This is a genomic window from Pseudomonas sp. MNR3A, assembly GCF_009650575.1.
In the GTDB taxonomy this organism is placed as follows: Bacteria; Pseudomonadota; Gammaproteobacteria; order Pseudomonadales; family Pseudomonadaceae; genus Aquipseudomonas; species Aquipseudomonas machongensis.
Window position 1 is genome coordinate 1 of sequence record NZ_VZZS01000024.1, and the last position, 54,373, is coordinate 54,373.

54 protein-coding genes (1 of these 54 cut by a window edge) are annotated in these 54,373 nt (G+C 63.4%); 27 read left to right on the plus strand and 27 right to left on the minus strand.

Annotation, left to right across the window (positions count from 1 at the left end):
- On the plus strand, window positions 1-89 hold an 89-nt coding region (locus tag F6X62_RS25450; RefSeq protein ID WP_256674047.1), incomplete at its 5' end, for a hypothetical protein.
- A gap of 157 nt (window positions 90-246) precedes the next feature.
- Window positions 247-465, plus strand: a complete 219-nt coding sequence (locus F6X62_RS16425) for a PA3496 family putative envelope integrity protein (RefSeq protein WP_081311761.1) — start codon at window positions 247-249, stop codon at window positions 463-465.
- Here the strand turns inward: F6X62_RS16425 and F6X62_RS16430 are convergent.
- Window positions 407-1,369, minus strand: a complete 963-nt coding sequence (locus F6X62_RS16430) for a LysR family transcriptional regulator (RefSeq protein ID WP_153774173.1) — start codon at window positions 1,367-1,369, stop codon at window positions 407-409. The two genes, F6X62_RS16425 and F6X62_RS16430, sit on opposite strands and share 59 nt — an antisense overlap.
- A gap of 189 nt (window positions 1,370-1,558) precedes the next feature.
- Between F6X62_RS16430 and F6X62_RS16435 the strand changes: the two genes are divergently transcribed.
- Window positions 1,559-2,974: an acetyl-CoA carboxylase biotin carboxylase subunit gene (locus tag F6X62_RS16435; RefSeq protein WP_054892975.1), complete on the plus strand. Its 1,416-nt coding sequence runs from the start codon at window positions 1,559-1,561 to the stop codon at window positions 2,972-2,974.
- Window positions 2,975-2,985: 11 nt separating this feature from the next.
- Window positions 2,986-4,794 carry a sodium-extruding oxaloacetate decarboxylase subunit alpha gene (oadA, locus tag F6X62_RS16440; RefSeq protein ID WP_153774174.1) on the plus strand — a complete coding sequence of 603 codons (1,809 nt, stop codon included), beginning with the start codon at window positions 2,986-2,988 and terminating at the stop codon, window positions 4,792-4,794.
- 164 nt (window positions 4,795-4,958) lie between these two features.
- On the opposite strand, the gene F6X62_RS16445 is transcribed toward oadA, so the two are convergent.
- From F6X62_RS16445 to F6X62_RS16455, 3 genes are read right to left on the minus strand one after another with little or no spacing between them, the layout of a single operon-like run.
- Window positions 4,959-5,624, minus strand: coding sequence for a GNAT family N-acetyltransferase (locus F6X62_RS16445; RefSeq protein WP_153774175.1), 666 nt, complete (start codon window positions 5,622-5,624; stop codon window positions 4,959-4,961).
- A gap of 7 nt (window positions 5,625-5,631) precedes the next feature.
- Window positions 5,632-6,078 carry a GNAT family N-acetyltransferase gene (locus F6X62_RS16450; protein WP_153774176.1) on the minus strand — a complete coding sequence of 149 codons (447 nt, stop codon included), beginning with the start codon at window positions 6,076-6,078 and terminating at the stop codon, window positions 5,632-5,634.
- 11 nt (window positions 6,079-6,089) lie between these two features.
- Window positions 6,090-6,719 (minus strand): FMN-binding negative transcriptional regulator, encoded by a 630-nt coding sequence (locus F6X62_RS16455; protein WP_054892971.1) that lies wholly within the window; start codon window positions 6,717-6,719, stop codon window positions 6,090-6,092.
- 89 nt (window positions 6,720-6,808) lie between these two features.
- On the opposite strand from F6X62_RS16455, the gene F6X62_RS16460 reads away from it, so the two are divergent.
- Window positions 6,809-8,335 (plus strand): PLP-dependent aminotransferase family protein, encoded by a 1,527-nt coding sequence (locus F6X62_RS16460; RefSeq protein ID WP_153774177.1) that lies wholly within the window; start codon window positions 6,809-6,811, stop codon window positions 8,333-8,335.
- Between the two features lie 88 nt (window positions 8,336-8,423).
- Here the strand turns inward: F6X62_RS16460 and F6X62_RS16465 are convergent, their stop codons facing one another.
- From F6X62_RS16465 to aspA, 4 genes are all read right to left on the minus strand, one after another.
- Window positions 8,424-9,527 carry a polyamine ABC transporter substrate-binding protein gene (locus F6X62_RS16465; RefSeq protein ID WP_153774178.1) on the minus strand — a complete coding sequence of 368 codons (1,104 nt, stop codon included), beginning with the start codon at window positions 9,525-9,527 and terminating at the stop codon, window positions 8,424-8,426.
- Between the two features lie 2 nt (window positions 9,528-9,529).
- Window positions 9,530-10,570 carry a histone deacetylase family protein gene (locus F6X62_RS16470; RefSeq protein WP_153774179.1) on the minus strand — a complete coding sequence of 347 codons (1,041 nt, stop codon included), beginning with the start codon at window positions 10,568-10,570 and terminating at the stop codon, window positions 9,530-9,532.
- Window positions 10,571-10,737: 167 nt separating this feature from the next.
- Window positions 10,738-11,730, minus strand: coding sequence for an AraC family transcriptional regulator (locus tag F6X62_RS16475; RefSeq protein WP_054892967.1), 993 nt, complete (start codon window positions 11,728-11,730; stop codon window positions 10,738-10,740).
- Between the two features lie 166 nt (window positions 11,731-11,896).
- Window positions 11,897-13,321, minus strand: coding sequence for an aspartate ammonia-lyase (gene aspA / locus F6X62_RS16480; protein ID WP_054892966.1), 1,425 nt, complete (start codon window positions 13,319-13,321; stop codon window positions 11,897-11,899).
- A 181-nt stretch (window positions 13,322-13,502) separates the two neighbouring features.
- Here aspA and F6X62_RS16485 point away from each other — a divergent pair, with 181 nt between their 5' ends.
- From F6X62_RS16485 to F6X62_RS16505, 5 genes are all read left to right on the plus strand, one after another.
- The gene (locus F6X62_RS16485) at window positions 13,503-14,444 is read left to right on the plus strand and encodes a LysR substrate-binding domain-containing protein (RefSeq protein WP_054892965.1); all 942 of its coding nucleotides are present in this window, start codon (window positions 13,503-13,505) and stop codon (window positions 14,442-14,444) included.
- A gap of 172 nt (window positions 14,445-14,616) precedes the next feature.
- A complete protein-coding gene (gene purE, locus F6X62_RS16490) occupies window positions 14,617-15,108 on the plus strand; it encodes a 5-(carboxyamino)imidazole ribonucleotide mutase (protein ID WP_054892964.1) in 492 nt (163 codons plus the stop codon).
- 10 nt (window positions 15,109-15,118) lie between these two features.
- On the plus strand, window positions 15,119-16,201 hold the full coding sequence (locus F6X62_RS16495; RefSeq protein WP_153774180.1) for a 5-(carboxyamino)imidazole ribonucleotide synthase: 1,083 nt from the start codon (window positions 15,119-15,121) through the stop codon (window positions 16,199-16,201).
- Between the two features lie 96 nt (window positions 16,202-16,297).
- Entirely contained in the window at window positions 16,298-16,543 is a 246-nt protein-coding gene (locus F6X62_RS16500) for a GlsB/YeaQ/YmgE family stress response membrane protein (RefSeq protein ID WP_054892962.1), read from the plus strand.
- Between the two features lie 12 nt (window positions 16,544-16,555).
- Window positions 16,556-17,125 (plus strand): DUF3299 domain-containing protein, encoded by a 570-nt coding sequence (locus tag F6X62_RS16505; RefSeq protein WP_054892961.1) that lies wholly within the window; start codon window positions 16,556-16,558, stop codon window positions 17,123-17,125.
- Between the two features lie 40 nt (window positions 17,126-17,165).
- Here the strand turns inward: F6X62_RS16505 and F6X62_RS16510 are convergent, their stop codons facing one another.
- Entirely contained in the window at window positions 17,166-18,062 is an 897-nt protein-coding gene (locus tag F6X62_RS16510) for a D-hexose-6-phosphate mutarotase (protein WP_153774181.1), read from the minus strand.
- A gap of 72 nt (window positions 18,063-18,134) precedes the next feature.
- Complete coding sequence (locus F6X62_RS16515) at window positions 18,135-18,533, minus strand: acyl-CoA thioesterase (RefSeq protein ID WP_003253317.1); 399 nt, start codon at window positions 18,531-18,533, stop codon at window positions 18,135-18,137.
- Window positions 18,534-18,889: 356 nt separating this feature from the next.
- Here F6X62_RS16515 and F6X62_RS16520 point away from each other — a divergent pair, with 356 nt between their 5' ends.
- The 8 genes from F6X62_RS16520 (at window position 18,890) to F6X62_RS16555 (ending at window position 29,274) form a co-directional block, all read left to right on the plus strand.
- Window positions 18,890-20,179: an MFS transporter gene (locus tag F6X62_RS16520; RefSeq protein WP_054892959.1), complete on the plus strand. Its 1,290-nt coding sequence runs from the start codon at window positions 18,890-18,892 to the stop codon at window positions 20,177-20,179.
- Window positions 20,180-20,332: 153 nt separating this feature from the next.
- Entirely contained in the window at window positions 20,333-21,313 is a 981-nt protein-coding gene (locus F6X62_RS16525; protein WP_054892958.1) for a phosphate ABC transporter substrate-binding protein PstS, read from the plus strand.
- A gap of 144 nt (window positions 21,314-21,457) precedes the next feature.
- On the plus strand, window positions 21,458-23,746 hold the full coding sequence (locus F6X62_RS16530) for an ABC transporter permease subunit (RefSeq protein ID WP_112899491.1): 2,289 nt from the start codon (window positions 21,458-21,460) through the stop codon (window positions 23,744-23,746).
- A gap of 17 nt (window positions 23,747-23,763) precedes the next feature.
- The gene (gene pstA / locus F6X62_RS16535; RefSeq protein ID WP_054892956.1) at window positions 23,764-25,434 is read left to right on the plus strand and encodes a phosphate ABC transporter permease PstA; all 1,671 of its coding nucleotides are present in this window, start codon (window positions 23,764-23,766) and stop codon (window positions 25,432-25,434) included.
- Between the two features lie 72 nt (window positions 25,435-25,506).
- A complete protein-coding gene (gene pstB / locus F6X62_RS16540) occupies window positions 25,507-26,340 on the plus strand; it encodes a phosphate ABC transporter ATP-binding protein PstB (RefSeq protein WP_054892955.1) in 834 nt (277 codons plus the stop codon).
- A 61-nt stretch (window positions 26,341-26,401) separates the two neighbouring features.
- Window positions 26,402-27,172, plus strand: coding sequence for a phosphate signaling complex protein PhoU (gene phoU / locus F6X62_RS16545; protein WP_153774182.1), 771 nt, complete (start codon window positions 26,402-26,404; stop codon window positions 27,170-27,172).
- Window positions 27,173-27,334: 162 nt separating this feature from the next.
- Window positions 27,335-28,240, plus strand: a complete 906-nt coding sequence (locus F6X62_RS16550; RefSeq protein WP_153774183.1) for a response regulator — start codon at window positions 27,335-27,337, stop codon at window positions 28,238-28,240.
- 143 nt (window positions 28,241-28,383) lie between these two features.
- A complete protein-coding gene (locus F6X62_RS16555) occupies window positions 28,384-29,274 on the plus strand; it encodes a M23 family metallopeptidase (RefSeq protein ID WP_054894889.1) in 891 nt (296 codons plus the stop codon).
- Window positions 29,275-29,283: 9 nt separating this feature from the next.
- Here F6X62_RS16555 and F6X62_RS16560 read toward each other — a convergent pair whose 3' ends face one another.
- The 3 genes from F6X62_RS16560 to phoB all read right to left on the minus strand — a co-directional run bounded on the left by F6X62_RS16560 (window position 29,284) and on the right by phoB (window position 32,795).
- Window positions 29,284-30,624, minus strand: a complete 1,341-nt coding sequence (locus F6X62_RS16560) for a hemolysin family protein (protein ID WP_054894888.1) — start codon at window positions 30,622-30,624, stop codon at window positions 29,284-29,286.
- Between the two features lie 128 nt (window positions 30,625-30,752).
- On the minus strand, window positions 30,753-32,060 hold the full coding sequence (gene phoR, locus F6X62_RS16565) for a phosphate regulon sensor histidine kinase PhoR (RefSeq protein ID WP_153774184.1): 1,308 nt from the start codon (window positions 32,058-32,060) through the stop codon (window positions 30,753-30,755).
- A gap of 45 nt (window positions 32,061-32,105) precedes the next feature.
- Complete coding sequence (gene phoB, locus F6X62_RS16570) at window positions 32,106-32,795, minus strand: phosphate regulon transcriptional regulator PhoB (protein ID WP_003253341.1); 690 nt, start codon at window positions 32,793-32,795, stop codon at window positions 32,106-32,108.
- 170 nt (window positions 32,796-32,965) lie between these two features.
- Here phoB and F6X62_RS16575 point away from each other — a divergent pair, with 170 nt between their 5' ends.
- Window positions 32,966-33,337, plus strand: coding sequence for a hypothetical protein (locus tag F6X62_RS16575; protein WP_063541824.1), 372 nt, complete (start codon window positions 32,966-32,968; stop codon window positions 33,335-33,337).
- 104 nt (window positions 33,338-33,441) lie between these two features.
- Here F6X62_RS16575 and ubiA read toward each other — a convergent pair whose 3' ends face one another.
- A complete protein-coding gene (gene ubiA / locus F6X62_RS16580; protein WP_054894885.1) occupies window positions 33,442-34,332 on the minus strand; it encodes a 4-hydroxybenzoate octaprenyltransferase in 891 nt (296 codons plus the stop codon).
- Entirely contained in the window at window positions 34,332-34,889 is a 558-nt protein-coding gene (locus F6X62_RS16585; protein ID WP_153774185.1) for a chorismate lyase, read from the minus strand. Before F6X62_RS16585 ends, ubiA begins: the two co-directional genes overlap by 1 nt.
- Before the next feature lie 202 nt (window positions 34,890-35,091).
- On the opposite strand from F6X62_RS16585, the gene F6X62_RS16590 reads away from it, so the two are divergent.
- From F6X62_RS16590 to F6X62_RS16605, 4 genes are all read left to right on the plus strand, one after another.
- The gene (locus tag F6X62_RS16590) at window positions 35,092-35,259 is read left to right on the plus strand and encodes a rubredoxin (protein WP_011536423.1); all 168 of its coding nucleotides are present in this window, start codon (window positions 35,092-35,094) and stop codon (window positions 35,257-35,259) included.
- Between the two features lie 30 nt (window positions 35,260-35,289).
- Window positions 35,290-36,438 (plus strand): NAD(P)/FAD-dependent oxidoreductase, encoded by a 1,149-nt coding sequence (locus F6X62_RS16595; protein WP_125931118.1) that lies wholly within the window; start codon window positions 35,290-35,292, stop codon window positions 36,436-36,438.
- Between the two features lie 187 nt (window positions 36,439-36,625).
- Entirely contained in the window at window positions 36,626-36,925 is a 300-nt protein-coding gene (locus F6X62_RS16600) for an HU family DNA-binding protein (RefSeq protein ID WP_054894882.1), read from the plus strand.
- A gap of 152 nt (window positions 36,926-37,077) precedes the next feature.
- Window positions 37,078-37,455, plus strand: coding sequence for a hypothetical protein (locus tag F6X62_RS16605; protein ID WP_054894881.1), 378 nt, complete (start codon window positions 37,078-37,080; stop codon window positions 37,453-37,455).
- 39 nt (window positions 37,456-37,494) lie between these two features.
- Here F6X62_RS16605 and F6X62_RS16610 read toward each other — a convergent pair whose 3' ends face one another.
- The 6 genes from F6X62_RS16610 to exbB form a co-directional block, all read right to left on the minus strand.
- Window positions 37,495-38,898, minus strand: a complete 1,404-nt coding sequence (locus tag F6X62_RS16610; protein ID WP_153774186.1) for an aminoacyl-tRNA deacylase and HDOD domain-containing protein — start codon at window positions 38,896-38,898, stop codon at window positions 37,495-37,497.
- 80 nt (window positions 38,899-38,978) lie between these two features.
- Entirely contained in the window at window positions 38,979-41,057 is a 2,079-nt protein-coding gene (recG, locus tag F6X62_RS16615; protein ID WP_153774187.1) for an ATP-dependent DNA helicase RecG, read from the minus strand.
- A 4-nt stretch (window positions 41,058-41,061) separates the two neighbouring features.
- Window positions 41,062-41,988: a hydrogen peroxide-inducible genes activator gene (locus F6X62_RS16620; RefSeq protein ID WP_054894878.1), complete on the minus strand. Its 927-nt coding sequence runs from the start codon at window positions 41,986-41,988 to the stop codon at window positions 41,062-41,064.
- A gap of 93 nt (window positions 41,989-42,081) precedes the next feature.
- Window positions 42,082-42,816 (minus strand): energy transducer TonB, encoded by a 735-nt coding sequence (locus tag F6X62_RS16625; RefSeq protein ID WP_063541816.1) that lies wholly within the window; start codon window positions 42,814-42,816, stop codon window positions 42,082-42,084.
- Complete coding sequence (gene exbD, locus F6X62_RS16630) at window positions 42,813-43,241, minus strand: TonB system transport protein ExbD (RefSeq protein WP_054894876.1); 429 nt, start codon at window positions 43,239-43,241, stop codon at window positions 42,813-42,815. Before exbD ends, F6X62_RS16625 begins: the two co-directional genes overlap by 4 nt.
- Window positions 43,242-43,244: 3 nt before the next feature.
- On the minus strand, window positions 43,245-44,207 hold the full coding sequence (gene exbB / locus F6X62_RS16635; protein WP_153774188.1) for a tonB-system energizer ExbB: 963 nt from the start codon (window positions 44,205-44,207) through the stop codon (window positions 43,245-43,247).
- A 192-nt stretch (window positions 44,208-44,399) separates the two neighbouring features.
- Between exbB and F6X62_RS16640 the strand changes: the two genes are divergently transcribed.
- Window positions 44,400-45,251 carry an SDR family oxidoreductase gene (locus F6X62_RS16640; protein WP_153774189.1) on the plus strand — a complete coding sequence of 284 codons (852 nt, stop codon included), beginning with the start codon at window positions 44,400-44,402 and terminating at the stop codon, window positions 45,249-45,251.
- A gap of 183 nt (window positions 45,252-45,434) precedes the next feature.
- On the opposite strand, the gene F6X62_RS16645 is transcribed toward F6X62_RS16640, so the two are convergent.
- From F6X62_RS16645 to F6X62_RS16665, 5 genes are all read right to left on the minus strand, one after another.
- On the minus strand, window positions 45,435-46,166 hold the full coding sequence (locus tag F6X62_RS16645) for a hypothetical protein (protein ID WP_153774190.1): 732 nt from the start codon (window positions 46,164-46,166) through the stop codon (window positions 45,435-45,437).
- A 55-nt stretch (window positions 46,167-46,221) separates the two neighbouring features.
- Window positions 46,222-46,602 carry a RidA family protein gene (locus F6X62_RS16650; protein ID WP_029612280.1) on the minus strand — a complete coding sequence of 127 codons (381 nt, stop codon included), beginning with the start codon at window positions 46,600-46,602 and terminating at the stop codon, window positions 46,222-46,224.
- Between the two features lie 23 nt (window positions 46,603-46,625).
- Entirely contained in the window at window positions 46,626-48,734 is a 2,109-nt protein-coding gene (spoT, locus tag F6X62_RS16655; protein ID WP_054894872.1) for a bifunctional GTP diphosphokinase/guanosine-3',5'-bis pyrophosphate 3'-pyrophosphohydrolase, read from the minus strand.
- 59 nt (window positions 48,735-48,793) lie between these two features.
- On the minus strand, window positions 48,794-49,057 hold the full coding sequence (gene rpoZ, locus F6X62_RS16660; RefSeq protein ID WP_003253383.1) for a DNA-directed RNA polymerase subunit omega: 264 nt from the start codon (window positions 49,055-49,057) through the stop codon (window positions 48,794-48,796).
- A 216-nt stretch (window positions 49,058-49,273) separates the two neighbouring features.
- Complete coding sequence (locus tag F6X62_RS16665; protein ID WP_054894871.1) at window positions 49,274-50,146, minus strand: LysR family transcriptional regulator; 873 nt, start codon at window positions 50,144-50,146, stop codon at window positions 49,274-49,276.
- A 209-nt stretch (window positions 50,147-50,355) separates the two neighbouring features.
- Here F6X62_RS16665 and F6X62_RS16670 point away from each other — a divergent pair, with 209 nt between their 5' ends.
- The 3 genes from F6X62_RS16670 to F6X62_RS16680 all read left to right on the plus strand — a co-directional run bounded on the left by F6X62_RS16670 (window position 50,356) and on the right by F6X62_RS16680 (window position 54,178).
- Window positions 50,356-51,738 carry a glutamine synthetase family protein gene (locus tag F6X62_RS16670; protein WP_054894870.1) on the plus strand — a complete coding sequence of 461 codons (1,383 nt, stop codon included), beginning with the start codon at window positions 50,356-50,358 and terminating at the stop codon, window positions 51,736-51,738.
- A 4-nt stretch (window positions 51,739-51,742) separates the two neighbouring features.
- The gene (locus F6X62_RS16675) at window positions 51,743-52,516 is read left to right on the plus strand and encodes a gamma-glutamyl-gamma-aminobutyrate hydrolase family protein (RefSeq protein ID WP_153774191.1); all 774 of its coding nucleotides are present in this window, start codon (window positions 51,743-51,745) and stop codon (window positions 52,514-52,516) included.
- A gap of 114 nt (window positions 52,517-52,630) precedes the next feature.
- Entirely contained in the window at window positions 52,631-54,178 is a 1,548-nt protein-coding gene (locus tag F6X62_RS16680; protein WP_054894868.1) for an APC family permease, read from the plus strand.
- Between the two features lie 79 nt (window positions 54,179-54,257).
- Here F6X62_RS16680 and gmk read toward each other — a convergent pair whose 3' ends face one another.
- Window positions 54,258-54,373 carry the end of a guanylate kinase gene (gene gmk / locus F6X62_RS16685; RefSeq protein ID WP_063541808.1) on the minus strand. 505 nt of this gene lie beyond the right edge of the window, so 116 of the gene's 621 nt are visible here — the last part of the coding sequence; the start codon falls outside the window, past its right edge — the gene reads right to left on this strand; it ends in the stop codon at window positions 54,258-54,260.

The window sequence follows — 54,373 nt, forward strand, 5'->3', positions numbered from 1 at the left end:
CGAGCCTGGTCAACCACCTCAAGAGCGTCAAGCGCAGCTTGCGCAGCCTGCGCTTGTCGCCCAAGTCGATCAAGGCTACCGACGACTGATCGCGCTGCCACCGCACCGGCCGCTGTGGGAGCGGGTTTACCCGCGAAAGGGCCGGTACGGGCAATTAAAATTCACGATTCTGTCACCATTTCTCAGCCAAACCGTAAACCCTCGGGGCCACCCTGAAGCTCCCGCACCCGATCTGGGAGACAGGCAATGGCAAACGATCATTTCGGTTCGTACCAACCCAACGCCAAGGCTCGCAAGCAGGCTGAGAAGGATCAACGTCGCATGGAATATCGACGTGCGATCGAAAGCTACTGCGACCAGCGTCAACTGTTGCGTGATATCGCCGACTACCCTGAGCTGCAAGACATCACGGTATGGCAGGTGGCGTCGGCGGCTTCCCAGAAAATCGCTCCACAAGCCCGCTGATTTTCGCGCGTTCGCTACGAATGAACGCATGAAATGCCAAGGCCACCGGCGATTGCCGCTTGGCCTTGGACTGCACCACGCACCAGCTGCGGTACAGCGGCAGTTCCTCGACGGGCAATTCCCTGAGCATCCCGGTGGCCAGCTCCATGTTCACTGCATGGCGAGTCAGCAGGGCGATGCCCAAACCGGCGATCACGCATTCGCGCTGGGCGTCGGCCGAGGCCACCTCCAGGGTCTGGGTGAAGTGCACGCGCTTGTCCTTGAAGTACTCCTCGCAGGCTTTGCGCGTGCCCGAGCCTTGTTCGCGGATGAGCAGGGTATGAGGCTCCAGGTCTTGCAGGCGCAAGCGTTCGAGCTTGCACAACGGGTGTTCCGGTGGCGCCACCGCGATGATCGGGTTATTCAGAAACGGCAGGAACTCCAGGCCCATGTCCTGCGGCACCATCGACATGATGATCAGGTCGTCGCGGTTGTCGGACAGGCGTCGGATGGCCTGGGCGCGATTGACCACCGTGAGGGTGAGGTTGACCTCCGGGTGTCGTTGCTTGAAGGCGGCGAACAGGTGTGGCACGAAGTACTTCGCACTGGATTCGATCGCCAGTTTCAATTGCCCCTGCAGTGAGCCCTGCATGTCCGACAGCTGCATGTCGAGGTTTTCCAGGCGCCCGAAGATGTCGCGGCTGGCACGTTGCAGTGCCTCGGCGGCTTCGGTCAGGTAGAGCTTTTTGCCGACGTACTCGAACAGTGGCTGGCCGACCAGCTCTTCGAGCTGGCGGATCTGTAGACTTACGGCGGGTTGCGTAAGCGCCATCTCTTCTGCCGCGCGGCTGTACGAGCGCAAATCACACACTTCGTTAAAGATCTGCAGCTGACGCAAAGTCATACGCATCAAGGATTTACGCATTTATCCCCAGGCTCCGGCAAAACCTTGTTACCCAACTATAAGCTTTTGCTAATACAGCCCCTAACAAATATTGATTTTTGTTTATTCACCGGTGGCGCTAGTTTGAAGGTGCGACTGGCCAGCGACGTCTGGTCACGCGCCGACCGGTGTAACCGGATCGTCTGTTCCTACGGCTTTGGGAAGACTCCAGTGATAAAAAAAATCCTGATCGCCAACCGGGGTGAAATCGCAGTTCGGATCGTGCGTGCCTGCGCCGAGATGGGCATTCGCTCTGTCGCGATCTTTTCCGACGCCGACCGTCATGCCTTGCACGTCAAGCGCGCCGACGAGGCCTACAGCATCGGTGCCGAGCCTCTGGCCGGTTACCTGAACCCGCGCAAGCTGGTGAACCTTGCTGTGGAAACCGGCTGTGACGCCCTGCATCCGGGCTACGGTTTTCTATCGGAAAACGCCGAACTTGCGGAAATCTGCGCCGAGCGTGGCATCAAGTTCATCGGCCCTGCCGCCGAGGTCATCCGTCGCATGGGCGACAAGACCGAAGCGCGCCGCACGATGATCCAGGCCGGTGTCCCGGTGACCCCAGGTACCGAAGGCAACGTGGCCGACATCCACGAAGCCCTGAGCGAAGGCGAGCGCATCGGTTATCCGGTGATGCTCAAGGCCACCTCCGGTGGCGGCGGGCGTGGTATTCGCCGCTGCAACAGCCGCGAAGAGCTGGAACAGAACTTCCCGCGGGTGATTTCCGAAGCCACCAAGGCGTTCGGTTCCGCCGAGGTGTTTCTCGAGAAATGCATCGTCAATCCCAAACACATCGAGGCGCAGATTCTCGGTGACAGCTTCGGCAACGTGGTGCATCTGTTCGAGCGCGACTGTTCGATCCAGCGCCGCAACCAGAAGCTCATCGAAATCGCCCCGAGCCCGCAGCTGACGCCGGAACAGCGCGCCTACATCGGTGACCTGGCCGTACGGGCCGCCAAGGCGGTCAACTACGAGAACGCCGGTACCGTGGAGTTCCTGCTTGCCGATGGCGAGGTGTACTTCATGGAGATGAACACCCGAGTGCAGGTGGAACACACCATCACCGAGGAAATCACCGGCATCGATATCGTGCGTGAGCAGATCCGCATCGCCTCGGGCCTGCCGCTGTCGGTCAAACAGGAAGACATCCAGCATCGTGGCTACGCGTTGCAGTTCCGGATCAACGCCGAAGACCCGAAGAACAATTTCCTGCCCAGCTTCGGCAAGATCACCCGTTACTACGCCCCCGGCGGCCCGGGCGTACGTACCGATACAGCAATCTATACCGGCTACACCATTCCACCGTTCTACGACTCCATGTGCCTGAAACTGGTGGTCTGGGCGCTGACCTGGGAAGAAGCCATGGACCGTGGTCTGCGAGCCCTGGATGACATGCGCCTGCAGGGGGTCAAGACCACCGCCGCGTATTACCAGGAAATCCTGCGCAACCCGGAATTCCGTAGCGGCCAGTTCAATACCAGCTTCGTGGAAAGCCATCCGGAACTGACCAACTACTCGATCAAGCGCAAACCCGAAGAGCTGGCCCTGGCCATCGCCGCCGCCATCGCCGCCCACGCAGGCCTGTGAGGAATTCAACAATGTCCAAGAAAATCCATGTAACCGACACAATCCTGCGCGACGCCCACCAGTCCTTGCTGGCCACCCGCATGCGCACCGAAGACATGCTGCCGATCTGCGAAAAGCTCGACAAGGTCGGCTACTGGTCGCTCGAAGTCTGGGGCGGCGCGACCTTCGATGCCTGTGTGCGCTTCCTCAAGGAAGATCCGTGGGAGCGCCTGCGCCAACTGCGCGCCGCGCTGCCCAACACGCGCCTGCAAATGCTGCTGCGCGGTCAGAACCTGCTGGGCTACCGTCATTACAGCGATGATGTGGTCAAGGCCTTCGTGGCCAAGGCTGCAGTCAATGGTATCGACGTTTTCCGTATCTTCGACGCCATGAACGATGTGCGTAACCTGCGCGTGGCCATCGAAGCGGTGAAGGCCGCCGGCAAGCACGCCCAGGGCACCATCGCCTACACCACCAGCCCCGTGCACACCATCGAGGCCTTCGTGAACCAGGCCAAGCAGATGGAAGCCATGGGTTGCGACTCGGTAGCGATCAAGGACATGGCCGGCCTGTTGACGCCGTACGCCACCGGCGAGCTGGTCAAGGCGCTGAAAGCCGAGCAGTCGCTGCCGGTGTTCATCCACTCCCATGACACCGCCGGCCTGGCCGCCATGTGCCAGCTCAAGGCTGTGGAGAACGGCGCCGACCATATCGACACCGCCATCTCCAGCTTCGCCTGGGGCACCAGCCACCCGGGCACCGAGTCGATGGTTGCCGCGCTCAAGGGCAGCGAGTTCGACACCGGGCTGGACCTGGAGCTGCTGCAGGAAATCGGCATGTACTTCTACGCCGTGCGCAAGAAGTACCACCAGTTCGAGAGCGAGTTCACCGCCGTGGATACCCGCGTGCAGGTCAACCAGGTACCGGGCGGGATGATTTCCAACCTGGCCAACCAGCTCAAGGAGCAGGGCGCCCTCAACCGTATGAACGAAGTGCTGGCGGAGATCCCGCGCGTGCGCGAAGACCTCGGCTTCCCGCCGCTGGTCACCCCGACCTCGCAGATCGTCGGCACCCAGGCGTTCTTCAACGTGCTGGCCGGTGAGCGCTACAAGACCATCACCAACGAAGTGAAGCTGTACCTGCAAGGCGGCTACGGCAAGGCGCCAGGTGTGGTTGACGAGAAGCTGCGCCGCCAGGCGATCGGCAGCGAAGACGTCATCGATGTGCGCCCGGCCGATCTGCTCAAGCCGGAAATGGCCAAGCTGCGTGCCGAGATCGGCAGCCTGGCGCACAGCGAGGAAGACGTGCTGACCTTCGCCATGTTCCCGGACATCGGACGCAAGTTCCTCGAAGAGCGTGAAGCCGGAACCCTCAAGCCCGAAGCCTTGCTGCCAATCCCGGAAGCCGGTGCTGCAGCCTCCGTGGGCGGTGAGGGTGTACCGACCGAGTTCGTCATCGACGTGCACGGCGAGACCTACCGCGTCGACATCACCGGCGTGGGCGTCAAGGCCGAAGGCAAGCGTCACTTCTACCTGTCCATCGACGGCATGCCGGAAGAAGTGGTGTTCGAGCCGCTCAACGATTTCGTCGGCGGCGGCAGCAGCAAGCGCAAGCAGGCCAGCGCGCCGGGTCACGTCAGCACCACCATGCCGGGCAACATCGTCGATGTGCTGGTCAAGGAGGGCGATGTGGTCAAGGCCGGGCAGGCAGTGCTGATTACCGAAGCCATGAAGATGGAGACCGAAGTGCAGGCGGCCATCCCCGGCAAGGTCGTTGCCATCCACGTAGCCAAGGGCGACCGGGTGACCCCGGGCGAGATCCTGATCGAGATCGAAGGCTGAGCGACAGCCTTCGACTGACAAGCGGTTTACCTCATGGGGAGCGGTTGCTCCCCTTTTTTTATGTTGGGTTCAAGGCCCGATCGCGGGGCACCCCGCTGGTTCTGGAATTGGCGGGGTACCTTTGGGAGCGGCGGTTCGGCGCTCCGACTTGCCCCGCGATTGCGTCAGGCCAGGCGACACGCTTCCAAGGTTTTCACCTGACCGTCAGGCCGCTGGTTCTCCACGCTCAACCAGCGCTCGAACCCCGCCGCCACTGCTGGCCACTCCCCGTCGGTGATCGAATACCAGGCGGTGTCGCGGTTCTGGTCCTTCACCACCATGTGCTGGCGGAACACGCCTTCGAAGACAAAGCCGAAGCGCAGCGCCGCGCGCTTGGAGCGGGCGTTGGCATCGTTGCATTTCCACTCCAGGCGCCGATTGCCCAGCTCGAAGCCGAGCTTGCTCAACAGGTAGACCGCCTCGGTGCCTTTGGGCGTGCGCTGCATGGCCGCGCCAAAGGCGATGTGGCCGATTTCGAAACGTCCCTGCTCGGGGACGATCGACATGTAGCTGAGGATGCCCTGCACCTGCCCGTTGTGTTTGTCGATGACGCTATAGAACAGCGGATCGCGGCCCGCTGCGTTGCCTTGCAGCCAGCGGTCGAAGTCGGCGCGTTCGGCGAACGGCCCATAGGGCAGGTAGTTCCACAGCACCGGGTCCGATCCCGGGCCTTGCAGGACTTCCCACAGGTCGTCGCCATGGCGCGCCGGGTCGAGTTTCTCCAGGCGGATGAAGCGGCCATCGAGGGGGGAGGCGTCCGGTGTCGCAGCGGGTTTCCAGTTCAGGGTCATGATCGGCCTACAGTGCTTTGCGAAATTGAATGAAGCCCGGACGCTCGGCGACCTGCTCGTACAGGCTGATGGCCGTGGCGTTGGTCTCGTGGGTCAGCCAGTGCACCTTGATGCAGCCAGCGGTCTTGGCGGCGGCGTAGACGTGTTCGATCAGCTGGCGGCCGATACCCAGGCCGCGCTGCTCGCCCTCAACGTAGAGGTCTTGCAGGTAGCAGGAGTTCTCGATGCTCCAGTTGGAACGATGATAGATGTAGTTGACCATTCCCACCGCCTTGCCATCGACCCAGGCGAGGGCCGAGTGGGTGGGTTCGCTGGGGTCGAGCAGGCGCTGCCAGGTATTGGCCGTGACCTCTTCGGCGAGGGTGGTCTGGTAGAAGCGCAGGTAGGCCTGCCACAGGGGCAGCCAGGCGGCGTGGTCTTCGAGAGTGACCGGGCGCAAGGTGACGTTGGACATGGTGGTTTCCTTCAAAGCGAACGCATCTGCGTCGCGAGTTGGTTGTCGAGTGGATCGGGGCTGTTGGCCAGGCCTTCGCGCACGCCTTGGACATCTTCGGCGCTGCGGTTCTGGCTGAGCTTGCGGGCGCCCTGGATGCGGGTGATGGGCAGGCGGATGCCGACGATGGCGCGGAGCATGCCGTCGATGTAGTCGGCGGGGGCGTCGGCGACCTTCCAGGGGGTGGCGCGGCCTTGTTCATGCAGGTCGGTCAGGCGGCTGACGATCTCCAGCAGGGGCGCCGGGTCATGGATGACCTCGACCGGCCCGTGGGCATGCACCGCCACATAGTTCCACGTGGGCACCACCTTTGGATTCTCCAGCTTGCTCGGGTAGTAGCCGGGGCTCACGTAGGCATCGGCGCCCTGGAAAACCAGCAGGGCTTCACCGCCTCGCTCCAGGTCCTGCCACTGGTGGTTGGCGCGGGCCAGGTGGCCGTATACCGTACCGAACTCGCCTTCGCGGGTGTCCACCAGCACTGGCAGGTGGGTCGCCAGCAGGCCGTGCTCTCCGTGGCTGACCAGCGTGGCAAGGCGCGTCTGCAGCATCTGCTGGTGCAGACGTTGGAGATCGTGTTCCTGATGAGGCTTGGCGTTGTACATGGCGAAGTCCTTGTTTGATGACATCATCCTAGGCAGGCTATTGGTTCTGTGTAAGAGCCATTTACCGCTGATTTGACAGGTCCAATGTCATGAGTGAGCGTCCTCTCGTTTTGCCTTTCGACCCCGCCGGCATTGTGCTGGACCGCCGCCGTGGCCTCAGCCAGCAGCTCTACCAGGCACTGCGCGCGCGGGTGCTGGACGGCCGGCTGAGCAGTGGCACGCGGCTGCCGGCCACTCGTGACCTGGCTTCGGTGCTGGCGCTGTCGCGCAACAGCGTGGTGCGTGCCTATGACCAGTTGTACGCCGAAGGCTTCATCGAAAGCCGAGTCGGGGATGGCACCTATGTGAGTCGGCTGCCAAAACTGTCCACACAGTTATCAACAAGGTTATCCCAGGGGTTATCAACAGAGTTATCCACATTTTCGCCCGATGACACTGAGGATTTATCCAGTTCAACGCGCTCCAGCGCACCCTTGGAGCGCTTGAAATCACACCATCTTTCACCGCCCAGAGCCGGGGCTCCGAGGGCTTTTCGGGTCGGTATTCCCGCGTTCGATCTGTTCCCGTTCGACGTCTGGGCCAAGCTGCAAGCGGGTTTCTGGCGTGATCCCGATCCTGCGCTGCTCGGTTACGGCGACCCGGCCGGGGAGCCTGTGCTGCGCGAACTGATTGCGGCCTACATGCGTCGCTCGCGAGGGCTTTCGTGCACCGCTGAACAAATTGTGATCACCAGTGGTGCACAGCAGGCCATCAGCCTTTGTGCACAGCTGCTGCTGCAACCTGGCGAGGAGGTGGCTGTGGAAAACCCGGGCTATCGCGCCGCCGGTCATGCCTTTGCCCTGGCCGGAGCGAAGGTGCGCGGTGTGGCGATAGACGAGGAAGGGCTGGTGTGCGAGCAGCTCGCCCAGTTGCGCGACTGTCGCCTGGCCTACGTGACGCCTGCGCACCAATACCCCACCGGCGTCACCATGAGCCTGGCGCGACGCTTGTCGTTGCTGGCCTGGGCCGAACGCCAGGATGGCTGGATCATCGAGGACGATTACGACGGCGAATACCGCTACAGCGGCCCACCGCTGGCCCCCCTTGCAGCGCTGGACCGCCAGCAGCGGGTGATCTACGTCGGCACCTTCGGCAAGATCGCCTTCCCCGCGTTGCGCCTGGGTTACCTGGTGCTGCCGCCGCGACTGGTGCAGGCCTTCAGCCAGGCGCGTGCATTGGCGGTGCGGCATTCCGAAGTCGGGACGCAGTGCGTGATGGCGCAATTCATGGCTCAGGGGCACTTCCAGCGGCATATACGCCGCATGCGTCGGGCGGCGCTGGCGCGGCGCAATGTGCTCAAGGCCGGCTGGCCGCTGGATGTGCCGGGGCTGGGCGCAATGCCGGAAGTGGCGGCGGGACTGCATGTGAAAGTGGGTGTGGATAACTTCGCGCGGGAGCAAGCGCTGGTGGCCAGGGCAGAGGCGGTGGGAGTGGAAGTGCATCCGCTGAGTGCTTACTGGCTGGAGGACAGCGAGGTGCCTGTGGACAAGCGGGCAGGGCTGGTGCTGGGTTTCGCTGCGGTGCCCGAGGAGGAGATTGCCGGGGCGTTGATGCGATTGCGCCGGGTCTGGCGGTAAGGCGTTAGACCGCGTTGTCTGTTTCGCGGGCAAGCCAGCTCCTACTAAAGAGCCTGTAGGAGCTGGCTTTGCGCGCGAAGCAGGCGGCTCAGGTACCGGACTTGATCCGCGTCCAGGCCCGAGTCCTTGCCCGTTCGGCTTCTTTGCTCAGCGGCTTGAGGGTATACAGCGTGGTCATCGCCTCAGCCGTCGGGTACAGGTTCGGGTTGTTGCGAATCTGTGGGCTGACCTTTTCGGTCGCGTCCTTGTTCGGGTTGGGGTAGCCGACGAAGTCGCTGATCGGCGCGATCACCTCTGGACGCAGCAGGTAGTTGATGAAGGTGTGGGCGTCGTCCGGGTTCGCTGCATTTTTCGGAATGGCCAGCATGTCGAACCAGATCGGCGCGCCTTCCTTGGGCAGGCGCATGTCCACCACCACGCCATTCTTGGCTTCGCGCGCACGGTTGGCGGCCTGCGAGAAGCTGCCGGAGTAGCCCACTGCCACGCAGATGTCGCCGTTGGCGATATCGGCCATGTACTTCGAGGAATGGAAGTAGGTGACGTGCGGGCGAATCTTCATCAGCAGCGCCTCGGCCTTCTTGTAGTCCTCAGGCTTGTCGCTGTTGGGTGACAGGCCTAGGTACTGTAGGGCCAGCGGCAGGATTTCCGACGGTGAATCAAGCAGCGCCACGCCGCACTGCTTGAGTTTGGCGATGTTCTCTTCCTTGAAGATCAGGTCCCAGCTGTCCACCGGTGCGTTGTCACCCAGCGCGGCCTTCACCTTGGCCGGGTTGAAGCCGATCAGGATGGTGCCGTACATGTAGGGCACGGCGAACTTGTTGCCCGGATCGTTGGCCTCGATCAGCTTCATCAGCGTTGGGTCCAGGTGCTGCCAGTTCGGCAGCTTGCTGCGATCCAGGGGTTGGAAGACTCCAGCCTCGATCTGCTTGGCGAGGAACACGTTGGAGGGCACTACCACGTCATAGCCGGAGTTGCCGGTCAGCAGCTTGGCTTCCAGTGCTTCGTTGGTGTCGAAGATGTCGTAGATCAGTTTGACCTGGGCATCCTTCTGGAAGTCGACCAGGGTCTGCGGAGTGATGTAGTCGAACCAGTTGTACACCCGCAGGGTGCGTTGTTCGGCATGGACCTGAAGGCCACCAGCCAGCAGGCCGGCAGCAACGAGCGGGGCTAACAGACGCTTGAATGGATGCATGATCAGGCTCCTGGCTGGGCGCGCTGGAACCCTTCCAGCACATTGACCGCATTGATGCCGATTTCCTCGACGGCATAGCCACCTTCCATCACGAACAGGGTCGGCTTGCCGAGTTGGGCGATGCGCTTGCCCATCTCCAGGTAGTCCGGGCTGTCGAGCTTGAACTGGGAGATCGGATCGTCCTTGAAGGTGTCTACGCCGAGCGAGATCACCAGCACATCGGCGTCGAAGGCGGCAATGCGTTGGCAGGCGTCTTCGAGGGCGGCACTCCAGGTGGCCCAGTCGCTACCTGCCGGCAGAGGATAGTTGACGTTGCAGCCCTCGCCTGCGCCCTCGCCGGTTTCGTCGGCATAGCCGAGGAAGAACGGGAACTCGTCGGTCGGGTCGCCGTGGATCGAGGCGAAGAACACGTCGTTACGGTCGTAGAAGATGTCCTGGGTGCCGTTGCCGTGGTGGTAGTCGACATCGAGGATCGCGACCTTGCGCCGGCCCTGGTCGAGGAAGGCCTGGGCAGCGATGGCGGCGTTGTTCAGGTAGCAGTAGCCGCCCATCACTTCGGCGGCAGCGTGGTGCCCTGGCGGACGGCACAGGGCAAAGGCGGCATGGGCGCCGCTCTGGATCGCGGCCTGCCCGGTCAGTGCGACTTGCGCTGCGCTGTAGGCGGCCTGCCAGGTACCGGCGGTGATCGGCGCGCCGCCGTCGAAGCTGTAGTAGCCCAGTTCGCCGTGCAGGCCGGTGGGTTTGATCTGGCGCAGGGTACGTGCTGGCCAGGTGAAGGGCAGCAGGTCGCCCTCCTGGTTCATGGCCGCCCAGCGCGCCCAGGCGCCTTCGAAGAAGTCCAGATAGGCGGCGCTGTGGATGCGCAGCAGCGGCGCGCGGCCGAAGTCGGTCGGGCCCTGAATCGGGCCGAGGTCGCGGTGCTGGACGCGGGCGAGCACATGGTCGGCGCGCGAGGGCATCTCGAAACACGGCATCAGCTTGCCGTCGATCAGCTCGCAGCGGCCGTGGTGCAGGCGATGGTCATCGGAATAGATCGTCAGCATTTGTTGTTCTCCGAAGGTGACTGGCGTGGGTCCATTGTGGTGGGCGGGCCAGGTGGAGAGAACGTTGCAAACGGCCAAAAGGGGATCGATATGGCCACTGGCGATGGCCGGATCGGGTGGTTTGGGGATATTTCCGGCCTATTGCCCCGCGGCTGGACGGGTGCCGACTACCCCCGAAAATGGCTGGGCGCCACGCCACTCCAGCGCTGGAACGCGTGTCGGAAGCTTGCCGTCTCGCTGAATCCCAGGGTTTCGGCGATCCGGTAGATCGGCATCTGGTCTTCGGCGAGCAACTGTTTGGCCCGTTCGAAGCGCAGCTCATCGAGCAGCTGTTGATAACTGCTGCCCAACGCCTGTAGGTGTCGCCGCAAGGTGCGCGACGAGCAGTTCATCTGCCGCGCCAGGCCCTCGAGCCCAGGCGCCGCATCGAGCTGCTGCATCAGCAGCTGGCGAATGCGCCCCAGCCAGGCCTGGCGGCCAGTGAACTCCAGGTTCAGGCGCCTGCAGCGTTCGGCCATGGCTTTGTGGGTGATGGGGTCGGCCAGGGGCAGTGGCATATCGAGCCAGCGCCGTTCGAAGGCAAAGGCGTTGTCTCGCGATTCGAAGCCCGTCGGGCAGGGGAATGCACCGGCGTAGAGCAGATGGTAGGCAGGGCGTGCGTGTTCGAAGCGTGCGGCCAGCAAGGGTAGCGGCCGGCCGAGCAGGTCATCGCAGATGACTTTCAGCGAGACCAGGCAGAATTCGGCATTGAACGCTGCCAGTGCCGGCCCCTCGCGATAATCGCTGGCGCTCAGCCAGACACGCTGGCCATCGTCGACCAGGCGCAACTGGAAGATTGTTCCCAGCAGTGCCGGATAACGCAGCGCCAGGCGCAGGGCGTCACCCAAAGTGGCACTCGAGAGCAAGGCGTAACCGAGCATGCCGTAGCACGACACATGCATCCGCCGCCCCAGCTCCAGGCCGATCTCCTCGCGTCGGGCGACTGCATTGGCACACACCTGCAGCTCTTGCTGGGTGGTGATGCGCGCATCGGGATGGCCCAGGTCTGCCGGGCCTATGCCGCTGCCGGCGAGCAGTTGCGAGGCGGTACAGCCCTCTTCCTGGAAGACGTTGAGAATCAACGAAACCGCGTTGAGGGTGGTGAGGTGGCTGTGCAGCATGCTCGGCATCCCGTGGGGGTGAGGGGCATTATCGAGCAAGGAGTGTGCCGGGAACCGTTTGCAGGTGCTGGGCATAAAAAAAGGGCCCGGAGCGTGCGCTCGGGCCCTTGAAAGGTTGAGAGGTGTCTAGTCCCTCGACCTGGTGAGACAGGTTGCAGCGGTCGGGTTACGCCTTCAGCGGAACCAGACGTGGAGCGATCATGTTTTCCGGGCGGAGGATGTCGTTGAGCATCGCTTCGTCCAGCAGCTTCTCTTCGCGCACCAGTTCCAGCACGCCGCGGCCGGTTTCCAGGGCGACGCGGGCGATACGGGTGGCGTTTTCGTAGCCGATGTACGGGTTCAAGGCGGTGACCAGGCCGATCGAGTGCTCGACCAGTTCACGGCAGCGCTGTTCGTTGGCAGTGATACCGACGATGCAGTGCTCGCGCAGCATGTCCATGGCGCGCTGCAGCAGGCGGATCGAGTCGAAGATCTTGTAGGCGATCAGCGGTTCCATCACGTTCAGCTGCAGCTGGCCACCTTCGGCGGCGACGGTCAGGGCGAGGTCGTTGCCCATGATGGCGAAGGCGACTTGGTTGACCGCTTCCGGGATCACCGGGTTGACCTTGCCTGGCATGATCGAGCTGCCTGGCTGGCGCGCCGGCAGGTTGATCTCGTTGATGCCGGTGCGCGGGCCGCTGGACAGCAGGCGCAGGTCGTTGCAGATCTTCGACAGCTTGACCGCGGTGCGCTTGAGCATGCCGGAGAACAGCACGAAGGCGCCCATGTCGGAGGTGGCTTCGATCAGGTCGGCCGCCGGAACCAGCGGCTGGCCGCTGATGGCTGCCAGGCGTTGTACCGCCAGAGCTTGGTAGCCCGGGTCGGCGTTGATGCCGGTGCCGATGGCGGTGCCGCCCAGGTTGATTTCGGTGAGCAGTTCCGGCGCCAGCGAACGCAGACGGTTGAGGTCTTCGGTCATGGTGGTGGCGAAGGCACGGAATTCCTGGCCCAGGGTCATCGGCACGGCGTCCTGAAGCTGGGTACGGCCCATCTTCAGTACGTGGCTGAACTCTTCACCTTTGGCAGCGAAAGCCTGGATCAGGCTGTCGAGGCTGGCCAGCAGGGCGTCGTGGCCCAGCAGCAGGCCGAGGCGGATGGCGGTCGGGTAGGCGTCGTTGGTCGACTGCGCCATGTTCACATCGTTGTTCGGGTGCAGGTACTGGTACTCACCCTTCTGGTGACCCATGGCCTCCAGTGCGATGTTGGCGATGACCTCGTTGGCGTTCATGTTGGTAGAAGTACCAGCACCGCCCTGGATCATGTCCACCACGAACTGCTCGTGGAAGTCGCCACGGATCAGGCGGGCACAGGCCTCGCTGATGGCGGCGTGCTTGGCATCGCTCAGGTGCCCCAGCTCACGGTTGGCGTCAGCAGCGGCCTGCTTGACCATCGCCAGGCCGACTACCAGTTTCGGGTAGTGCGACAGCGGAACGCCGGAGAGGTGGAAGTTGTTGGCAGCGCGCAGAGTCTGGATGCCGTAGTAGGCATCGGCAGGGACTTCAAGGGTACCAAGCAGGTCTTTTTCGACGCGGAACGATGCAGCGGAGGACATGACGGATATCATCTCGATTTAAACCCGGCACCTGCCGGAATGCCGCCAATCCTAGGCCTCGGCAGATTTTGCGGCCAATGCTGTTAGACGCTAACCTATGCACAAACGGCATACGGTTTGATGTGACGCCGATTGACAATCGAGCGTGTTCCATTTTGGTGCACGCCTGCGGAGCTTCTCGATGAACCTTGAAAGCAAGTGGCTGGAAGACTTCAGTGCTCTGGCCTCCACACGCAGTTTTTCCCAGGCGGCGGAGCGCCGCTTCGTGACGCAGCCGGCCTTCAGTCGACGCATCCGCAGCCTGGAAGCGGCATTGGGGCTGACCTTGGTGAATCGTTCCCGCACGCCGATAGAGCTGACTGAGGCGGGTCAGCTGTTTCTCGTTACCGCGCGTACCGTTGTCGACCAGTTGAGCGAAGTTCTCCGCCATTTACATCATCTGGAAGGTGGTCAGGGCGAGGTGGTCCAGGTCGCGGCGGCGCACTCGCTGGCGTCCGGCTTCTTCCCGCGCTGGGTGGCCCAGTTGCGCAACGACGGCATGAACATCGCCACCCGTCTGGTGGCCACCAACGTGGGCGATGCAGTGCATGCCTTGAGGGAAGGTGGCTGTGACCTGATGCTGGCCTTTTACGACCCTGACGCCGCCTTGCAGATGGATGCCGAGATCTTCCCATCGTTGCACATGGGCACCACCGAAATGCTGCCAGTCTGTGCCGTCGGGGCCGATGGCAAGCCGCTGTTCGACCTGGAAGGCGAGGGCAGCGTGCCGCTCCTGGCCTACAGCGCCGGGGCATTCCTCGGGCGATCCGTCAGCCTGCTGCTGCGCCAGCGCAACCTGCGCTACACCACGGTGTACGAAACGGCGATGGCCGACAGTCTCAAGAGCATGGCGCTCGAAGGCATGGGTATCGCCTGGGTGCCGCGCCTGTCGATGCGCGGCGAGCTGGAGCGTGGCGAATTGGCGATCTGCGGCTCCAGCCAGTGGCACGTGCCGCTGGAGATTCGCCTCTACCGCTGCGCCCTGGTGCGCAAGGCGAACGTGCGCCTGCTGTGGCGCAAGCTCGAAGGTGGAGCGCTGGCGGGCGCAGTTGACTCGAAAGTCAGTCAAAGCCCCGAAAAATAAGGCCGACAGTTGGTCGCCAGGGGTGCCTCGAATGCCTAACGTTACGGTATACTGCGCGGCCCCTCGACTGGATCGATCCGGTCATGATCAGCAAACAAGCCACGCCGGTCGTCCCGCGTGGCTTGTTGTTTTTTGACGGCGCCCAAGGGCGCACAAGCGAAGAGGCTCGACGATGAGTGCACTGGTTGGCGTGATCATGGGCTCCAAGTCCGATTGGTCCACCCTTAGCCACACCGCCGATATGCTGGAAAAACTCGGCATTCCCTACGAGGTGAAGGTGGTGTCCGCCCACCGGACCCCGGACCTGCTGTTCCAGTACGCCGAAGAGGCCGAAGGCCGCGGCATCGAGGTGATCATCGCCGGCGCCGGTGGCGCTGCGCACCTGCCGGGCATGTGCGCCGCCAAGACGCACCTGCCGGTGCTGGGCGTACCTGTGCAGTCCTCGATGCTGTCGGGTGTCGATTCACTGCTGTCGATCGTGCAGATGCCAGCCGGCATCCCGGTTGCCACCCTGGCCATCGGCAAGGCTGGCGCGATCAACGCCGCGCTGCTGTCGGCAAGCATCCTGGGTGCCAAGCACCCGCAGTACCACGCGGCGCTCAAGCAGTTCCGCGCGGAGCAGACCGAAACCGTCCTGGACAACCCGGACCCCCGCCAGGCTTGAGGCTGACGACATGAAGATCGGTGTAATCGGTGGCGGCCAACTGGGTCGCATGCTGGCCCTGGCGGGCACTCCGCTGGGCATGAACTTCGCCTTCCTCGACCCGGCACCGGACGCCTGCGCCGCCCCCCTGGGCGAGCACCTGCGTGCCGACTACGGCGACCAGGACCACCTGCGCCAACTGGCCGACGAAGTCGACCTGGTGACCTTCGAGTTCGAGAGCGTCCCCGCGGAAACCGTGGCCTTCCTGTCGCAGTTCGTGCCGGTCTACCCAAGCGCCGAAGCCCTGCGCATCGCGCGCGATCGCCTGTTCGAGAAGAGCATGTTCCGCGACCTGGGCATTCCGACCCCGGCCTTCGCCGACATCCTTTCGCAGGATGACCTCGACGCGGCAGTGGCCAGCATCGGCCTGCCGGCCGTGCTCAAGACCCGCACCCTGGGTTACGACGGCAAGGGCCAGAAGGTCCTGCGCAAGCCAGAGGACGTGTTCGGCACCTTCGCCGAGCTGGGCAGCGTCCCTTGCCTGCTGGAAGGCTTCGTGCCGTTCACCGGCGAAGTCTCGCTGGTTGCCGTGCGAGCCCGCGATGGCGAGACGCGCTTCTATCCGCTGGTGCACAACACCCATGACAGCGGCATCCTGCGCCTGTCGGTGGCAAGCGATGCGCATCCACTGCAGGCGCTGGCCGAGGATTACGTCGGCCGTGTGCTGCACAAGCTCGACTATGTTGGCGTAATGGCGTTCGAGTTTTTCGAGGTCGACGGTGGCCTCAAGGCCAACGAGATCGCCCCGCGCGTGCACAACTCGGGGCACTGGACCATCGAAGGCGCCGAGTGCAGCCAGTTCGAGAACCACCTGCGGGCCGTCGCAGGCCTGCCGCTGGGCTCGACGGCCAAGGTCGGCGAGAGCGCCATGCTCAACTTCATCGGCGAAGTGCCTGCGGTCGACAAGGTCGTGGCCATCGACGACTGCCACCTGCATCACTATGGCAAGGCGTTCAAGGTGGGGCGCAAGGTCGGTCACGCCACCCTGCGCTGCAAGGACATGGTCACGCTCAAGGCCAAGATCGCCGAAGTAGAGGCGTTGATCGTCGGCTGATCGAACTTCTGCCTGCAGCAGGCCCTCTGAGATGGCAACACGCCAAAGCGCTGTCTAGGCTTTGGCGTGTTCCATCTTCACTGTAGAGGGATTGCCATGGGCATCATCGGAACCATCTTCATCGGCCTGATCGTCGGCTTGCTGGCGCGTTTCCTGAAACCCGGGGACGACAGCATGGGCTGGATCATGACCATTCTGCTCGGCATCGCCGGCTCCCTGGTGGCCACCTATGGCGGGCAGGCCCTGGGTATCTACCAGGCCGGACAGGCGGCGGGCTTCTTCGGTGCCCTGGTTGGCGCCATCGTGCTGCTGGTGATCTACGGATTCATCAAGAAGCGCTGAACACAGGCTAGAATGCGCGGCAATTCACTTGAGTTGCCGAGCATTGCCATGCGTGCGTTATTCCTTCTTCCCTTGTTGCTGGCCAGCACCCTGGCCCATGCCGAGCTGCCCGAAACCGACTGGCTGGAGTTGATGCCCAAGTCGGACCAGAAGGCTCTCGAGCAGATGCCCGAGATCGATCACAACTCCCCCGAAGCCATGGGCACCTTCACCGCCAAGGGCGGCCTGAAGCAAAGCCAGGGCCTGCCGGCGGTGATGTATTCGACCAAGACCGTGGCGGCCATGAACGGCAAGCAGATCCGCCTGGGCGGCTATCCTGTGCCGCTGGAGAGCGATGCCAAGGGCAACAGCACCTTGTTCTTCCTCGTGCCTTATCCGGGGGCCTGCATCCACGTGCCGCCGCCTCCGCCGAACCAGCTGGTGCTGGTGCGCTACCCGAAAGGGCTGAAGATCGCCGATATCTACACGCCGCTGTGGGTGACCGGTACGCTGAAGATCGAGAAGGTCAGCAATGACCTGGCCGATGCGGCCTATGCGCTGGACGCGGGGAAGGTGAGGGTGGTCGAGGACGCCGATCTTTGAGCCCGACCCGCTCCTACGGACAGCGCGGTGTCCTGTCGAATCAGAGCGCTTCGCGGCCAATCACCACCCCCAGCACATGGCTGGCTCCAGGCTTGAGCTCCACCACGTCATCCCACACATTCGCCGTCTCCACGCACAACATCCGCTGCCAGCCGTCGTCGGCCATGTCGGGCAGCTCGCGGGCGCGGTCGGTCCAGGGGTTCCAGATCACTGCACTGCGTGAGCCGGTGGCGTGCAAGGTGATGCGCCGCTTCCATTGCGGGTCGACGATCGCCAGGCGCTCGGGAGTGTTCAGGTAGATGCGGTCGGTCTCGCTGGCAAAGCCCAGCTTGCCTTGCTGGGTGCGCTGCTCCCAGCCCTCCAGAGTCTCGATATAAGGCAGCCCCTCGACGCCTTCCACGTGCACCCGGCGTACATCGCTGACGGCAAAGTAGCTGTGCAGTGCCTGGCTGAGCGTGACGCTGGCATCGCCCAGGTTGCGGCTGCAAAGCGAAACGTGCAGTTGTTCGCCGAGCTCGATCAGCAGGCGCAGCTCGACCTTGTGTGGCCAGTCTGGCAGTTGGCCTTGAGCCTCGGGCAGGTCGAACTCGATACGCAGGTTTTCACCGACTTCCTCGACGCCAAGCAACTGCCAGTCGCGTCCGCGCGCCAGGCCGTGGGCCGGTGCCTCGCTGCCGTGGTACATGGCCTTGACCGAATCGGGATTGCGCTGGAAGTTGCTGAACCATGGCCAGCATACCGGCACACCGGCGCGTACCGACTTGCCCTGGCGGAAGATCGCCTGGTCACTGAGCCACAGCAGGGGTTCGTCACCGATGGGCTGGTAGCTGAGAATCTGCGCGCCCTGCTGGGCGATGAGAAGTTCGGCATGCTGGCTGGTGATGCGCCAGCAGTTGAGTTCGCCGTGTTGCTCGGTGTCGACCTTGAAGGTTGCCATGCGCTCGTCTCGTTGATTGCAGGTGAGGCCGTTGGACCTCGAAGCCTGCAACGAGTTTACCGCGCGCCGGGCTCAGCGACGAGGTACGGAGCGGGTGCGGCCACTGCCGTCGATGGCCACGAAAACGAACACCGCCTCGGTGACTTTGCGCCATTCGCTGGACAGCGGGTCGTCGCTCCAGACCTCGACCATCATCTGGATCGAGCTGCGGCCGATCTCCAGGGTCTGCGTATAGAAGGACAGTTGCGCGCCTACGGCCACCGGCACCAGGAATGCCATGCGATCGATCGCCACGGTGGCCACACGGCCGCCAGCCACGCGGCTGGCCATGGCAGTACCGGCCAGGTCCATCTGGGCGACCAGCCAGCCGCCGAAGATATCGCCGAAGCCATTGGTTTCGCGCGGTAGCGCGGTAATCTGAAGGGCCAGGTCGCCCTGCGGGATAGGATCTTCTTGTTCGAGCTCAATCATGCCGTGGGGCCTCTGACCCGTGACGCTTCGTTGGTTGGCGCGGTGACGGACGCCCTGAAAAACGATTCAGCCAGAAACATACTACGCTGATTTCGCTCCGGTTGGCGGCCAAAGGGAAACTCTGCGAAACCGCCTGCACATAATGACCGGCGTTTTCGCACAACATCCCACATCGTAAACAACCTTTTCCTACGAAGAGCGCAGTATATAGACGGTATCGGCCAGCGACGACCGCACATTGGTGAATATCTGTAGAGTTTTTGTACCTCTATGAGCCATGCGCGGCAATTTGTTATCTTGCCCACTCCCGCGCCACAAGCCGCAGCACAAGCGGCCTGCCTTATAAGAGAACATCCATGACCTCCGTGCCGAGCAGTATCGAGCAGCCCTCGCGGCCGCTGACCCGCAGTGACTACAAGACCCTCTCACTGTCCGCCCTGGGCGGAGCGCTGGAGTTCTACGACTTCATCATCTTCGTGTTCTTCGCCACCGTGGTGGGCAAGCTGTTCTTCCCCGCCGACATGCCCGAATGGCTGCGCCTGATGCAGACCTTCGGCATATTCGCCGCAGGTTATCTGGCGCGCCCGCTGGGTGGCATCATCATGGCGCACTTCGGTGACCTGCTCGGGCGCAAGAAGATGTTCACCCTGAGCATCTTCATGATGGCCTTGCCCACCCTGATCATGGGCCTGCTGCCGACTTATGCACAGGTCGGCCTGTGGGCGCCGATCCTGCTGCTGTTGATGCGGGTGGTGCAGGGCGCCGCCATCGGTGGCGAGGTGCCGGGCGCCTGGGTGTTCGTCTCCGAGCACGTACCGGAGCGCAATACTGGCTATGCCTGCGGCACCCTGACTGCCGGCCTGACTGCCGGCATCCTGCTGGGGTCGCTGGTGGCAACCCTGATCAACACCGTCTACAGCCCTGAAGAGGTGGCCGACTACGCCTGGCGGATCCCCTTCCTGCTCGGCGGTGTGTTTGGCCTGTTCGCCGTGTATCTGCGTCGTTGGTTGCACGAGACACCGGTGTTCGCCGAGATGCAGCAGCGCAAGGCGCTGGCCGAAGAGCTGCCGCTGCGTGCGGTACTGCGCGACCACCGTGGCGCGATCATCCTGTCGATGCTGCTGACCTGGTTGCTGTCGGCGGGCATCGTGGTGGTGATCCTGATGACCCCGGCGCTGCTGCAGAGCCTCTATCACGTCAGCCCCACCGATTCGCTCAAGGCCAACAGCCTGGCCATCGTCCTGCTCAGCCTGGGGTGCATCGGCGCCGGCAGCCTGGCCGACCGCTTCGGCGCAGGGCGGGTGTTCGTGATCGGCAGCCTGGCGCTGCTGGCTTCGTCGTGGGCGTTCTACCACAGCTTGCCGACCCGGCCTGACCTGCTGTTCCCGCTGTATGCCCTTACCGGACTGTTCGTCGGTCTGGTCGGCGCGGTGCCTTATGTGATGGTCAAGGCCTTCCCGGCGGTGGTGCGCTTCAGCGGGCTGTCGTTCTCCTACAACGTCGCCTACGCCATTTTCGGAGGCCTGACCCCGATGGTGGTAACCGCCCTGCTCAAATTCAGCCCGATGGCACCGGCCTACTATGTGGCTGGCCTGTGCGCTGTAGGGCTGCTGGTTGGGGTGTACCTGCTGATCAACAAGCGCTGAGTCGGTTTCCTGCGGCACCCGAAAGGCCATCCTCGGCAGCGATGATGGCCTTTCATCCATTTGTCACAATTAGGTCATATCGTGTTCATGCGGCCTGCCGATACTGGGCCCCGTTCCATCCAACACACCCAATATTCCTGCTAGGAGCAAGGCATGAAACTGAAGCGTTTGATGGCGGCCCTGACCTTTGCCGCCGCTGGCGTCGCTGCCGCCAACGCGGTCGCCGCTGTCGACCCTGCTATCCCGACCTACACCAAGACCACTGGCGTATCGGGCAACCTCTCCAGCGTCGGTTCCGACACTCTCGCGAACCTGATGACTCTGTGGGCCGAGGCCTACAAGAAGGAATATCCGAACGTAAACATCCAGATCCAGGCTGCCGGCTCGTCCACCGCGCCGCCCGCGCTGACCGAAGGCACCGCCAACCTGGGCCCGATGAGCCGCAAGATGAAGGACGTCGAGCTGCAGGCCTTCGAGCAGAAGTACGGCTACAAGCCGACCGCCATCCCAGTCGCTGTCGACGCCCTGGCCGTGTTCGTGCACAAGGACAACCCGATCAAGGGCCTGACCATGGCTCAGGTCGACGCGATTTTCTCCTCCACCCGCCTGTGCGGTGGCAAGGCCGAGATCAAGACCTGGGGTGACGTCGGTGTGACCGGCGACCTGGCCAACAAGCCAATCCAGCTGTTTGGCCGCAACTCGGTATCGGGCACCTACGGCTACTTCAAGGAAGAAGCCCTGTGCAAAGGCGACTTCAAGCCTAACGTCAACGAACAACCTGGCTCGGCTTCGGTCGTGCAGTCGATCAGCTCCTCGCTGAACGGCATCGGCTACTCGGGTATCGGTTACAAGACCGCCAGCGTCAAGACCGTAGCCCTGGCCAAGAAGGAAGGCGGCGAGTTCATCGAAGATAACGAAGCCAACGCCCTGAACGGTACCTACCCGCTGTCGCGCTTCCTGTACGTGTACGTCAACAAGGCACCGAACAAGCCTCTGGCACCGCTGGAAGCCGAGTTCGTGAAGCTGGTCCTGTCGCAGGCAGGCCAGCAGGTCGTGGTGAAGGATGGCTACATCCCGCTGCCGGCCAAAGTGGTCGAGAAGACCCTGGGTGACCTGGGTCTGTCCCACAAGTAAGACGCGTTGCCCGGAAGGGGTGGGCCAGTGGGTCGGCCCCTTCCACGACTTTCCCCAGTCCGAAGCCAGGTCTCCTGAGCGGCGGGCTTTTTTGCGTCACTACACTGTCATGTTTCTGTCATACGGGACCGCTAGGGTGTGCGCATGAATGATCTGGCCAATTCCACAATGACCCCAAATTCCCCTCCCGTGCGCATTGATTTCAATACGCCCGAGCTGCAACGCAAGCGCCGCATGCGCGCGTTGAAGGACCGCCTGACCCGCTGGTATGTCCTGGTGGGCGGGCTTGCCGTATTGGCAGCCATTACCTTGATCTTCTTCTATCTGGCCTACGTGGTACTGCCGCTGTTCCAGGGCGCGGAGCTGACCAGCAAGAAAGCCCTTGAGCCGACCTGGTTGCAGCAGGATGCCGGTAAGCCGCTGATGATCGCCCTCGAGGAGCAGAACCTCGTGGGCATGCGTGTTTCCGACAAGGGCCAGGCACTGTTCTTCGATACCAAGACCGGTGCCGAGATCAAGCGCGTCGACCTGCCGCTGCCGGCGGGCACCACGGTCAGTTCGATCGGCACCGACCAGCCGGGCAGTCCGCTGGTGGTGCTGGGGTTGTCTAATGGCCAGGCGCTGGTGTTCCACCACACCTACAAGATCACCTATCCGGACAACAAAAAGACCATCAACGCGGGCATCGACTACCCCTATGGTCAGGATCCTTTCGCCCTCGACGAACAGGGTCGTGCGCTGGAGCACGTGAGCGTCAACCTCAATGGCGACACCCTGCTGCTGGCCGGCTCCACCGGCGCGCAATTGCAGGTGATCGAGCTGTCGCGCACTGAAAACATGATGACCGGTGAGACCACCACCGAACAGAACCGCATCGCGCTGCCGCAGATGACCCAGACGGTGAAGAACATCTTCATCGACCCGCGCCAGCAGTGGTTGTACGTGGTCAACGGTCGCGCCACCGCCGATGTCTTCAGCCTGCGGGACAAGAGCCTCAACGGTCGCTACAAGCTGCTCGAAGATGGTAACGCCGAAATCACTGCCAGTGGCCAGCTGGTCGGTGGTATCTCGCTGATCTTCGGTGACTCCAAGGGTGGCCTGAGCCAGTGGTTCATGGCCCGCGACCCGGATGGCGAGTCGCGCTTCAAGCTGATCCGCAGCTTCCAGTTGGGCAAGGCACCGATCGCCCAGATCGATGCCGAGGAGCGTCGCAAGGGCTTCATCGCTCTGGACAACGACGGCAAGCTTGGTGTGTTCCACAGCACCGCGCACCGTACCCTGCTGGTCGAGCCGGTTGCCGACGGCGCCGGTGTGCTGGCCCTGTCGCCGCGCGCCAACCGCATCATGATCGAAGAAGGCGGCAAGCTGCTGCCACTGAGCCTGCGCAACCCGCACCCTGAAGTGTCCTTCAGCGCGTTGTGGGGCAAGGTCTGGTACGAGAACTACGACGAGCCGAAGTACGTCTGGCAGTCGACCGCCTCCAACACCGATTTCGAACCCAAGCTGAGCCTGTCGCCGCTGACCTTCGGTACGCTCAAGGCCGCGTTCTACGCGATGATCCTGGCCGCACCCCTGGCCATTGCCGCGGCCATCTACACCGCCTACTTCATGGCGCCGGGCATGCGTCGCAAGGTCAAGCCGGTGATCGAGCTGATGGAAGCGATGCCGACGGTGATCCTCGGCTTCTTCGCCGGCCTGTTCCTGGCGCCGTATCTTGAGGGCCACCTGCCGGGCGTGTTCAGCCTGTTGCTGATCTTGCCGATCGGCATCCTGGTGGCGGGCTTCTCCTGGAGCCGCCTGCCAGAGTCGATCCGCCAGCGCATTCCGGATGGCTGGGAAGCGGCGATCCTGATCCCGGTGATCCTGGCGATCGGCTGGTTCGCGCTGTCCATGAGCCCGTTCCTGGAGAGCTGGTTCTTCGGCGGCGACATGCGCCTGTGGATCAGCCACGACATGGGCATCACCTATGACCAGCGCAACGCCCTCGTGGTGGGTATCGCCATGGGCTTCGCAGTGATTCCGAACATCTACTCGATCGCCGAAGACGCCGTGTTCAGCGTACCGCGCAGCCTCACGCTGGGCTCGCTGGCGCTGGGCGCGACGCCTTGGCAGACCCTGACCCGCGTGGTCATCCTCACCGCAAGCCCGGGCATCTTCTCGGCGCTGATGATCGGCATGGGCCGGGCGGTGGGCGAGACCATGATCGTGCTCATGGCCACCGGCAACACCCCGGTGATGGAACTGAACCTGTTCGAGGGCATGCGCACCCTGGCCGCCAACGTGGCCGTGGAAATGCCCGAGTCGGAAGTCGGCGGCAGCCACTATCGTGTGCTGTTCCTCGCCGCCCTCGTGCTGCTGATGTTCACCTTCATCATGAACACCTTGGCCGAGCTGATTCGCCAGCGTCTGCGCAAGAAATACTCGTCGCTTTGATAGAAAGGTAGAGATCCGTGAAAAAGGATTCCCTCAAAGGCTGGTTCAAGAGCGGTGCGCCGGGCGTGTGGATCAGCGGTGGCGCGGTCGCCATGGCGGTGATCATGACCGTCGGCCTGCTCGCCGTGATCGCTGTTCGCGGCCTGGGCCACTTCTGGCCGGCCGACCTGGTCCAGGCCACCTACAAGGTGCCCGGCCAGGCCGATCATGTGATCGTCGGCGAAGTGGTGCAGAAGGAAGAAGTCCCGCGCGAGCGCCTCAAGAGCGCTGGCCTGCCGGTACCTGACCAGGGGCCGGAGTTCATGACCCGCGAGCTGGTCAAGGTCGGAAACCGCGACCTCAACGGCAGCGACTTCACCTGGCTGGTCGGCGAATGGCTGGTGGACCAGAGCAAGCCTGCCGACCTGATTGCCCTGGAGCGCCGCGAGTGGGGCAACTTCTATGGTTACCTGGTCAGCGTCAAGGAAGAAGGCCGTGTGGTCGCCGAAGGCCCGAGCGCCTGGAACGAACTGCAGAGCCGCCTCAAGCGCGCCAGCGACCTGAACGACCAACTGGTGTCGCTCGAGAAGAAAGACATCGGCTCCATCAACCACGGCCTCGAACGCCTGCGCCTGCACAGCCGCAAGCTGGAGCTGCAGGGCAAGCTGGATGCGGCCGCCCAGGCCGATATCGAGTCTGAACGCGCAGAGCTGAACAGCCGCTACAAGACCATCGAGGAGCGTCTGACCGGCCTGCACCAGGCCTTCGCCCGCGACAGCCTGGTGGCCCGCGACGCCAACGGCCGCCAGGTGGAGATCAACCTGAGCAAGGTGGTGCATGCCATCCAGCCGAACGGCATGTCGGCGATGACCAAGATGGGCGCCTACTTCAGCAAGGTCTGGGAGTTCCTCAGCGACGACCCGCGTGAAGCCAACACCGAAGGCGGCATCTTCCCGGCCATCTTCGGCACGGTGATGATGACCCTGATCATGGCCGTGATCGTCACCCCCTTTGGCGTGCTGGCGGCGGTCTACCTGCGCGAATACGCCAGGCAAGGCCCGGTTACGCGTCTGATCCGCATCGCGGTGAACAACCTGGCCGGCGTGCCCGCGATCGTCTATGGCGTATTCGGCCTGGGCTTCTTCGTGTACGTGCTGGGTGGCTCGATCGACCGGCTGTTCTTCCCCGAATCGCTACCGGCGCCTACGCTGGGCACGCCAGGCTTGTTGTGGGCCTCGCTGACCCTGGCGCTGCTGGCGGTTCCTGTGGTGATCGTCGCCACTGAAGAAGGCCTGGCGCGGATTCCGCGTACCGTGCGCGAGGGCTCGTTGGCCCTGGGTGCGACCAAGGCCGAGACGCTGTGGAAAATCGTACTGCCGATGGCCAGCCCGGCGATGATGACCGGCATGATTCTCGCCGTGGCGCGCGCCGCAGGCGAGGTGGCGCCGCTGATGCTGGTGGGTGTAGTGAAACTGGCGCCATCGCTGCCGGTGGACGGCAACTACCCTTACCTCCACCTCGACCAGAAGATCATGCACCTGGGCTTCCACATCTACGACGTCGGCTTCCAGAGCCCCAACGTCGAGGCCGCGCGACCGCTGGTCTACGCCACGGCGCTGCTGCTGGTACTGGTGATCGCGACCCTCAACCTCTCGGCGGTGTGGATCCGTAACCACCTGCGCGAGAAGTACAAGGCGCTCGACAGCTGATCCTGATTGCAAGTGAGCCGCCCACGGTATGGGCGGCCCTTTGAAACGAATTGATAGCGTATGGAGTTGACCATGCAGCAAGAATCCCACTCCCACGGCATCGACATGTCGGCCCTGGGCCGCGACAAGCAGAGCCTGCGCCTGGCCGAAGAGACCGTGGCCATCGAAGTCCCGGGCCTGTCGCTGTTCTACGGCGACAAGCAGGCGCTGTTCGATGTACAGATGAACATCCCCAAACAGCGCGTGACCGCCTTCATTGGTCCGTCCGGCTGCGGCAAGTCCACGCTGCTGCGCACCTTCAACCGCATGAACGACCTGGTCGATGGTTGCCGCGTGGAAGGCGCCATCAACCTGTACGGCAACAACATCTACCGCAAGGGCGAAGATGTGGCCGAGTTGCGTCGCCGGGTGGGCATGGTGTTCCAGAAGCCCAACCCGTTCCCCAAGACCATCTACGAGAACGTGGTCTACGGCCTGCGTATCCAGGGTATCAACAAGAAGCGCGTGCTCGACGAAGCGGTCGAGTGGGCGCTCAAGGGCGCGGCGCTGTGGGATGAGGTCAAGGACCGCCTGCACGACTCGGCGCTGGGGCTGTCCGGTGGTCAGCAGCAGCGTCTGGTGATCGCCCGTACCATCGCCGTAGAGCCCGAGGTCCTGCTGCTCGACGAGCCTTGCTCGGCACTGGACCCGATTTCCACGCTGAAGGTCGAAGAGCTGATCTACGAGCTGAAGTCCAAGTACACCATCGTCATCGTGACCCACAACATGCAGCAGGCGGCGCGCGTCTCCGACTACACCGCCTTCATGTACATGGGCAAGCTGATCGAATTCGGTGATACCGACACGCTCTTCACCAATCCGGCGAAGAAGCAGACCGAAGACTACATTACCGGGCGTTACGGCTAGCAGCGTGGCAATTCGGCGCCCCGACAAGCCCGCTCCTACAGGATTCAGGGACTAGAGAACGATGATCAACAAAGAAAGCCTTACCCATCACATCTCCCAGCAGTTCAACGCCGAGCTCGAGGAAGTGCGCAGCCACCTGCTGGCGATGGGGGGCCTGGTCGAGAAGCAGGTCAACGATGCCGTGACTGCGCTGATCGAAGCCGATTCGGGCCTGGCCCAGCAGGTGCGTGAGGTCGATGAACAGATCAACCAGATGGAGCGCAACATCGACGAGGAATGCGTACGCATCCTCGCCCGTCGCCAGCCTGCGGCGTCCGACCTGCGTCTGATCATCAGCATCTCCAAGTCGGTGATCGACCTGGAGCGCATCGGTGACGAGTCGACCAAGATCGCCCGCCGCGCCATTCAGCTGTGCGAGGAAGGCGAGTCGCCCCGTGGCTACGTCGAGGTGCGTCACATCGGCGACCAGGTGCGCAACATGGTCCGCGATGCACTGGACGCCTTCGCCCGTTTCGACGCCGAGCTGGCACTGTCGGTGGCCCAGTACGACAAGACCATCGACCGCGAATACAAGACCGCGCTGCGCGAGCTGGTCACCTACATGATGGAAGACCCCCGATCGATCTCGCGGGTATTGAGCGTCATCTGGGCCCTGCGCTCGCTGGAGCGTATCGGCGACCACGCCCGCAATATCTCGGAGCTGGTGATCTACCTGGTGCGTGGCACCGATGTACGCCACATGGGCCTCAAGCGCATGAAGGCCGAGGTCGAGGGCGACACTTCCGGCTCTGCCGAAAAGGCTAATGTTCCGGGCGAATCGGACGATAAGTAATATTGCTCCCGAGCATCAACGCCCGGCCTCGTCCGGGCGTTTTCGTTTGTGGCAGATACAGCAGGCACCCGCGAACAGTCTTGAAACGTCCCGGCGTGACCAGTGGTTTGGCAAATTGCCATCAGTCGGCGGTATGCTAGTCGGGATTCAAGAGGAGTATCGATGAGTAAAGTCAATGTGCTGGTCGTGGACGATGCGCCGTTCATCCGCGACCTGGTGAGGAAGTGCCTGCGCAATGCCTTCCCAGGCATGGTCATCGAAGACGCGGTCAATGGCCGCAAGGCCATGGCCATGCTGAGCAAGGAACGTTTCGACCTGGTCCTGTGCGACTGGGAGATGCCGGAGATGTCCGGCCTTGAACTGCTGACCTGGTGTCGCCAGCAGGAAGAAATGAAAGCCCTGCAGTTCATCATGGTGACCAGCCGTGGTGACAAGGAAAACGTGATTCAGGCCATTCAGGCTGGCGTCTCCGACTTCGTTGGCAAGCCGTTCACCAACGAACAGTTGCTGACCAAGGTGAAAAAGTCCCTGGCCAAGATCGGCAAGCTCGAGGCCCTGATGGCGGGAGCGCCGGCGCGAGTCAATTCGGCCTTTGCCAACGATTCGCTGAGTGCCCTGACCGGCGGCAAGCCCGAAGCCGTGAAGGTCGCGCCAACGCCTGCGTCGGCTGCCGCTAGCAAACCGCTGATCAGCGCACCGCCACCGCAGAGCGCTGCCGCTGCAGCCCAGTCCGGGCGAGGTCAGGGGCAGCTGCGCCTTTCCAGCGGTACTCAGCCCTGCGTGATCAAGGCCCTCAGCCTCAAGGAAGCGCTGTTGGTGGTGCGCCGCAGTGCTGCTCTGCCGCAGGTGCTCGAAGGTGCGGTGCTCGATCTGGAGCAGGGTGAGAACGCCGAGGTCGCACGGTTGAACGGTTACCTGCATGCCATCGCCGCGCTCGAGCCCAAGCCTGAGAGCGACTGGCTGCAACTGACGTTCAAGTTCGTCGATCAGGATGCACAGAAGCTCGATTACCTGTCGCGATTGATCGCCCGCGGTACTGCGCAGAAGCACTTCACGCCGGGCGGTTGATCCGCTGTTCCACCCTCCGGTAAGAGCGGCAAAAGGCCGCTCTTACCGCGTCAGATTCGAAGCAGTCACCCGACCAACTGTCATACCCCCGGGATAACTCGCTGCTAGGCTCAAGACATAACAACTGTCAAAAAGCCACTATCATGCGCGCCTGCCTGTTGCTGTCCCTGCTCTTGGCTTCGGCACCGGGCATGGCCATGACCCTCTACAGCACCACCGACACCTTCGGCGTGGCGTCCTATTCCTACCAGCCCAGCCCCGGGGCACGGGCAATGGCCTTGCGCGAGCCGATGGTCGAGCGTCTCGACGATCAGGTCCGTCTGCAGCCCGAAACCTTTGCCGGGGGCGTGCGTTTCCTGGCGCGCAATGATCTGTTCGCCCCAGTGGAAGTCGAACTGCGTCTGGAAGGCCTTGGCAACGCCCGCGACGGTAACGCGCCGCGTATCGTGCGACGGGTGCTGGCGCCGCGCTCCACACAGGTGCTGAGCGTGTTGCTGGCGCGTTCCGGCGGCCAACTGAAATACCGCGCCAAGCTGCGTCACGCCCTCGGCGACCCCGCGCAGCGCCCGCAAGCCTACCGCTATCCCTTTCCGTGGCGCGGCGGTCCGTTCCGGCTGAGCCAAGGGCCCAACGGGCGCTTCAGCCATTTTGGCGCGAAGGGCCGCTATGCCATGGACATCGCCATGCCAGAGGGCACGCCGATCATTGCCGCTCGGGGTGGCGTGGTGGTCAAAGTGGAGAACCGCCAGAGCGGACGTGGCAACAACCCTTCGGGCAACTTCGTGCGGATCCTGCACGCAGACGGCACCATGGGGGTGTACCTGCACTTGATGCGGGGTTCCGTGGTGGTGAGCGAGGGTCAGCGGGTGGGGCAGGGTGAGATGCTGGGCAAGTCTGGCAACACCGGCAACAGCAGCGGGCCACACCTGCATTTCGTGGTGCAGCGCAACGTGGGGCTGGCGCTGGAGTCGATTCCCTACCGTTTCGACCGTCCGATTGGCGGACTACCGGACTTCACGGCAGGGAACCCATGAACAGCGTCGTCAGTCGAGCTTCAGCACCTTGGCCAGGACAATCTTCGGCCCTTTCATCTTCTTGATGATGATGCGCAGGCCTTCGACTTCCAGCACTTCCTCTTCCTCGGGCACGCGCTTGAGCGACTCGTAAACCAGGCCTGCGAGGGTCTCGGCCTCGATGTGGTCAAGGTCGACGCCCAGCAGGCGTTCGACCTTGAACAGCGGCGTGTCGCCCCGCACCAGCAGCTTGCCCGGCTGATAGGCAAGGATGCCGCGTTCTGCCTTGCGGTGTTCGTCCTGGATATCGCCGACCAGCACTTCCAGCACGTCTTCCATGGTCAGGTAACCGATCACCTTGCCATCGGCTTCCTCGACCAGCACGAAATGCGCACCCCCCTTGCGGAACTGCTCGAGCAGCTGCGACAGCGGCATGTGTCGCGATACGCGCTCCAACGGCCGCGCCAGGTCTTCCAGGTCGATGCTTTCAGGAAGGTGGTCCAGCTCGGCCAGCTCCAGCAGAAGGTCCTTGATGTGCAGCAGGCCGGTGAACTCTTCGCGCTCGGCGTCATACACCGGGTAACGGCTGAACTTGTGGCGACGGAACATCGCCAGGATGTTCTTCAGCGGCGCCTTGGCATCGAGCACCACCATGTCTTCACGGGAGTTGGCCCAGTCGACCACCTCCAGCTCACCCATTTCCACCGCCGAGGCCAGCACGCGCATGCCCTGGTCGCTCGGGTCCTGGCCGCGGCTGGAGTGCAGGATCAGCTTGAGCTCTTCACGGCTGTAGTGGTGTTCATGGTGCGGCCCGGGCTCGCCCTGGCCGGCGATGCGCAGGATGGTGTTGGCGCTGGCGTTGAGCAGGTAGATCGCCGGGTACATCAGCCAGTAGAACAGGTACAGCGGCACTGCCGTCCACAGCGACAGCAGCTCGGGCTTGCGGATCGCCCAGGATTTGGGCGCCAGTTCGCCGACCACAATGTGCAGGTACGAGATCACGAAGAAGGCGACGAAGAACGACACGGCCTTGATCAGTTCCGGGCTGTCGACGCCCAGATAGGCCAGCAGCGGTTCGAGCAGGTGGGCGAAGGCCGGCTCTCCGACCCAGCCCAGGCCCAGCGAGGCCAGGGTGATGCCCAATTGGCAGGCCGACAGGTAGGCGTCGAGCTGGTTGTGTACCTTGCGCAGGATGCTGCCGCGCCAGCCGTGCAGCTCGGCGATGGATTCGACGCGGGTAGAGCGCAGCTTGACCATGGCGAACTCGGCGGCAACGAAGAAGCCATTGAGAACTACCAGGAATAGGGCAAAGAGAATCATGCCGAAATCGGCGAATAGAGAAGCGAGGCTGATACCAGGGGAAGGGTCCATGATGGAGTTTTTACGGGGTCCGTCTTTGAAAGAGAGAGAAAAAAAGTGCCAGCTCTAGCTGGCACAGGGGATCCAATGTAGCGGCTGAAGCTGCAAAAGCAAAGGGGATGGTTTTTGCTCGCCGATTCTCAGCTGCGATTTGGCGCCAATTGTGCCGGCGCAAAATGACAGGTGAACGTGCTGCCATGACCCGGCACGCTACTGATTTCCAGCTTGCCGCGATGGCGCATCAGCACATGCTTGACGATCGCCAGGCCCAGCCCGGTGCCGCCTGTGTTGGAGGCACGGCTGGAGTCGACGCGGTAGAAGCGTTCGGTCAGGCGCGGCAGGTGCTTGGCGTCGATGCCCACCCCCGAGTCCTGCACGCTCAGGTGGGCCCCCTGCTCGTCGGCCCACCAGCGGATGCGAATGGTGCCTTCCTCCTGGGTGTACTTCACTGCGTTGAACACCAGGTTGGAGAAGGCGCTGCGCAGTTCCGATTCGCTGCCTTTCAGGCGCAGGCCCGGCGCGGCCTCCAGGGAGATGTTCTGGCGCTTGGGCCCGGACAGCGCCTGGGCGTCACCCTTGATCGACTGCAGCAAAGTATCCACCGCCACCGGCTGGTTGTCCGAGGGATAGTCGGTCGCTTCCAACTTGGCCAGCAACAACAGGTCGTTGAGCAGGGTCTGCATGCGCGAGCCTTGCTGGCTCATCTGCTGCAGCGCGCGAGCCCAGCGCGGGTTCACGTCCTCGACGTTGTCCAGCAGCGTCTCGAGGTACCCGGCGATCACCGTCAGCGGCGTGCGCAGTTCGTGGGAGACGTTGGCGACGAAGTCCTTGCGCATCTGTTCGAGCTGGTGGATGCGGGTTACATCGCGCACCAGCATCAGGTGCTCGTTGTTGCCGTAGCGGGTGATGTGCAGTTGCACGCGCAGGCGGTCGTTGATTGGTGAGGGGATTTCCAGCGGTTCGATGTAGTTTTCCGCTTCGAAGTATTCCTTGAAGCGCGGATGACGGACCAGGTTGGTGACCGGTTGCCCGCCATCCTGGGGCGTCTTGAAGCCCAGCAGGGTCTCGGCGGCGCGGTTCCACCACTCCAGGTTGCCATCGCTGTCGAGCATGATCACCGCATCGCGCAGGGCAGCGGTGGACTCTTGGACTCGGTCGATCACCGCTTGCAGGCGCCCGCGGACACGCTGGTCGCGGCGCTGCAGGTGGTAGATGCTGTCGAACACTTCGCCCCACAGCCCGTAGCCGTCCGGCGGCGCCTCGTCGGGCTGGTGGTTGCGCAGCCATTCGTGCAGGCGCAGCAACTGCTTCAGGGTCCAGCCCAGGTAGAGCGCCAGGCCAACCGCCAGGCTCCAGCCGTATTGCCCGCTGATCAGCCCGCCGAGCAGGCAGACGCTGATCAGCAGGAGCAGGTGGCGAATCAGGGTCGCGTGCCAGTTCGGGTTCAATTCACAGTCCTTGTACAGCGGCTTGCAGTGAAGCGTGCGGGCGCGTCAGCTCTTGGTCGAGAAACGGTAGCCGGTGCCGCGGACGGTTTGTACCAGATTTTCGTAGGCTTCACCCAGTGCCTTGCGCAGGCGACGGATGTGCACGTCGACGGTGCGCTCCTCGACATAGACGTTGCCGCCCCAGACCTGGTCGAGCAGCTGGCCACGGGTGTAGGCGCGCTCCTGGTGGGTCATGAAGAACTGCAGCAGGCGGTATTCGGTCGGGCCCATCTCGGCGGGTTTGCCGTCGATGGTAACGCGGTGGCTGATCGGGTCGAGCAGCAGGCCGCCGACTTCGATCGGTGCCTCGCTGTCGCTCGGGCCGGTGCGGCGCAGCACGGCCTTGAGGCGGGCCACCAGCTCGCGGGGCGAGAACGGCTTGGTGATGTAGTCGTCGGCACCGACTTCCAGGCCCTGGATCTTGTTGTCCTCTTCGCCCTTGGCGGTGAGCATGATGATCGGGATGTCCCCGGTCAGCTCGTCGCGCTTGAGACGGCGTGCCAGTTCGATGCCGGAGGTGCCGGGCAGCATCCAGTCCAGCAGGATCAGGTCCGGCTTGCGGTCGACGATAATGGCGTGGGCCTGCTGGGAGTTCTCTGCCTCGAGGCAGTCGTAGCCGGCCATTTCCAATGCAACGGCGATCATCTCGCGAATAGGCGCTTCGTCGTCGACGATCAGAATGTTCCTGCCAACCATGCTCAAAACTCTCCCATCTATGATGTCTTGGCCCGCATTAGATAACGGAATTATTGCAGCTGTGTGACAGGGCGTTGGCCGTTCTGGCGACATTGCATGACTGCGCTAGGCTTCACAGGGCCGCTGCGGCGGTGTTTCTCCTTCTTCCCCCCGACACGATGGTGATTCCAATGACACGACATACGCTGAGCTGGATGGCCCTTTTCGCTGCGCTGGCATTGCCGGGGGTGGCGTCGGCGCACCACGCGATGGAGAAGGACGGCATGTGGGTCGACCATGCCGGCATGACCCTGTACACCTTCGACAAGGATGCCGGAGGCAAGTCGATGTGCAACGGTGATTGCGCAACCAACTGGCCGCCGCTGCTGGTCAAGGCCGAGGATGAAGCGGCCAAGGACAAGTGGACGGTGATCGAGCGCGATGATGGCAAGAAGCAGTGGGCCTATGATGGCAAGCCGCTGTACACCTTCATCAAGGACAAGAAAGCCGGGGACAAGACCGGTGATGGCGTGAAGGATGTCTGGCATATCGCCAAACCCTGACGCGTGGTCGGTCTTTGTGGGAGCGGGCTTGCCCCGCGATTGCGTCAGTGAATTCACCAGTGCGATCGCGCGGCAAGTCGCAGCGGCGAACCGCTGCGCTCCCTTCAGCGCAGCGCGTAGTCCAGCACCACGCCGATGAAGATCAGCAGGCCCGCCCAGTGGTTGTGCAGGAACGCCTTGAAGCAGGCATCGCGATCCAGCGTGCGGGTCGACCAGAACTCCCAGGCGAAGCATGCCAGGGCGCCCAACAGGCCCAGGTGGAACCAGCCACCCAGTTCGAAGTGGTTGCCGGCCAGCAACAGGCAGCCGAGCGACAGCACCTGCAAGGTCAGGATGATCACCCGATCGGCCTCGCCGAAGAGGATCGCCGTGGATTTCACGCCGATCTTCAGGTCGTCGTCGCGATCGACCATCGCATAGTAGGTATCGAAGGCTACCGTCCACAGCAGGTTGGCGATGTACAGCAGCCAGGCCGCCGCTGGCAACTCACCCCCGGCAGCGGTGAAGGCCATGGGGATGCCCCACGAATAAGCGGCACCCAGCACCACCTGCGGGTAGTAGGTGTAGCGCTTCATGAACGGGTAGCAGAACGCCAGGGCAACGCCGCCAAACGACAGCCACACGGTGCTGGCGTTGGTGCACAGCACCAGCAGGAAACTGATCCCTGTCAGCACCACGAACAGCATCACCGCTTCGCGCGGCTTTATCCGGCCGCTGGCCAGGGGGCGATCGGCGGTGCGCTTGACGTGGCCGTCGACCTTGCGGTCGGCGAAGTCATTGATCGCGCAGCCCGCCGCGCGCATCAGCGCAACTCCGAGGCCGAAGATCAGCACGTTGGCCAGGGTTGGTGCACCCTTGGCGGCGATCCACACGGCCGCGAGCGTAGGCCACAGCAACAGGTAGATGCCGATGGGACGGTCCAGGCGGCTGAGCTGGACGAAGTCCCAGGCCCTGGGGTGCAGGCGGTTGAGCGACTTGAGCAGCTGCAGGTACATCAGGGCGATACCTCCTTGTCCGCCTGCCACATCGCTGGCAGGAATACCTCGGCGACCAGCAGGTCCAGGCCATCGCGTTCGAAGCGCGAACGGCGGCCCCAGAGGTTGGCGCTGGCAACCTCCGTCGGCATCCACGCCTGTGGGTACGTACACACCTCGATGGGGTGGCGAATGAACGCCTGGTCGCAGAACAGCAGCTCGCCGAGCGAGCGGCTGCCCAGGGTCGCCAGATCAAGACCGCCGCGCTCCAAGGCTTCGCGGCTGGCGACGCTGCGGGCGAATACCCAAGGCTGGTCATGGCCGCGCAGATAGACTTCACGCACCCATCCCTGCGCGCCTGGCGCAAGATTCAGGGCGAGGCATTCGTCGTCACGCAGTGGTTGCCAGCCTTCGAACAGCGGCGTCACGCAGAAGTGGTCGTGGGAGAGGCGGGTCAGGCGACGGGTCAGGGAGCCTTCGTCGAACAGCCAGTCGAGGGTGCGCTGGTCGAGGTCGCTCGCCAGCTGTGGATACGCCAGCCACGCGACAGCGGCTGCTTGCGGGGATTCGTACGACACGTCGGTATGCTTGTTACATCCAGAGAGGCGGCGAGCTTAGCATGATTGCCGGGTTTGCTTGCATACTGCCGGCCGGGCCAGTACAAAGCCCGTCATGAATTGCGCGGTGAGTGCTTCGCGGGGGAGCCCGCTCCTATGCAGGGGCGGGTTCAGCCATGAGAGAACCATCAGCGGCAACACAACGCCTGACCGAGGAACCCTGATGAAGAAGTGGCAATGCATTGTCTGTGGCCTGATCTACGACGAGGCCGAGGGCTGGCCGGACGACGGGATCGCTCCAGGCACCCGCTGGGAAGACGTGCCGGAAGATTGGCTGTGCCCCGATTGTGGTGTAGGCAAGAGCGACTTCGAAATGATCGCCATCGGCTGATCGACGACCCCCTGCAAGAGGAAGCACGACATGACGTCCCCTGTGGTGATCATCGGCACTGGCCTTGCGGGCTATAACCTGGCCCGGGAATTTCGCAAGCTCGACGCTGACACGCCGCTGTTGCTGATCACCGCCGACGACGGTCGCTCCTATTCCAAGCCGATGCTCTCCACCGGCTTTGCCAAGCACAAGGACGCCGACGGCCTGTGCATGGCCGAGCCGGGCGCCATGGCCGAGCAGCTCAAGGCCGAGATTCGTACCCATACCCGTATCAGCGGCATCGACCCTGGTCACAAGCGCTTGTGGATCGGCGAGGAGGCGGTGCAATACCGCGACCTGGTGTTGGCCTTGGGTGCGCAGACGGTACAGGTGCCGATTGAGGGCGACGGCACCGAGCTGGTCTTTCCGATCAACGACTTGGAAGACTACGCGCGCTTTCGTGCCGCCGCCGCGGGCAAGCAGCGCGTGTTGCTGCTGGGTGCCGGGCTGATCGGCTGCGAGTTCGCCAACGATCTGACCCTCGGCGGCTACCAGTGCGACGTGGTGGCGCCCTGTGAGCAGGTGATGCCGACCTTGTTGCATCCTGCTGCCGCCAGTGCGGTGCAGGCTGGCCTGGAAGGGCTGGGCGTGCGCTTCCATCTGGGCCCGGTGCTGACCCGCCTGCAGCGCACCGGCGGCGGTCTCGAGGCTCACTTGTCGGACGGCAGCGTGATCGCCTGTGATCTGGTGGTCTCGGCCATCGGCCTGCGACCGCGTACAGACCTTGCCGCCGCTGCCGGACTGCAGGTGAACCGGGGGGTAGTGGTGGATCGCCAACTGCGGACCTCCCACGCAAACATCTTCGCCTTGGGCGATTGCGCCGAAGTGGATGGCATCAACCTGCTCTACGTCATGCCGCTGATGGCTTGCGCCCGCGCGCTGGCGCAGACGCTCGCCGGCAACCCCACGGGTGTGAACTATGGCCCGATGCCTGTCACGGTAAAGACGCCCGCGTGCCCGCTGGTTGTTTCGCCAGCACCGATGGGCCGAGAGGGAACCTGGCAGGTCGAAGGGCAGGGCAGCGACCTGAAAGCGCTGTGCTACAGCGCCGATGGCCAGTTGCTGGGCTATGCCCTCACGGGGTCGGCGGTGTTGGAAAAGCTGGCGCTGAATCGGCAGCTTCCGCCTCTAATGGCCTGAATGCCATTCGAACTGTCGTGTTTGGCCTGTTCTTGGCGCGACAATGGCCGCTCAGACACTGGCGCGGCCACGGTGAGCGTGCCATTCTCACTTCCGTCTGCCGCAGATTAGAGCCTGCGGCGCCTTGGGCGCTGCTTTCGCAGGTAGCACGGCATAACAACAAAAATCCCGTCAAAGAGGCTTCACTATGCGTAAACCAGAACTCGCCGCCGTCATCGCCGAAAAGGCCGATCTGACCAAGGAAAAGGCCAATCAGGTGCTGAACGCGATTCTCGACAGCATCACTGGCGCGCTCGACAAGGATACCGTCACCCTGGTCGGTTTCGGCACCTTCGAGAAGCGTCACCGCGGCGCGCGCACCGGCAAGAACCCACAGACTGGTCAACCGGTGAAGATCAAGGCCAGCAACACTGTTGCCTTCAAACCTGGCAAGAACCTGCGTGACAGCGTCAACGTTCCCGCCAAGCCAGCCAAGAAAGGCAAGTGATCGATTCCTGACACTCCAGTGTCATCCGAACGGGCGCCCCAGGGCGCCCGTTGTGCTTTCTGGCGTGCAGAAACAATGCGGCGAGCTGGCGTAAAAAGTTTAAGAAAGGGATAAACTGCGCGCTTCAGTCATATTTCAATCGAGGCGCGTTGATGAAGTTTCGCTTTCTTCTCTGGGCCATGGGGCTGCTGATGGCCAGGGCCAGCCGTAACAACCCGGCGTTCCAGCAGCAACTGCGCGACAAGGACCTGGTGTTCCAGATGCAGACCTTGGATGGCAAAGTGGCCCGGCATTTCACGGTGAGTGGTGAGCGCATCAGCAGCAAGGGTGGCCTGCACCCTCAACCGGCCTTTGCCATCGCCTTCAAGGATGCCGCGTTCGGCTTTGCCACCTTGCAGGCTGGCAACAAGCAGTTGGCGTTCATGCAGGGGATCCAGGACAAGAACATCCAGATCAAGGGCAACCCGGCATTGGTGATCTGGTTCCAGGGGCTGATGAAATACCTCAAGCCCCGCAAGAAAAAGGCCTGAATCCGCCTGTGTACGAGCGGGCAAACCCGCTCTTGCCAGTCAGTGTGGGGCCTGGAACTGCGAGGCCAGTTCGCGCAGCAGCGCTTCGGCTTCCAGCACCTTGCTCACTACGTCCTCCGCCTTGTCGCGGGTCAGCCCAAGGCGTTCGAGCAGCGCCTCCGGAATCTCTTCCTGCGGTCCTGAGCCAATGCCCCGCGAACGCAACAGCGACGTGGCCAGGCACACGAGGTTCGGGTAGGCCGAATACTCGCCTTCATAGCTTGGGTCGTGCTGGAAGCGCAGCGCCGCGGACAGCTCATCCGGCATGTCCCACAGCTTCATCAGCCAGGCGCCGATCTGCTCGCGGCTGATGCCCAGCAGGTGCTGCTCGACATAGCTGTGGTACAGGTGCGGGTTGACCTCAAGATGACGACAGATCAACGAGAAATGCGGCGGGAACACGTGGGCCAGCAGCAGATAGCCGAAGTTGTGCAGCAGCCCCGCCAGGTAGGTTAGACCCGCTTCGGGGCGTTCGGCGCGCGGCATGGCGCGGGTCAGGCCTTCGATCACTGCGGCTGTGTAGATCGACTGCTGCCAGTAAGGCGTGGCCTGCTGCGGATGGTCTTTCGGCAGGCTCAGGGTCTTGCCCAGGGCCAGGCCCAGCGCAAGGTTGATCACCAGGTCGAAGCCCAGCACGCGAACGATGGCATCTTCCACCGAGCGGATCTTGCCGGGTGACGCGTAGTAGGGCGATGCGGCCCAGCTCACCACCTGTGCGGCCAGTGCCGGGTCGGTTTCGACCACGCCGGTGATGTCGTCGACGCTGGCGTTGGGGTCGACGCGCAGCTTGATGATCTTCTGCGCGGTGTCGGCCAGTGGCGGGATCTCGATGGTCTGCTCCAGGCGCTGCTGGATGCGTCGGGCAGTGAAAGCCTGGACCGCGTTGGAGATTTCCTTGGTGTCGTCGTGGGGGCGGTCGAGGTTGCGCTGGATGCTTTCGACTTCAAGGCCAAAGCTGCCTGCGCTGGCCTTGCTCAGCATGCGCTTGAAGTTGTCGCGGGCCACTTCCAATAGCAGCCCAGCCTCACCGGACTGGATCAACAGGCTATCGGCGTTGAGCAGCCGTTCGTCGTACAGGCACGGTGAGCTGGTCAGGGCCGGGATTGCCGGCAAGGCCTTGAGCTGGTGCTTGTCGAGCATCTTCTTCAATCGCTCCAGCGGCACGGCCTTGAGTTTGCGACCGGTCAGCTCTTCCAGGCGCTTCAGGTCCAGCAGATGGCTTTGTGGGAACAGCACCATGAGCGCGCCGACTTCATCGTCCAGCAGAACGGCCTGGACGCGCGATTTCGCGGGCAGCCGCGGGTGTTCGGACACCTCGCGATAGGCTACGCCGAGCTTTTCCAGCAGCAGTCGGATGACCGACGGAGCGTGCGGGGTTGCGGTGTCCAGGGCCACTTCAGTCATGGTCTGTTTCCAAAGGTGTCTTTTCAAACGCGAAGTATAACCATCCTGAGCCCCGAGCTGGGGCACGAATGGGACCGGTGTCACACTTGGCCGTATTGTTGGCCGTGACGCAGCCACCGATCCAGTAGCGGGCTGACATGATCGGGCCAGCGTGCCAGCAATGCCTGTGCGGCGTCGCGTACTGCGGGCAGCAGGTCGGCGTCACGCATCAGGTCGGCGACCTTGAATTGCAGCAGGCCGGTCTGTCGGGTGCCGAGCATTTCGCCGGGGCCGCGCAGCTCAAGATCCTTCTCGGCGATGACGAAGCCATCGTTGGTCTCGCGCATGATCCCTAAGCGTTCGCGGCCGATCTGTGACAGTGGCGGGTGATAGAGCAGCACGCAATGGCTGACGGCGCTACCCCGACCGACCCGGCCACGCAGCTGGTGAAGCTGGGCCAGGCCCAGGCGTTCAGGGTTTTCGATGATCATCAGGCTGGCGTTGGGCACGTCCACCCCCACCTCGATCACCGTGGTGGCCACCAGCAATTGCAGATGGCCGGCCTTGAATTCGGCCATCACCGCGGCTTTTTCCGCAGGCTTCATGCGCCCGTGGATCAGGCCCACACGCAGCTCGCCGAGCGCGCTGCCCAGCTCTTCGAACGTACTTTCGGCGGCCTGGCAGGTCAGCTCTTCGGATTCCTCGATCAGGGTGCACACCCAGTAGGCCTGGCGCCCTTCGGCGCAGGCAGCGCGGACCCGCTCTACCACCTCGAAGCGGCGACTGTCGGCCACCAGCACGGTATTGACTGGCGTTCGGCCGGGCGGCAGCTCATCAAGAATGGAGGTATCGAGGTCGGCGTAGGCGCTCATGGCGAGCGTACGCGGGATGGGGGTGGCGGTCATGATCAACTGGTGCGGACACAGCGTGCCGTTCACGCCCTTCTTGCGCAGGGCCAGCCGTTGCTGCACGCCGAAACGGTGCTGTTCGTCGATGATCGCCAGGGCCAGGTAGCGAAACTTCACTTCTTCCTGGAACAGCGCATGGGTGCCGACCACCATGGGGGCGCCGCCGGCGATTTGCTCCAGCGCACTGGCGCGAGCCTTGCCTTTGAGCTTGCCAGCCAGCCAGGCGACTTCTATCCCCAAGGGTTCGAGCCAGCGCTTGAAGGTGATGTAGTGCTGTTCGGCGAGGATCTCGGTGGGCGCCATCAGCGCGACCTGGTAACCGGCCTCCAGCGCCTGCAGCGCTGCCAGCGCAGCAACCACGGTCTTGCCGGCACCCACGTCACCTTGCACCAGGCGCATCATCGGCTCTGGCTGGCTGAGGTCATAGGCGATCTCGTTGCCTACCCGCTGCTGGGCACCGGTGGGAGTGAATCCGAGGTTGGCCAGGTACTGTCCGGGCAGGCGGCTGGCCTTGGGCAGCACGGGGGCTCGCAGGGCACGCAGGCTCTCACGCAGACGCTGCTGGGAGAGCTGGTGCGTGAGCAGTTCCTCGAATGCGAGGCGGTGCTGGGCCCAGTGCTGGCCTTCGGCAAGCTCGTCGAGGTCGGCGTCGGCGGGTGGGTTGTGCAGGTAGCGGATGGCGTCGTCCAGTGGGGCCAGGTGATAGTCGCGGGCCAGCTCATCCGGCAGCCAGTCGGGCAGGCTGCGCGGGCCGAGCTTGCTCAGGCTGAGCTGGCAGAGCAGGCGCAGACGCTGCTGGGTGAGGCCTTCGGTGGTCGGGTAGATCGGGGTCAGGGTCTGCTCGACGGGCGGTGGCGGTTCGTCGCCGTTGAGCGCGCGGTACTCCGGATGATAGATCTCAAGGCCAGAGGCTCCGGGGCGTGCTTCACCGTAGCAGCGCAGGTGGGTGCCACGCTTGAGGCCTTCTTTCTGTGCATTGCTGAAGTGATAGAAGCGCAGGCTAAGCACGCCCGTGCCGTCACCCAGGCGTACCACCAGGCTGCGGCGTTTGCCCATGGTCACGTCAGCACCGCTGACCACGCCCTCGATCACGGCGTCCTGACCCGGACGCAGGGCGCCGATCGGTACGACGCGGGTGCGGTCCTGATAGCGCAGTGGCAGGTGGAACAGCAAGTCCTGCAGGCTTTCCAGGCCGACCTTGGCGAGTTTTTCCGCCATGGCCTCGCCGACGCCCTTGAGCTCGGTGACCGGGACCTTCGACAACTCCGTCATGGCATCAGGCCGGCTGTGGCGCAGGCGCCTTGGCGACCGAACAGAGGCGGATCGAATCGGCGAGGATCTCGATTGCCTTTGGCCGCGGGAAGCTGGCGCGCCAGGCGATGGCAACGGTTCGGAACGGCGCAGGCGCTGTCAGTGGACGCACTTCGATGACGCCAGGGGCGTAGTGATGACTGTGCACCGCCGACAACGGCAGGATCGAAACACCCAGGCCCGAGGCGACCATATGACGGATGGTCTCCAGCGAGCTGGATTCGACCGTGGTGTGCTTCGAGGCATCGTTACCCTTGTTCAGGGTCGGGCAGGCTTCGAGTACCTGGTCGCGGAAGCAGTGACCTTCGCCGAGCAGCAGCAGGCTCTTGTCGTTGAGCAGGGCGGTGTCGATGGTCTTCTTGGCGGTCCAGGGGTGGTCGGCCGGCATCAGCGCGCAGAATGGCTCATCGTACAGCGGTAGCGTCAGCACGTCGGCCTCGTTGAACGGCAGCGCGATGATGACCGCGTCCAGTTCGCCGTTGCGCAGTTTCTCGCGCAGCACGTGGGTGAAGTTCTCTTCGATGTACAGCGGCATCTGCGGGGCAACCCGGTGCAGCTGTGGAATCAGGTGCGGGAACAGGTAGGGGCCGACGGTATAGATGGCGCCGACTTTCAGTGGAGCAGTGAGCTGGTTCTTGCCGGCCTGTGCCAGTTCGCGGATGCCTTGGGCCTGCTCGAGCACCTTCTGCGCCTGGGCGACGATGCTTTCGCCGACCGGTGTCAGGCGTACGGCGCTCTTGCTGCGTTCGAAGATCAGCACGCCCAGCTCGTCCTCAAGCTTCTTCACCCCGACCGACAGGGTCGGCTGGCTGACGTGGCAACGCTCGGCGGCATGGCCGAAGTGCTGCTCCTGAGCGAGTGTGACGATGTAGCGGAGTTCAGTGAGGGTCATAACGTGCGTCCATGAAGTTGCGGCCCCAGCATAGCGGGTGCAATCGATAGACGCACGTTATCAGACTTGCGGTTTTGTGACAGATGCAATGTATCAGCGCTTGTCCAACGAGTAGACGAAGGGCGCCACTACCTCGATCGTGCCATTGTTCAACAACTCCGCAGGCGGTTTGGGTACCGTGCCGGCGCGGCGGATCATGTCCATCGTCGCGCGGTCGAGTGCAGCACTGCCTGAGCCTCCGGCCAGTGAATACGACAGCACCTTGCCCTCGGCATCGACCACGAAGCGCAGCCGGTTGATTCCTTGCAGGCCACGGCGACGCGCGTCTTCCGGGTACTTCTTGTACTTCGCCAGGTGACGCAGCAGGTCGCTTTGCCACGTCGGCAGGGCGTTGCTGTTGGAGGCGATACTCGGCTGCGGCGCTGCCGACTTCTGCGGCGGAGCGTTGCTTGGCGCGGTATCGGCCACTTGTTCCTTGGCCGGTGGTTCGTCCTTCGGCGGCTCAGGCTTTTTCTCGGGCTTGGGCGGCTGGGGCTTGGCCTTCGGCTTGGGCGGCTTAGGGATCGCGATCTTCGGTTTCGGAGCCTCCACCAGCTTGGGCAGCGGTGGCTCTTCGACCGGCGCAGGCGGCTGTGGAGCCGCTTTCGGTGGCGGCGGTGGCGCAGGCTCGGGGACCGGTGCCAGCTCGACCATCATCGCTGCTGGCGGCAGCTCGATGGCCTGGGGCACCGACCAGTTGAGCGTCAGCACTACGGCGATCACGTGCACACCGAGCACGGCTGCCAGGCTGGCACCGTAGCGCACCAGGTTGGAGCGCTTGTTCGTCATTTCTTGGCTGCCGTCTCGAGTCCGACCAGACCGACCTTGAGGTAGCCGGCCGCGCGCATGGTGTTCATCACTTCCATCAGGTCGCCGTAGTCAACACCCTTGTCGGCCTGGAAGAAGATGGTGGTTTCCTTGTCGCCCTTGGTCTTGGCGTCGAGCATCGCGCCAAGCTGTTCGGGCAGGGCCACCGCGTCATCGCCGACGTACAGCTTCTTGTCGGCCTTGACGCTGACGAACACCGGTTTCTCGGGCCTCGGTGCAGGTTTTGCGGTCGAGGCTGGCAGGTCGACCTTGATGTCGACCGTCGCCAGTGGTGCGGCAACCATGAAGATGATCAGCAGTACCAGCATCACGTCGATGAACGGCGTGACATTGATTTCGTGGTTTTCGGCGAGGTCGTCGCCACCTTCGTTGAGATGCAGGCCCATGGCTTACCCCACTTTCACCATGTGCGGGGCGGCGCGCTCGCCAGCCTGATGGTCCAGGTCACGGCTGACCAGCAGCAGGACCTGCGCCGAGGCGTCGGAGACCTGCGCCTTGTAGCCGGCGATGGAACGGGCGAAGACGTTGTAGATGACCACGGCCGGAATCGCGGCGACCAGGCCCAGGGCGGTGGCCAGCAGGGCTTCGGCGATGCCTGGGGCAACGACGGCGAGGTTGGTGGTCTGGGTCTTGGCGATGCCGATGAAGCTGTTCATGATGCCCCACACGGTGCCGAACAGGCCGACGAATGGCGCGGTGGAGCCGATGGTGGCCAGCACGCCGGTGCCGCTGCTCATGTTGCGACCGCTGGCGGCGACCAGGCGCTCCAGGCGGAAGCTGACGCGTTCCTTGATGCCTTCCTTCTCGCGGGTGTTGGCCGACAGGCGCATTTCCTCGAGGGCGTCGTGGATCAAGGTATGGGCCAGGGTGCCCTCCTTGTCGGCGACGCTGCTGGCTTCTTTCAGGCTGGCAGATTTCTTCAGCAGGGCGATTTCACCGCGCAGGCGGCGCTTGGCGCCCATCAGCTCGAAGCCCTTGGCGATCCAGATGGTCCAGGTGATGATGGAGGCGATGGCCAGGCCGATCATTACCGCCTTCACGACGATATCGGCGTTCTTGTACATGCCCCATGGGGACAGGTCGTGGGCCATGCCCAGCGAGGTGTCTTCGACCAGTGCTTCGACGTTCTCGCCTGCTGGCGCCTGGGCCTCGGCGGGCTCAGCGGCGTTCGCGGATGCCTGGCCAGTGGCGGCCGGGTCAGCCGGAGCGACTGCAGCAGGAGGGGTGGCGCCGTTGGCGGCAGGCTCTTCAGCCATGGCGGCCGGGGCCAGCACCAGGCTGAACAGCAGCGCGGCGATGGCGCGCCAGGCGCGCGACGTGGTTGGCGAAGCGGAAGGTTGAGTACGAGTCATGCTGGCCGGACCTGATGAAGAAAAATGAGGTGGTGTTCTCCATGGCCTCGAGGCGGGCCGAGAACTGATCAGGGCGCCATTATTGCAAGTAATTCTTGTTAACAAAAGTAATAGAGTATCTTTTTTTACGCTTTGGATAGCCGCTGATCGTCTAATACGGCTAGCCTGGGCCTTTCGTTCTGGAGTGAAGTGATGTCGGATCTGTCCGCGATGATCGTAGGTTGTGGTGATGTAGGCAGCCGCCTGGCCCGGCAACTGCTCGCCCGCGGCTGGCAGGTACATGGGCTGCGTCGCACGGTGGAGCAACTGCCTGCAGGCGTTCTGCCGGTGGCGGCCGATCTGTCCGACCCCAGCATTCCTGCAGGTTGGCCCGAGCGTTCCCCGGATTATCTGGTGTATTGCGTGGCGGCCAGCCAGCACGATGAAGCCGGTTATCGAGCCGCCTACGTGGAGGGTTTGCGCCACGTGCTGACTTGGTTGGCGGACAAGGGGCAGCACCCGCGCCGCTTGCTGTTCGTGTCCAGCAGCAGCGTCTATGCGCAGCAGGGCGGCGAGTGGGTCGAGGAAGGTGCGGCCACCGAGCCCGAGGGATATTCGGGGCGGATCATGCTGGAGGCCGAGCGCTTGGCGCTCGAGAGCGGGATTCCCGCCAGCCTGGTGCGCCTGACGGGGATCTATGGCCCCGGCCGCGAGTGGCTGCTGAGCCAGGTGCGCCAGGGATATCGGGTGGCCGAGGAGCCGCCGCTGTACGGCAATCGCATTCATGCCGAGGACGCGGCCGGTTTGCTGGCGTTCCTGCTGCAGGCCGACGCGGACGGGGTGGCGCTGCAGGACTGCTACATCGGTGTCGACGACGATCCGGCCCCGCTGGCCGAGGTGGTGGCCTGGCTGCGCCAGTACATGGGCGTTACCGAGTGGTCTGACGAGCAGCGCGTGCGCCGCACCGGCAGCAAGCGCTGCAGCAACGCGCGGGCACGGGCGCTGGGCTGGGTGCCGCAGTATGCGAGCTACAAGGAAGGGTACGCGGCGATCCTGAAAGGCTGAAGCCAAGCCTCGACCACCGGTGTCGAGGCTGGCCGGGTACCCGTAGGAGCGGGCTTGCCCGCGAATCGGATACCGCGCTGCATGGCACCGGCTTCGCCGGTGATCGCGGGACAAGCCCGCTCCCACAGGGATTGGGCAGGTCTTTAAATTTTGGACGAGACAATTGCTCCTGCAGGTAGTGGATCAGTCGCGCTCAAGCACCCACTGCCGCGCGCCAGCCGCGAGTTCTGGCATTTCGTCGGGCTGCGCACGGTTGACTGCACGGAAGATCTCCAGCTTGTCGTCATCACGCTTGAACAGCCAGGGGGCGCCGCGTTGGTCGCGCTCCAGCCAGAGGCTGTCGTTGTCGCCGCCCATGGTCGCGCAATCGCCGGCCAGGCAAAGGGCGTAACGGTCCAGATCGGGCAAGCCGGTCACGCCGCCGTCGTCGGCGAAGCGGACCTTGGCGCCCTGGCCTGGGCCTTCGACGATTTTCCATTCGCCACCCAGGTACGCCTTGTACAGCGCCTTCTCGAAGCTGCTACCCAGCGGTGCGTCGGCGGGTGTCGTGGGCTTGCTGCGCACGAAGGTCTGCTTGGCGCCGGAGGCGTCGGTCGTTTGCAATTCGTCGCCATCGAGGCTCAATTGCTCGCTCTGGCCGCCTTCGAAATTGGCTTGCCATTGCTTGTCCGCCGCGACGAGGCTGCCCTCAGCGGCTTCGAAGCCATTGCTGTAGCGGGCTTGCTGGCTGACGACGTCAATCTTCCATTCGAATACCGGGCCATGGCTGGACAGCGCCTTGCGCAAGCTGTCGCCCTTGACGGCGGCGTCGATGGCATCCTGGTTGATCCAGGTACCGTTGAAATCTTCAGGTTTGTGGCTGGCGCAGCCGCCCAGAAGCAGGGCTGCCAGCGCGAGGGGCAGGGCATGACGCATGGTGGGAACCTTCAGGAAGGAAAGGCGGCAGGCCGGGCGCCCGCCGCCTGGGGCATCACTCGATGACGAGGATGGCGTCCATCTCGACTTGCGAGCCCTTTGGCAGGGCAGCTACGCCAATCGCGGCGCGGGCTGGGTAGGGCTGCTCGAAGTAGCGACCCATGACCTCGTTGACCTTGGCGAAGTGGCTCAGGTCGGTGAGGAAGATGTTCAGCTTGACGATATCCTTGAACGAACCGCCAGCGGCCTCGGCAACAGCCTTGAGGTTTTCGAAGACCTGCACGGTCTGTGCCTCGAAGCCTTCAACCAGCTCCATGGTCTTGGGATCCAGAGGAATCTGGCCCGACATGTAGACGGTATTGCCAGCCTTGATCGCCTGGGAGTAGGTGCCGATGGCGGCAGGGGCCTTGTCGCTGTTGATGACGGTCTTGGTCATGTTGACTCCTTGCGGTTGACGGACTACGCACGCGTTCGGGTGATGCGGACCACGCCGGTCAGGGTGCGCAGCTTCTTGATCACGCGAGCCAGGTGCACGCGGTCGCGCACGCTGACCACCAGTTGGACCACGCTGACGCGACCGTCGCGCTCATCCATGCTGATCTTCTCGATGTTGCCGTCGGCGGCGTTGACGCTGCTGGCCAGCAGGGCGATCAGGCCGCGCTGGTGTTCCAGTTCGACGCGCAGTTCGACATTGAACTCGCCGGTGACGTCCTTGGCCCAGGAGAGCTGCAGGCACTTCTCCGGGTTGTGTCGGATTTCACTGATGTTGCGGCAGTCTTCCAGGTGCACGACCATGCCCTTGCCCGCCGACAGGTGGCCGACGATGGGGTCCCCCGGGATCGGCGTACAGCACTTGGCGTAGCTGAGCACCAGGCCTTCTGTGCCGCGGATCGCCAGCGGGCCCTCTGGCGATGGTAGTTGCTCGCCTTCGGCCGACAGCAAGCGGCGCGCGACCACGTAGGCCATGCGGTTGCCCAGGCCGATGTCTTCGAGCAGGTCTTCGACGAGCTCCAGGCGGTATTCGGTGAGGATGGCCTGGACGCGCTCGGCGGCGATCTTGTCCAGGCTGCTGTCGAAGCCCGTCAGCACTTTGTTCAGCAGGCGTTCGCCGAGGCTGATGGATTCGGAGCGGCGCTGCTGTTTGAGCGCATGGCGAATGTGCGTGCGTGCCTTGCCGGTAACCACGAAATTGAGCCAGGCCGGGTTTGGGCGTGCGCCCGGCGCACTGACGATCTCGACCGTCGAGCCACTTTGCAACGGCTCGGAGAGCGGTGCCAGGCGACGGTTGATGCGGCAGGCGATGCAGCTGTTGCCGACGTCGGTGTGCACCGCGTAGGCGAAGTCGACGGCAGTGGAGCCTTTGGGCAGCTCCATGATCCGGCCTTTGGGCGTGAAGACATAGACCTCGTCCGGGAACAGGTCGATCTTCACGCTCTCGATGAACTCCAGAGAGTTGCCTGCCCGCTGCTGCAGCTCGAGGATGCCCTTGACCCATTGACGGGCGCGGGCGTGGCTGCCCTTGGGCTGTTCTTCCTCGTTCGACTTGTACAGCCAGTGCGCGGCGATGCCGTTGTTGGCCATCTCTTCCATTTCGCGGGTGCGGATCTGGATTTCGATGGGCACACCGTGCATCCCGAACAGCGTGGTGTGCAGCGACTGGTAGCCGTTGGCCTTGGGAATCGCGATGTAGTCCTTGAAGCGCCCCGGCAGCGGCTTGTACAGGTTGTGCACAGCACCCAGCACGCGGTAGCAGGTGTCGACCTTGTCGACGATGATGCGGAAGGCGTACACGTCCATGATCTCGTTGAAGGCGCGGCGCTTGCCGCGCATCTTCTTGTAGATGCCATAGAGGTGTTTCTGTCGGCCGCTGACCTCGCCCTCGATGCCGTCAGCCGCCAGGCAGTTGGCCAGCGAGGTCTCGATCTTGGCGACGATTTCCTTGCGGTTGCCGCGCGCGCTCTTCACCGCCCGGTGAATGAGCGAGGAGCGCATGGGGTGCATGGCCTTGAAACCAAGATCCTCGAACTCCACGCGCACGGTGTGCATGCCCAGCCGATTGGCGATGGGGGCGTAGATCTCGAGGGTTTCCTTGGCGATGCGCCGGCGCTTTTCACCGGACAGCACTTCCAGGGTGCGCATGTTGTGCAGGCGATCGGCCAGCTTGACCAGGATCACGCGGATATCGCGGGCCATGGCCATGGCCATTTTCTGAAAGTTCTCGGCTTGCGCCTCGGCCTTGGTCTCGAAATTCATCTGGGTCAGCTTGCTGACCCCGTCGACCAGCTCGGCGACGGTTTCGCCGAACTGCTGGCTGAGGGCTTCCTTGGCGATGCCGGTATCTTCGATCACGTCGTGCAGCATGGCGGCCATCAGGCTCTGATGGTCCATGTGCATGTCGGCGAGAATGCTGGCGACTGCCAGCGGATGGGTCACGTAGGGCTCGCCACTGCGGCGGCGTTGCCCGTCGTGTGCCTGTTCGGCATAGAAATAGGCCCGGCGAACAAGATTGACCTGTTCGGGGCCCAGATAGGTCGACAGCCGCTCGGCGAGGGCTTCTATACCCGGCATGGTTTCACCTCTTGCAGAGGAAGAGGATCGTGTGCCGCGCGACGTCGACCGGGCATGAATCAGACGGCCTCGTTGTTCTCGTCCTCGAACGCAGCGAACACCGGATCCTCGGTGACGATCTCTTCGGCGGCGATGAATTCATTGGTCACGATGCCTTCGGCAATTTCGCGCAGGGCGACGACGGTTGGCTTGTCGTTTTCCCACGCCACGCGTGGCTCCTTGCCGCCGGTGGCCAGTTGGCGGGCGCGCTTGGTCGAGAGCATGACCAGCTCGAAGCGGTTATCCACGTGTTCCAGGCAGTCTTCAACAGTTACGCGGGCCATGGTCTTCCTCAGTAGCAGATGCGATTAGCGTGCAGCCCAGAATGGGCAGGCGGACTCGATAGTTTAAAAAATCACCAGCCAATAGGGAAGGGCTGTTTTGTCTGGTGATCCGTGTCACCTGCTCGTGGGGGCGGGCTTGCCCGCGAAAGGGCCGTAACAGACAGCCTCTCGCTTGAACCTGACGATAACGCTTCCCGTCCCGCGAACACAACAGCTTCAGCGCATCGCGTCGCGCAAGCGCGGGGTCAGTTCCTCGAACAAGGTCTGTACCGAACGCAGCGCCCGACAATCGGGGCGGGTCAGCAGCCACAGTTGGGTGTCACAGCCTGGCAGCGCGCCGCTCAAGGCCTCGACGCCGGGCAGGGTGTCGACCATGTAGTCGGCCAGCGCCGCCACTCCCATGCCGGTGCTGACCAACTGAGCAATCGTCGACATGCCACTGCACTGGTAGCGTGGGATCAGGTCGGGGTGCTGCTGGTTGCGCCAGACTACCGTGGGGTGGTCCTGCATGGCGTCGTCAGGGGCGATCCACGGCACGCTGTTTGGCGACTCGGCCAGGCGCTCGCGAAACTCCGGGCGTCCGCAGATTACATAGGACGTCGAGCCCAGGCAGCGTCCGACCAGATGCTCCGGCGGTGTGTTGGTCAGGCGCAGGGCGATGTCGGCGTCGCGTCGGCTCAGGTTGGCGAAGGTGTTGGAGGTGCCCATTTCCAGCGACAGCGCGGGGTAGTTGGGCATGAATTCGGCCAGTGCGGGCAGCAACAGGCTGTGCAGCACGGCTTCGGTGCAGGTCAGGCGTACCGTACCGCTGACCACCTGCTCGCCGCTGGTCAGGGCGATGCGCGCGGCGTCCAGCGCCTGCTCGGCCCGTTCAGCCTGTTCGGCCAGGGCCTGTGCGGTGTCGGTTGGCAGGTAGCCCTTGCGGCTCTTGACGAACAGGGCGGTGCCCAGCGCCGACTCCAGTCGCCGGATCGAGCGAAACACCGTCGAAACATCGACCTTGAGCAGCTCGGCGGCCTTGGCCAGTGAGCGACCACGTTCCAGCGCCAGGACCAGGGCGAGGTCCGCGTGATTGATCTGATATTGCATTTGTGCACGCTCTGCTTGCCGATTTGCCAATGTCTGTTGCACTGGAGCCCACTTTATAGTGGAACGGCCCCCGGGAATCAATGCACCGGGCGAGCCACAGAATTTCCCCACGATGGGGCAGTGAAAAGAACAACAGCAGCAACCATCGTCGCCCTCGAGGCGCCAGCCATATCCCCACATCGCCGCTCCGAATCAAAGGATGTACAGCCATGACGTCGGTCTCCCCGTGCGCCCGTTCTTCCCGCGAGATGAATGAATTCCTGGAAGCCCACCCGGACACACAGTACGTCGACCTGTTGATTTCCGACATGAACGGCGTGGTGCGTGGCAAGCGCATCGAGCGGGCCAGCCTGCACAAGGTGTACGAGAAGGGCATCAACCTGCCGGCTTCGCTGTTCGCCCTGGATATCAACGGCTCGACCGTCGAAAGCACGGGTCTCGGCCTGGATATCGGCGATGCCGACCGCATCTGCTATCCGATCCCAGGCTCGCTCTCCAACGAACCCTGGCAGAAACGGCCGACGGCGCAGTTGCTGATGACCATGCACGAAATCGAAGGCGAGCCGTTCTTCGCCGACCCGCGTGAAGTGCTGCGCCAGGTGGTGAGCAAGTTCGATGCGCTTGGCCTGGATATTTGCGCAGCGTTCGAGCTGGAGTTCTACCTGATCGACCAGGACAATCTGAACGGTCGGCCGCAGCCGCCACGCTCGCCGATCTCGGGCAAGCGCCCGCAGTCCACCCAGGTCTACCTGATCGACGACCTGGACGAGTACGCCGACTGCCTGCAGGACATGCTCGAAGCCGCCAAGGAGCAGGGTCTGCCGGCGGATGCGATCGTCAAGGAAAGTGCCCCGGCGCAGTTCGAGGTCAACCTGCATCACGTCGCCGATCCGCTCAAGGCTTGCGACTACGCGATCCTGCTCAAGCGCCTGATCAAGAACATCGCCTACGACCACGAGATGGACTCGACCTTCATGGCCAAGCCCTACCCGGGCCAGGCGGGCAACGGCCTGCACGTGCACATCTCGCTGCTGGACAAGAAAACCGGCAAGAACATCTTCGCCAACGACGATGCGCTGCAGAGCGAAACCCTGCGTCACGCCATTGGCGGTGTACTGGAAACCATGCCGGCGTCGATGGCCTTCCTGTGCCCGAACATCAACTCTTACCGTCGCTTTGGTGCTCAGTTCTATGTGCCGAACGCCCCGAGCTGGGGTCTGGACAACCGCACCGTCGCCCTGCGCGTGCCCACCGACAGCAGCGATAACTTGCGTATCGAGCACCGCGTCGCAGGTGCCGATGCCAACCCTTACCTGATGCTTGCCGCGATTCTCGCTGGTATCCACCACGGCCTGACCAACAAGGTCGAACCCGGCGCGCCGATCGAGGGCAATTCGTACGAGCAGCTTGAGCAGAGCCTGCCGAACAACCTGCGTGATGCCTTGCGAGCGCTGGATGACAGCGAGGTCCTCAACCAATACATCAGCCCGGAATACATCGACATCTTCGTGGCCTGCAAGGAAAGCGAGCTGGCGGAGTTCGAAGTGTCGATCTCCGACCTCGAATACAACTGGTACCTGCACACGGTGTAAGCCCATGAGCGCAATCGCGGTTCCCTTGATCGGTGTCAGCGCCTGCCGCCAGCAGGTTGGGAAGAACTCATCGCACACGGTGGGCGACAAGTATGTCGAGGCGGCAGGTTTTGCCGGGCTGCCTGTGATCCTGCCGGCGCGCGACACGGCCAGCGACCCGCAGGCGCTGCTGGCGCGTCTGAATGGCATTCTTTTTACCGGCTCGCCTTCAAATGTCGAGCCGCATCATTACAATGGCGCCCCCAGCGTGGACGGTACCCGGCACGACGTTGCGCGTGACCGCCTGACCCTGCCGTTGCTGCAGGCCGCCATAGCCGCCGGCGTGCCGGTGTTGTGCATCTGCCGTGGATTCCAGGAACTCAACGTGGCCTTGGGCGGCACTTTGCACCAGCGGGTGCATGAACTGCCCGGCTACCTGGACCACCGCGAACCTGAGGACGCACCCCTGGAGGTGCAATACGGGCCTCGACACACGGTCGGCATTGCGCCGGGCGGGCTGTTCGAGCGCCTGGGCCTGGCGGAGCAGTTCGAGGTCAACTCGCTGCACAGCCAGGGTATCGACCGTCTGGCCCCGGGCCTGCGTGTCGAGGCACGGGCCCCGGATGGCCTGATTGAAGCGGTGTCGATGAGTGATGCGTCGGGCTTCGTGCTTGGCGTGCAATGGCACCCGGAGTGGCGTTTCGCCGAAAACCCGGTCTCCCTACGTCTGTTTCAGGCGTTTCGTGAGGCCTGCATTGCCCATGCTGCTCGGGAGGGCTCGCGCCAGAAGGCATTCTGACGTTACCCGAAGGTCTCGGATGACCCATCCCCTGCAGCAAGCTTTCAATGAGTGAAAGCGGGCCTTGTTCGCAAGGCCTGTGAAAACAATACCAATAGCAACGGCAAATAACTCATGAGCGAATACACAGAAGCCGGCCGCCCTCCCGATGTGGCGGCCGACGCGGGCAGCAACACCCAGCGCGCCAGCAAAGGCCTGGCCAAAGGTCGCCTGGGCCTGCTGGCCAGCGTGGTGCTGGGCATCTCCACCATTGCCCCGGTCTACACCCTGACTGGCGCCCTTGGCCCGACCGTGCGTGAGGTCGGCGCCCATCTTCCCGCGGTCTTCATCGTCGGCTTCCTGCCGATGCTGCTGGTTGCCCTCGGCTACCGTGAGCTGAACGCCGCGGAGCCCGACAGCGGCACCTCATTCACTTGGTCGGCACGTGCCTTCGGTCCCATGATCGGCTGGATCGGTGGCTGGGGGCTGGTCGTCGCCACCACCATCGTGCTGTCGAACCTGGCCGGTGTGGCGGTCGATTTCTTCTACCTGTTCATCGGGCAGATCACCGGGCATCACGAGTATGCCGCGCTAGCGGACAACCTGTTGATCAACGTCACTACCTGTTGTGCGTTCATCGCCCTGGCGGTGTGGATCTGCTGCCGGGGCATGGGTACCACCATGACCGTGCAGTACGGCCTGGTTGCCCTGCAATTGCTGGTGTTGGTGGGCTTTGGTTTTGCTGCGTTCGGCGAGACTACCGCGCCACCGCCGCTGGAATTCGATTTCGCCTGGTTCAATCCCTTCGGGGTCGAATCGTTCTCGGCCTTCGCGGCCGGGCTGTCGCTGTCGATCTTCATCTTCTGGGGATGGGACGTGTGCCTCACCGTCAGCGAAGAGTCCATCGGCAGCGACGAAGTGCCAGGCAAGGCTGCTACCTGGACGGTACTGCTGATCCTTGGCCTGTATCTGTTCACCGCCATTGCCACCCTTCAGTTCGCCGGCATCAGCGACACTGGCCTGGGCCTGGGCAATCCGCGCATCCAGGAGAACGTCTTCGCCCACCTGGCAGGTCCGGTGATGGGGCCGCTGGCGATCCTGATGTCGATTGCGGTGCTGGCCAGCACGGCGGCGTCGCTGCAGTCGACCTTCGTGTCGCCGGCGCGCACCCTGCTCGCCATGGGCTACTACGGTGCGGTGCCGCAGCGCTTCGCCAGTGTCTGCCCGCGCTCGCAGACGCCGCGCTACGCGACCATCTGTGCGGGCGTGGCTGCGGCCTTGTTCTACGTGACCATGCGTACCCTGAGCGAGAACGTGCTGGCAGACACCATCACCGCGCTGGGGATGATGATCTGCTTCTACTATTCGCTGACCGCGTTCGCCTGTGTCTGGTACTTCCGCGACAGCCTGTTCGACAGCCTGCGCCACTTCTTCATGCGCGGCCTGTGCCCGCTGGTGGGTGGGGTGATCCTGTCGGTGATCTTCGTGCGTACCGCGATCGACAGCGCCTCGCCCGACTTTGGCAGCGGCTCGCATGTCGGTGGGCTGGGGCTGGTGTTCGTGATCGCGGCGATCATCTCGGTGCTGGGGATCGTGCTGATGATGCTGTCGCGACTGCGTGCACCGGCGTACTTCCTCGGGGCGACCTTGCAGCAGCAGGCGAAACTGCAGTTGCAGGAATAAGGCGTAGGTGGGGCTGCTGCGCAGCCCTATCGCGGGGCAAGTCGTTGCGACTTGCCCCGCGCTGGTTTCAGCGCGTGGTTCAGCCGACCAATTGCTTCAACAGCTCACCATGGCGCTGCTGCTGCTTCTTGAGCAGCAACCGGTTCGAACGGAACACCGACTTCAGGTCTTCGAGCGCGTCTTCGAAGTCATCGT

What these genes read in the sequence shown, in the direction of transcription:
- F6X62_RS16425 (WP_081311761.1), top strand. Translation starts at nt 247, where the DNA reads ATGGCAAACGATCATTTCGGTTCGTACCAACCCAACGCCAAGGCTCGC.
- F6X62_RS16430 (WP_153774173.1), bottom strand. Translation starts at nt 1,369, where the DNA reads ATGCGTAAATCCTTGATGCGTATGACTTTGCGTCAGCTGCAGATCTTT.
- oadA (WP_153774174.1), top strand. Translation starts at nt 2,986, where the DNA reads ATGTCCAAGAAAATCCATGTAACCGACACAATCCTGCGCGACGCCCAC.
- F6X62_RS16445 (WP_153774175.1), bottom strand. Translation starts at nt 5,624, where the DNA reads ATGACCCTGAACTGGAAACCCGCTGCGACACCGGACGCCTCCCCCCTC.
- F6X62_RS16450 (WP_153774176.1), bottom strand. Translation starts at nt 6,078, where the DNA reads ATGTCCAACGTCACCTTGCGCCCGGTCACTCTCGAAGACCACGCCGCC.
- F6X62_RS16455 (WP_054892971.1), bottom strand. Translation starts at nt 6,719, where the DNA reads ATGTACAACGCCAAGCCTCATCAGGAACACGATCTCCAACGTCTGCAC.
- F6X62_RS16460 (WP_153774177.1), top strand. Translation starts at nt 6,809, where the DNA reads ATGAGTGAGCGTCCTCTCGTTTTGCCTTTCGACCCCGCCGGCATTGTG.
- F6X62_RS16465 (WP_153774178.1), bottom strand. Translation starts at nt 9,527, where the DNA reads ATGCATCCATTCAAGCGTCTGTTAGCCCCGCTCGTTGCTGCCGGCCTG.
- F6X62_RS16470 (WP_153774179.1), bottom strand. Translation starts at nt 10,570, where the DNA reads ATGCTGACGATCTATTCCGATGACCATCGCCTGCACCACGGCCGCTGC.
- F6X62_RS16475 (WP_054892967.1), bottom strand. Translation starts at nt 11,730, where the DNA reads ATGCTGCACAGCCACCTCACCACCCTCAACGCGGTTTCGTTGATTCTC.
- aspA (WP_054892966.1), bottom strand. Translation starts at nt 13,321, where the DNA reads ATGTCCTCCGCTGCATCGTTCCGCGTCGAAAAAGACCTGCTTGGTACC.
- F6X62_RS16485 (WP_054892965.1), top strand. Translation starts at nt 13,503, where the DNA reads ATGAACCTTGAAAGCAAGTGGCTGGAAGACTTCAGTGCTCTGGCCTCC.
- purE (WP_054892964.1), top strand. Translation starts at nt 14,617, where the DNA reads ATGAGTGCACTGGTTGGCGTGATCATGGGCTCCAAGTCCGATTGGTCC.
- F6X62_RS16495 (WP_153774180.1), top strand. Translation starts at nt 15,119, where the DNA reads ATGAAGATCGGTGTAATCGGTGGCGGCCAACTGGGTCGCATGCTGGCC.
- F6X62_RS16500 (WP_054892962.1), top strand. Translation starts at nt 16,298, where the DNA reads ATGGGCATCATCGGAACCATCTTCATCGGCCTGATCGTCGGCTTGCTG.
- F6X62_RS16505 (WP_054892961.1), top strand. Translation starts at nt 16,556, where the DNA reads ATGCGCGGCAATTCACTTGAGTTGCCGAGCATTGCCATGCGTGCGTTA.
- F6X62_RS16510 (WP_153774181.1), bottom strand. Translation starts at nt 18,062, where the DNA reads ATGGCAACCTTCAAGGTCGACACCGAGCAACACGGCGAACTCAACTGC.
- F6X62_RS16515 (WP_003253317.1), bottom strand. Translation starts at nt 18,533, where the DNA reads ATGATTGAGCTCGAACAAGAAGATCCTATCCCGCAGGGCGACCTGGCC.
- F6X62_RS16520 (WP_054892959.1), top strand. Translation starts at nt 18,890, where the DNA reads ATGACCTCCGTGCCGAGCAGTATCGAGCAGCCCTCGCGGCCGCTGACC.
- F6X62_RS16525 (WP_054892958.1), top strand. Translation starts at nt 20,333, where the DNA reads ATGAAACTGAAGCGTTTGATGGCGGCCCTGACCTTTGCCGCCGCTGGC.
- F6X62_RS16530 (WP_112899491.1), top strand. Translation starts at nt 21,458, where the DNA reads ATGAATGATCTGGCCAATTCCACAATGACCCCAAATTCCCCTCCCGTG.
- pstB (WP_054892955.1), top strand. Translation starts at nt 25,507, where the DNA reads ATGCAGCAAGAATCCCACTCCCACGGCATCGACATGTCGGCCCTGGGC.
- phoU (WP_153774182.1), top strand. Translation starts at nt 26,402, where the DNA reads ATGATCAACAAAGAAAGCCTTACCCATCACATCTCCCAGCAGTTCAAC.
- F6X62_RS16550 (WP_153774183.1), top strand. Translation starts at nt 27,335, where the DNA reads ATGAGTAAAGTCAATGTGCTGGTCGTGGACGATGCGCCGTTCATCCGC.
- F6X62_RS16555 (WP_054894889.1), top strand. Translation starts at nt 28,384, where the DNA reads ATGCGCGCCTGCCTGTTGCTGTCCCTGCTCTTGGCTTCGGCACCGGGC.
- F6X62_RS16560 (WP_054894888.1), bottom strand. Translation starts at nt 30,624, where the DNA reads ATGGACCCTTCCCCTGGTATCAGCCTCGCTTCTCTATTCGCCGATTTC.
- phoB (WP_003253341.1), bottom strand. Translation starts at nt 32,795, where the DNA reads ATGGTTGGCAGGAACATTCTGATCGTCGACGACGAAGCGCCTATTCGC.
- F6X62_RS16575 (WP_063541824.1), top strand. Translation starts at nt 32,966, where the DNA reads ATGACACGACATACGCTGAGCTGGATGGCCCTTTTCGCTGCGCTGGCA.
- ubiA (WP_054894885.1), bottom strand. Translation starts at nt 34,332, where the DNA reads ATGTACCTGCAGCTGCTCAAGTCGCTCAACCGCCTGCACCCCAGGGCC.
- F6X62_RS16590 (WP_011536423.1), top strand. Translation starts at nt 35,092, where the DNA reads ATGAAGAAGTGGCAATGCATTGTCTGTGGCCTGATCTACGACGAGGCC.
- F6X62_RS16595 (WP_125931118.1), top strand. Translation starts at nt 35,290, where the DNA reads ATGACGTCCCCTGTGGTGATCATCGGCACTGGCCTTGCGGGCTATAAC.
- F6X62_RS16600 (WP_054894882.1), top strand. Translation starts at nt 36,626, where the DNA reads ATGCGTAAACCAGAACTCGCCGCCGTCATCGCCGAAAAGGCCGATCTG.
- F6X62_RS16605 (WP_054894881.1), top strand. Translation starts at nt 37,078, where the DNA reads ATGAAGTTTCGCTTTCTTCTCTGGGCCATGGGGCTGCTGATGGCCAGG.
- F6X62_RS16610 (WP_153774186.1), bottom strand. Translation starts at nt 38,898, where the DNA reads ATGACTGAAGTGGCCCTGGACACCGCAACCCCGCACGCTCCGTCGGTC.
- recG (WP_153774187.1), bottom strand. Translation starts at nt 41,057, where the DNA reads ATGACGGAGTTGTCGAAGGTCCCGGTCACCGAGCTCAAGGGCGTCGGC.
- F6X62_RS16620 (WP_054894878.1), bottom strand. Translation starts at nt 41,988, where the DNA reads ATGACCCTCACTGAACTCCGCTACATCGTCACACTCGCTCAGGAGCAG.
- F6X62_RS16625 (WP_063541816.1), bottom strand. Translation starts at nt 42,816, where the DNA reads ATGACGAACAAGCGCTCCAACCTGGTGCGCTACGGTGCCAGCCTGGCA.
- exbD (WP_054894876.1), bottom strand. Translation starts at nt 43,241, where the DNA reads ATGGGCCTGCATCTCAACGAAGGTGGCGACGACCTCGCCGAAAACCAC.
- exbB (WP_153774188.1), bottom strand. Translation starts at nt 44,207, where the DNA reads ATGACTCGTACTCAACCTTCCGCTTCGCCAACCACGTCGCGCGCCTGG.
- F6X62_RS16640 (WP_153774189.1), top strand. Translation starts at nt 44,400, where the DNA reads ATGTCGGATCTGTCCGCGATGATCGTAGGTTGTGGTGATGTAGGCAGC.
- F6X62_RS16645 (WP_153774190.1), bottom strand. Translation starts at nt 46,166, where the DNA reads ATGCGTCATGCCCTGCCCCTCGCGCTGGCAGCCCTGCTTCTGGGCGGC.
- F6X62_RS16650 (WP_029612280.1), bottom strand. Translation starts at nt 46,602, where the DNA reads ATGACCAAGACCGTCATCAACAGCGACAAGGCCCCTGCCGCCATCGGC.
- spoT (WP_054894872.1), bottom strand. Translation starts at nt 48,734, where the DNA reads ATGCCGGGTATAGAAGCCCTCGCCGAGCGGCTGTCGACCTATCTGGGC.
- rpoZ (WP_003253383.1), bottom strand. Translation starts at nt 49,057, where the DNA reads ATGGCCCGCGTAACTGTTGAAGACTGCCTGGAACACGTGGATAACCGC.
- F6X62_RS16665 (WP_054894871.1), bottom strand. Translation starts at nt 50,146, where the DNA reads ATGCAATATCAGATCAATCACGCGGACCTCGCCCTGGTCCTGGCGCTG.
- F6X62_RS16670 (WP_054894870.1), top strand. Translation starts at nt 50,356, where the DNA reads ATGACGTCGGTCTCCCCGTGCGCCCGTTCTTCCCGCGAGATGAATGAA.
- F6X62_RS16675 (WP_153774191.1), top strand. Translation starts at nt 51,743, where the DNA reads ATGAGCGCAATCGCGGTTCCCTTGATCGGTGTCAGCGCCTGCCGCCAG.
- F6X62_RS16680 (WP_054894868.1), top strand. Translation starts at nt 52,631, where the DNA reads ATGAGCGAATACACAGAAGCCGGCCGCCCTCCCGATGTGGCGGCCGAC.